Source organism: Anaerococcus groningensis (assembly GCF_046365465.1).
Taxonomy (GTDB): Bacteria; Bacillota; Clostridia; order Tissierellales; family Peptoniphilaceae; genus Anaerococcus; species Anaerococcus groningensis.
On sequence record NZ_JBGMEG010000012.1, the window covers coordinates 1 to 57,671 of the forward strand.

Annotated in this window: 45 protein-coding genes, 2 tRNA genes and 2 other annotated features (1 of these 49 running past the window's edge); of the genes, 43 read left to right on the forward strand and 4 right to left on the reverse strand. The window is 32.0% G+C overall.

The window, feature by feature from the left end; all coding sequences use genetic code 11:
* Positions 1-352: 352 nt before the first annotated feature.
* The 3 genes from AB9Q04_RS06125 (at position 353) to AB9Q04_RS06135 (ending at position 4,368) form a co-directional block, all read left to right on the forward strand.
* Positions 353-1,588 (forward strand): YkvI family membrane protein, encoded by a 1,236-nt coding sequence (locus AB9Q04_RS06125; RefSeq protein ID WP_410024458.1) that lies wholly within the window; start codon positions 353-355, stop codon positions 1,586-1,588.
* Between the two features lie 137 nt (positions 1,589-1,725).
* Positions 1,726-2,946 (forward strand): YkvI family membrane protein, encoded by a 1,221-nt coding sequence (locus AB9Q04_RS06130; RefSeq protein WP_410024459.1) that lies wholly within the window; start codon positions 1,726-1,728, stop codon positions 2,944-2,946.
* Between the two features lie 255 nt (positions 2,947-3,201).
* Positions 3,202-4,368 (forward strand): M20 metallopeptidase family protein, encoded by a 1,167-nt coding sequence (locus AB9Q04_RS06135; protein ID WP_410024460.1) that lies wholly within the window; start codon positions 3,202-3,204, stop codon positions 4,366-4,368.
* A 176-nt stretch (positions 4,369-4,544) separates the two neighbouring features.
* On the opposite strand, the gene AB9Q04_RS06140 is transcribed toward AB9Q04_RS06135, so the two are convergent.
* Complete coding sequence (locus AB9Q04_RS06140) at positions 4,545-7,277, reverse strand: ABC transporter ATP-binding protein/permease (protein ID WP_410024462.1); 2,733 nt, start codon at positions 7,275-7,277, stop codon at positions 4,545-4,547.
* Between the two features lie 86 nt (positions 7,278-7,363).
* Between AB9Q04_RS06140 and AB9Q04_RS06145 the strand changes: the two genes are divergently transcribed.
* The 25 genes from AB9Q04_RS06145 (at position 7,364) to AB9Q04_RS06265 (ending at position 34,173) form a co-directional block, all read left to right on the forward strand.
* Entirely contained in the window at positions 7,364-8,428 is a 1,065-nt protein-coding gene (locus AB9Q04_RS06145) for an alpha-glucosidase C-terminal domain-containing protein (protein WP_410024463.1), read from the forward strand.
* 107 nt (positions 8,429-8,535) lie between these two features.
* Positions 8,536-9,825, forward strand: a complete 1,290-nt coding sequence (locus tag AB9Q04_RS06150; RefSeq protein WP_410024464.1) for a dicarboxylate/amino acid:cation symporter — start codon at positions 8,536-8,538, stop codon at positions 9,823-9,825.
* Between the two features lie 88 nt (positions 9,826-9,913).
* The gene (locus AB9Q04_RS06155; protein WP_410024465.1) at positions 9,914-11,071 is read left to right on the forward strand and encodes a nucleotide sugar dehydrogenase; all 1,158 of its coding nucleotides are present in this window, start codon (positions 9,914-9,916) and stop codon (positions 11,069-11,071) included.
* 48 nt (positions 11,072-11,119) lie between these two features.
* Positions 11,120-11,809 carry a beta/alpha barrel domain-containing protein gene (locus AB9Q04_RS06160; RefSeq protein WP_410024466.1) on the forward strand — a complete coding sequence of 230 codons (690 nt, stop codon included), beginning with the start codon at positions 11,120-11,122 and terminating at the stop codon, positions 11,807-11,809.
* A 42-nt stretch (positions 11,810-11,851) separates the two neighbouring features.
* Positions 11,852-12,799: a P1 family peptidase gene (locus AB9Q04_RS06165; protein WP_410024467.1), complete on the forward strand. Its 948-nt coding sequence runs from the start codon at positions 11,852-11,854 to the stop codon at positions 12,797-12,799.
* A 96-nt stretch (positions 12,800-12,895) separates the two neighbouring features.
* Entirely contained in the window at positions 12,896-13,180 is a 285-nt protein-coding gene (rpsF, locus tag AB9Q04_RS06170) for a 30S ribosomal protein S6 (protein ID WP_410024469.1), read from the forward strand.
* A gap of 3 nt (positions 13,181-13,183) precedes the next feature.
* Positions 13,184-13,735 carry a single-stranded DNA-binding protein gene (locus AB9Q04_RS06175; protein ID WP_410024470.1) on the forward strand — a complete coding sequence of 184 codons (552 nt, stop codon included), beginning with the start codon at positions 13,184-13,186 and terminating at the stop codon, positions 13,733-13,735.
* A gap of 21 nt (positions 13,736-13,756) precedes the next feature.
* Positions 13,757-13,984: a 30S ribosomal protein S18 gene (gene rpsR / locus AB9Q04_RS06180; RefSeq protein ID WP_394011227.1), complete on the forward strand. Its 228-nt coding sequence runs from the start codon at positions 13,757-13,759 to the stop codon at positions 13,982-13,984.
* Positions 13,985-14,164: 180 nt separating this feature from the next.
* Positions 14,165-16,126, forward strand: coding sequence for a sodium-translocating pyrophosphatase (locus AB9Q04_RS06185; RefSeq protein WP_410024471.1), 1,962 nt, complete (start codon positions 14,165-14,167; stop codon positions 16,124-16,126).
* Between the two features lie 402 nt (positions 16,127-16,528).
* A complete protein-coding gene (locus AB9Q04_RS06190) occupies positions 16,529-17,689 on the forward strand; it encodes an ABC transporter substrate-binding protein (protein ID WP_410024472.1) in 1,161 nt (386 codons plus the stop codon).
* Between the two features lie 60 nt (positions 17,690-17,749).
* Positions 17,750-17,980, forward strand: a binding site (T-box leader).
* 76 nt (positions 17,981-18,056) lie between these two features.
* Positions 18,057-19,298, forward strand: a complete 1,242-nt coding sequence (locus tag AB9Q04_RS06195; RefSeq protein WP_410024473.1) for an argininosuccinate synthase — start codon at positions 18,057-18,059, stop codon at positions 19,296-19,298.
* Position 19,299: 1 nt separating this feature from the next.
* Positions 19,300-20,679 carry an argininosuccinate lyase gene (argH, locus tag AB9Q04_RS06200; RefSeq protein WP_410024475.1) on the forward strand — a complete coding sequence of 460 codons (1,380 nt, stop codon included), beginning with the start codon at positions 19,300-19,302 and terminating at the stop codon, positions 20,677-20,679.
* 11 nt (positions 20,680-20,690) lie between these two features.
* Positions 20,691-22,169 carry an ABC transporter substrate-binding protein/permease gene (locus AB9Q04_RS06205; RefSeq protein WP_410024476.1) on the forward strand — a complete coding sequence of 493 codons (1,479 nt, stop codon included), beginning with the start codon at positions 20,691-20,693 and terminating at the stop codon, positions 22,167-22,169.
* A complete protein-coding gene (locus AB9Q04_RS06210) occupies positions 22,162-22,887 on the forward strand; it encodes an amino acid ABC transporter ATP-binding protein (protein WP_410024477.1) in 726 nt (241 codons plus the stop codon). Before AB9Q04_RS06205 ends, AB9Q04_RS06210 begins: the two co-directional genes overlap by 8 nt.
* Before the next feature lie 57 nt (positions 22,888-22,944).
* Positions 22,945-23,034 (forward strand) — tRNA-Leu (locus tag AB9Q04_RS06215).
* A gap of 92 nt (positions 23,035-23,126) precedes the next feature.
* Positions 23,127-23,957, forward strand: coding sequence for a 4-(cytidine 5'-diphospho)-2-C-methyl-D-erythritol kinase (gene ispE, locus AB9Q04_RS06220; RefSeq protein ID WP_410024478.1), 831 nt, complete (start codon positions 23,127-23,129; stop codon positions 23,955-23,957).
* Positions 23,954-24,703 (forward strand): glutamate racemase, encoded by a 750-nt coding sequence (gene murI, locus AB9Q04_RS06225; protein ID WP_410024480.1) that lies wholly within the window; start codon positions 23,954-23,956, stop codon positions 24,701-24,703. The genes ispE and murI overlap by 4 nt, the downstream gene beginning before the upstream one ends.
* A gap of 1 nt (position 24,704) precedes the next feature.
* On the forward strand, positions 24,705-25,613 hold the full coding sequence (locus AB9Q04_RS06230) for a Ppx/GppA phosphatase family protein (RefSeq protein WP_410024481.1): 909 nt from the start codon (positions 24,705-24,707) through the stop codon (positions 25,611-25,613).
* A gap of 5 nt (positions 25,614-25,618) precedes the next feature.
* The gene (locus AB9Q04_RS06235; protein ID WP_410024483.1) at positions 25,619-27,814 is read left to right on the forward strand and encodes an RNA degradosome polyphosphate kinase; all 2,196 of its coding nucleotides are present in this window, start codon (positions 25,619-25,621) and stop codon (positions 27,812-27,814) included.
* 233 nt (positions 27,815-28,047) lie between these two features.
* On the forward strand, positions 28,048-29,052 hold the full coding sequence (locus AB9Q04_RS06240) for a M15 family metallopeptidase (RefSeq protein ID WP_410024484.1): 1,005 nt from the start codon (positions 28,048-28,050) through the stop codon (positions 29,050-29,052).
* Between the two features lie 75 nt (positions 29,053-29,127).
* Positions 29,128-29,499 (forward strand): RidA family protein, encoded by a 372-nt coding sequence (locus tag AB9Q04_RS06245; RefSeq protein ID WP_410024486.1) that lies wholly within the window; start codon positions 29,128-29,130, stop codon positions 29,497-29,499.
* Positions 29,500-29,622: 123 nt separating this feature from the next.
* The gene (locus AB9Q04_RS06250; protein ID WP_410024488.1) at positions 29,623-30,846 is read left to right on the forward strand and encodes a MalY/PatB family protein; all 1,224 of its coding nucleotides are present in this window, start codon (positions 29,623-29,625) and stop codon (positions 30,844-30,846) included.
* Between the two features lie 146 nt (positions 30,847-30,992).
* Entirely contained in the window at positions 30,993-32,189 is a 1,197-nt protein-coding gene (locus AB9Q04_RS06255) for an amidohydrolase (protein WP_410024489.1), read from the forward strand.
* A 46-nt stretch (positions 32,190-32,235) separates the two neighbouring features.
* Positions 32,236-32,688, forward strand: a complete 453-nt coding sequence (locus AB9Q04_RS06260; RefSeq protein ID WP_394011240.1) for a redoxin domain-containing protein — start codon at positions 32,236-32,238, stop codon at positions 32,686-32,688.
* Positions 32,689-32,784: 96 nt separating this feature from the next.
* Positions 32,785-34,173: an aldehyde dehydrogenase family protein gene (locus AB9Q04_RS06265; protein ID WP_410024490.1), complete on the forward strand. Its 1,389-nt coding sequence runs from the start codon at positions 32,785-32,787 to the stop codon at positions 34,171-34,173.
* A gap of 18 nt (positions 34,174-34,191) precedes the next feature.
* Here AB9Q04_RS06265 and AB9Q04_RS06270 read toward each other — a convergent pair whose 3' ends face one another.
* Positions 34,192-35,415, reverse strand: a complete 1,224-nt coding sequence (locus AB9Q04_RS06270; RefSeq protein ID WP_410024491.1) for an FprA family A-type flavoprotein — start codon at positions 35,413-35,415, stop codon at positions 34,192-34,194.
* A 151-nt stretch (positions 35,416-35,566) separates the two neighbouring features.
* Between AB9Q04_RS06270 and nadE the strand changes: the two genes are divergently transcribed.
* From nadE to AB9Q04_RS06295, 5 genes are all read left to right on the forward strand, one after another.
* Positions 35,567-37,378, forward strand: coding sequence for an NAD(+) synthase (nadE, locus tag AB9Q04_RS06275; protein ID WP_410024492.1), 1,812 nt, complete (start codon positions 35,567-35,569; stop codon positions 37,376-37,378).
* Positions 37,368-38,168, forward strand: coding sequence for a metallophosphoesterase (locus AB9Q04_RS06280; RefSeq protein ID WP_410024493.1), 801 nt, complete (start codon positions 37,368-37,370; stop codon positions 38,166-38,168). The genes nadE and AB9Q04_RS06280 overlap by 11 nt, the downstream gene beginning before the upstream one ends.
* Positions 38,154-38,227: transfer RNA gene (locus tag AB9Q04_RS06285), tRNA-Arg, on the forward strand. Before AB9Q04_RS06280 ends, AB9Q04_RS06285 begins: the two co-directional genes overlap by 15 nt.
* Before the next feature lie 488 nt (positions 38,228-38,715).
* Positions 38,716-39,576 carry an SDR family oxidoreductase gene (locus AB9Q04_RS06290; protein ID WP_410024494.1) on the forward strand — a complete coding sequence of 287 codons (861 nt, stop codon included), beginning with the start codon at positions 38,716-38,718 and terminating at the stop codon, positions 39,574-39,576.
* Positions 39,563-40,825: a dicarboxylate/amino acid:cation symporter gene (locus tag AB9Q04_RS06295; RefSeq protein WP_410024495.1), complete on the forward strand. Its 1,263-nt coding sequence runs from the start codon at positions 39,563-39,565 to the stop codon at positions 40,823-40,825. The genes AB9Q04_RS06290 and AB9Q04_RS06295 overlap by 14 nt, the downstream gene beginning before the upstream one ends.
* 34 nt (positions 40,826-40,859) lie before the next feature.
* On the opposite strand, the gene AB9Q04_RS06300 is transcribed toward AB9Q04_RS06295, so the two are convergent.
* A complete protein-coding gene (locus AB9Q04_RS06300) occupies positions 40,860-41,285 on the reverse strand; it encodes a Fur family transcriptional regulator (protein ID WP_410024496.1) in 426 nt (141 codons plus the stop codon).
* A gap of 99 nt (positions 41,286-41,384) precedes the next feature.
* Here AB9Q04_RS06300 and AB9Q04_RS06305 point away from each other — a divergent pair, with 99 nt between their 5' ends.
* Genes AB9Q04_RS06305 through addA form a run of 8 tightly spaced genes read left to right on the forward strand, consistent with a single transcriptional unit; the run spans position 41,385 to position 55,515 of the window.
* A complete protein-coding gene (locus AB9Q04_RS06305) occupies positions 41,385-42,401 on the forward strand; it encodes a metal ABC transporter solute-binding protein, Zn/Mn family (RefSeq protein WP_410024497.1) in 1,017 nt (338 codons plus the stop codon).
* Entirely contained in the window at positions 42,402-43,067 is a 666-nt protein-coding gene (locus AB9Q04_RS06310; protein ID WP_410024498.1) for a metal ABC transporter ATP-binding protein, read from the forward strand.
* Positions 43,060-43,857: a metal ABC transporter permease gene (locus AB9Q04_RS06315; protein WP_410024500.1), complete on the forward strand. Its 798-nt coding sequence runs from the start codon at positions 43,060-43,062 to the stop codon at positions 43,855-43,857. The genes AB9Q04_RS06310 and AB9Q04_RS06315 overlap by 8 nt, the downstream gene beginning before the upstream one ends.
* Positions 43,858-43,913: 56 nt before the next feature.
* Positions 43,914-44,636: a peroxide stress protein YaaA gene (yaaA, locus tag AB9Q04_RS06320; protein ID WP_410024501.1), complete on the forward strand. Its 723-nt coding sequence runs from the start codon at positions 43,914-43,916 to the stop codon at positions 44,634-44,636.
* Positions 44,633-45,733: an exonuclease SbcCD subunit D gene (locus tag AB9Q04_RS06325; RefSeq protein WP_410024502.1), complete on the forward strand. Its 1,101-nt coding sequence runs from the start codon at positions 44,633-44,635 to the stop codon at positions 45,731-45,733. Before yaaA ends, AB9Q04_RS06325 begins: the two co-directional genes overlap by 4 nt.
* Entirely contained in the window at positions 45,730-48,786 is a 3,057-nt protein-coding gene (locus AB9Q04_RS06330; RefSeq protein ID WP_410024503.1) for an AAA family ATPase, read from the forward strand. The genes AB9Q04_RS06325 and AB9Q04_RS06330 overlap by 4 nt, the downstream gene beginning before the upstream one ends.
* Positions 48,783-52,151 carry a PD-(D/E)XK nuclease family protein gene (locus tag AB9Q04_RS06335; protein WP_410024504.1) on the forward strand — a complete coding sequence of 1,123 codons (3,369 nt, stop codon included), beginning with the start codon at positions 48,783-48,785 and terminating at the stop codon, positions 52,149-52,151. The genes AB9Q04_RS06330 and AB9Q04_RS06335 overlap by 4 nt, the downstream gene beginning before the upstream one ends.
* Entirely contained in the window at positions 52,144-55,515 is a 3,372-nt protein-coding gene (gene addA, locus AB9Q04_RS06340; RefSeq protein WP_410024505.1) for a helicase-exonuclease AddAB subunit AddA, read from the forward strand. The genes AB9Q04_RS06335 and addA overlap by 8 nt, the downstream gene beginning before the upstream one ends.
* A 38-nt stretch (positions 55,516-55,553) precedes the next feature.
* Here the strand turns inward: addA and ymfI are convergent, their stop codons facing one another.
* Positions 55,554-56,282, reverse strand: coding sequence for an elongation factor P 5-aminopentanone reductase (gene ymfI / locus AB9Q04_RS06345; RefSeq protein ID WP_410024506.1), 729 nt, complete (start codon positions 56,280-56,282; stop codon positions 55,554-55,556).
* 51 nt (positions 56,283-56,333) lie between these two features.
* On the opposite strand from ymfI, the gene AB9Q04_RS06350 reads away from it, so the two are divergent.
* Entirely contained in the window at positions 56,334-57,170 is an 837-nt protein-coding gene (locus AB9Q04_RS06350; protein ID WP_410024507.1) for an aldo/keto reductase, read from the forward strand.
* Between the two features lie 142 nt (positions 57,171-57,312).
* Positions 57,313-57,540: a binding site (T-box leader), on the forward strand.
* Between the two features lie 64 nt (positions 57,541-57,604).
* A protein-coding gene (brnQ, locus tag AB9Q04_RS06355) for a branched-chain amino acid transport system II carrier protein (protein WP_410024508.1) crosses the window boundary here: on the forward strand, positions 57,605-57,671 show its 5' portion. The gene runs 1,280 nt beyond the window's last position; 67 of the gene's 1,347 nt are visible here — the first part of the coding sequence; the start codon lies at positions 57,605-57,607; its stop codon lies beyond the right edge, outside the window.

Sequence of the window (57,671 nt, forward strand, 5' to 3'; positions counted from 1 at the left end):
TAGCATCAGGAGTTGTTACAAAAATCGTAAAATAGTCCCAGCATTTTGGGTGGAAAATCTGAAAAAATTTTCATTTTCGAGACGAAGGTCCTCACCTAGCCGGACAGGCTACATGCTGAGTCCGAAAAACTAAGCGAGAAGAGTTTCAGACTCTTTAAGAGAATTACAATTCTAATAAACTAAAAGAGTAAGCTTAGGCTTGCTCTTTTTTTATGCAAATTTATTAAAGACTTTATAACAAATAGTAAAAAATTAATACAAATTACTTTAAATTACTTTAATCAAATTTTAAAATATTAATTATAATTTACATATTTCTATAAAAAAGTATACTATACATAATGGAGGAAATATGAATAAGAAATCACTAGTAATAATGTTAGCCTATGTAGGAGTAGTTACAGGAGCAGGGCTTGCTTCAGGACAGGAACTTCTACAGTACTTTGTTTCATTAGGTATACCAGGTCTAATTGGAGCAGGTGTGGTAGGATTATTACATACATTGATAGGGGGAGTACTTTTACAACTAGGCTCTCACTATATGGCAACAGATCATTCAGAAGTATTTGGAGAAATTACCAATAAGTACATGGGTAAATTTATGGATTATTCCCTAATATTTACTTGCTTTGTAATAGGTTTTGTAATGATAGCTGGAGCTGGATCAAATTTAAATGAAGCCTTTGGCATTAAAAAATCGATTGGCCAAGTTATATGTGCAGGTCTTATAATAATAATAGGAATGCTAGACTTTGAAAAAGTATCCAAAATTATAGGGTCTTTTACACCACTAATAATTATTTTTACACTGATAGGTTCCTTATACACATTCTTTAATTATAATCCAAATTGGAATCAATTAAATAATATGGCCATGAAATTGCCATCAAATTTTAACAGTGTAATATTTTCCACATTTAACTATTATGGAATGTGTTTGATGAGTGGAGTTTCCATGGGGCTAGTCTTAGGTGGAGAAGAATTAAATACCCAAGATGCAGGAATAGGTGGACTATTAGGTGGAGCGATAGCAGGTATGCTTGGCATTTTAATATCATTTACACTTTTTATAAGAGTAGATGAAGTAGGCAAGCTTGATATACCAATGCTATATATCATTGAAGATATAAACCCTATTTTAGGAGTCCTAATGGCTCTAGTAATATTTGGAATGATATTTAACACAGGAATTTCCCTATTTTATGCCCTAGCACGTAGGTTTTCCAAAGGTGAAGAAAAAAGATTTAAAATATTCTTAATAGGCTTAACCCTAATCGGTTTTATATTAAGCTTTGGTGGATTTAAAGAATTAGTTTCAATATTTTACCCGATAATTGGATATGTAGGCATCCTTATGATGATAGTATTAGTAGCAGCCTGGTATAAAGAAAGATCTGCCATAAAATACGAATCCTATAAAAGGTTAGGAATTAGCCATTATATGAAAAAAAAAGTAGATGATAATGAAGACTTTAGTAAAGAAGATGAAAAAAGATTAGAAAAACTAATAGAAAGATCAAATATAGATAACGAACAAATAGAGCAAGTTGCAGAAGACTTTGCAAGAAGCGAACTAGAAGAGGATTAAAGAAAATAAGCCATCTTTGGATGGCTTATTTTTTTATAAAATTTTAAATAGAAGATTAATCTAATATGTATAAGTATTAAAATAAGCAAATTTTGATTAAAATACTTTATTCTAGTATGATAGTTTGTGGAGGAATTATGAATAAAAAAACTTTAACTATAATGCTTGCCTATGTAGGTATAGTAACTGGGGCAGGTCTAGCCTCAGGTCAGGAGCTACTTCAATATTTCATCTCTCTTGGAATACCAGGTCTAATTGGTATAGGTATAGTAGGGATTCTTCATACTATTTTTGGCGGTATTCTATTAGAATTAGGATCTCATTACCTAGCAGATAATCACTCAGACGTATTTTCTAATATTACTAATAAATATTTAAGTAAATTTATAGATATAGCCATTATATTGACTTGTTTTATAGTAGGATTTGTAATGATAGCAGGAGCTGGTAGCAACTTAAAACAGGCTTTTGATATACCAACTTGGATTGGTCAAGTATTGTGTGCAGGACTTATTATATTAGTAGGTTTTCAAGATTTTAAGAAAGTTACTAAAATAATTGGGTCTTTTACCCCAGTAATAATTATTTTTGCACTAATAGCTGGTATATATACACTTAAAAATTACAATCCAAATTGGAGCGAGCTAGACACTATTTCTAAAAGTCTTCCATCAAATATAAATAATGTAGTTTTAGCAATATTTAATTACTACGGAGTATGCCTTATGACAGGAGTATCAATGGGCCTTGTCCTTGGTGGAGAAGAGCTTAATCCGATACAAGCTGGAAAGGGTGGACTACTTGGAGGAGCTATAGCAGGCTTACTTGGTATTTTAATTTCACTTACTTTATTTATAAGAGTAGATGAGGTTGGTAATTTAGATATACCAATGCTTTATGTAATTTCAGATATAAGTCCTATTCTGGGATTCTTTATGGCAGTTTTAATATTTGCCATGGTATTTAATACAGCAATATCTCTTTTTTATGCATTGGCTCGAAGATTTTCTAAAGGAGATCAAAAGCGACTTAAAATAATATTAGTTATTATAACATTAGCAGGATTTGTCTTAAGTTTTGCTGGTTTTAAAAAGCTTGTAGCAGATCTTTATCCCATTATAGGATATGTTGGTATGATTGTAATGGTCTTACTCCTAGTAAATTGGTTTAAAGAAAAAGATGATATTGAAAAAGATAAGGGAGAAAGAAAAGATATCAAACATTACATTAGTAAAAAAATAGATGATGATAAAGAGTTTACAGACAAAGATCAAGATAAACTAAAAGAGCTTTTAGATAATGCACCTGTAAATAATGATGAAATAAAAAGAATTATAAAAGATGAATTAGAAAAATAATCTTACAAAAACTGTGTAAATTAATTTACACAGTTTTTATTTTTAAGTCATATTCTAATTTAAAAATCTTTTATATCTTCCAGTAAGTAAAATACTTTAAATATTTATTAATATTTTTGTATTATACTATTACTAAAAGTATAATGCTTAGTAATATGTAGAGGAGGATTTAGACTGTAAAATCTACATTGTAAGTAACAACAATATTGAAAGAAAATGTTATAAGTATTTAATTAGAGGTAAAGGCAGAAAAAAATGACAAATAGATACGTAGATAAGGACTTAGAAAACTATATTATTAAACACAGAAGATACTTTCACGAAAATCCTGAACTAAGCTGGCAAGAGGAAAATACCTCAGACTATATTTTAAATGAACTAGAAAAATTAGGGATTAGTGCCAAAAAAATTGTTAAAACTGGTGTACTTGGTATTATTAATCCAGAAAAGCAGGGCAAAGTTTTAGCTATCAGAGCTGATATAGATGCCCTTCCTATTTGTGAAGCAACTGACCTTGATTTTAAATCAAAAAATAATGGAGTGATGCATGCTTGTGGCCATGATACTCATGCAGCCATTCTTTTAGGAGCTGCCAAAAAACTTCAAGAAATGAAAGATGAGATAGGAAAGGTAGTATTATTATTTCAACCTGCAGAAGAATTTATAAAAGATTCTGGAGCAAAGCATGTCATGGAAGAAAAAATTTTAGAAAAAGAAGGTGTAGATAGGATTATTGCCCTTCATATAAGTAGCGCCTTAGAATCAGGATTTACATCAATAAAAGAAGGACCAATCAAGGCCTCAGCTGATACTTTTAAAATAGAAGTGCTAGGAAGGGGCGGCCATGGATCAGAGCCTGACCATACTGTAGATCCGATAAGTATAGGATCTCTTTTAGTTCAAAATCTAAATAATATTTCATCAAGAGAAATCTCGCCTACAAGCCCTATGGTTTTATCAGTAACTTCTTTTAACTCAGGTAATAGTGAAAATGTAATTCCCGATTCAGCTGAATTACTAGGAACAACAAGGGCATTTGACAATGACCTAAGAGAAAAATTCCCTGAAATCATAGAAAGAATTGTAAAAGGAGTATGTGAGGCTAATAGAGCTAGCTATAATTTCAAGTATTACTTTGGAACGCCAGCTACTATAAATGAAAAAGAATCGGCAGACCTTGGTTATGATGTTCTAAAGGAAATTGTAGGTGAAGATAAAGTAGTAGCTAGCAAGCCACGCATGGGTGGAGAAGACTTTGCAAAATATCTTTTAGAAATTCCTGGAGCAATGATGTTTTTAGGAGCAAAAGTAGAAGGGGAAGACCATCCTCATCATAACTCCAAATTTATTATAGATGAAAAAGTATTAAAAACAGGTTCAGAATATTTTATTAATTACACTAAAAAATATTTTGACCAATAAATTTAATAAAAAGTACAACAAAAAACTTCTTAAGATTACTAAGTCTTAAGAAGTTTTTAAATTTGAATTTTACTTATAAAAATAGGCCCAATCTATAGTTTTAGTAACTATTTCAAACTTAATTTGATGAGTCTTAAAAAATTACCAGTACTTTACCTATTTTTTATAAACTTTTTTTATTCTTCTCTAAGTGCTTCAACTGGGTCTTTTTTGGCTGCCATACTTGATGGAATGATGCCTGCAATTAGGGTTAGTAGAACTGAAATTAGTACTAAAATTGCTCCAGCTTCAGCTGGTAGGGTGGCTGATATATAATCTACTCCTGTTAAGTTTCTAATTATATTTGTAATTGGGATATTTAAAAGCATGGTTACTCCAACACCGATTAATCCTGAAAGTAGGCCTATGATAAAGGTTTCTGACATAAACACTTTTTTAATGTCAGATTTGCTGGCACCAATTGATCTTAAAATTCCTATTTCTTTGGTACGTTCTAATACTGAAATGTAGGTAATGATACCTATCATGATTGATGAAACCACAAGGCTTACTCCTACAAAGGCGATTAAAACATAAGAAATTGCACTTATTATATCGGTTACAGACTTTGTTATTAGCCCTATGATGTCGCTATAAGAAATTTTTTCACTCTCATCTTTTCCTTTATTGTAATCATCTATAAAGCCTTTGATTTTTTCTCTATTTTCAAAGTTTTCTACATAGATATCAATTTCTGCTGGTGCATCCTTGCTTACAACTCCTAGGTCTTCTAGGTTTTTGTTGTAAGAATTGCCAGCTACAAATTCATCATAAATATCTAGGGTAGCCTCTTTATCATTTTTTTCAAGGATGTATTGGGCTAGGGCGTTTTCATCATTTACTTGTGAGTCTTCTACATTTGCTGCTTGAGGCATAGATAAACCGCTAGCCATTGCAGCTTTTTGTTTTTCTTCAGCTGCTTTTTGAGCTTCTTCTGCTATTTCTGGTTTATTTCTCATCAGCCATGTAGTGAAGGCTAGAGAATCTTTTTGAGTTAGGTTTTCTAAGAAATACCTAGCTGACTTTATTTTTTCATCTTCATTGCTAGCCTTAAATTTGATATTGTTTAATACATTAACTTCTTTATTATCTATTTGAGCCTTTACAATTTCTGACTCGTTGGCATGGTCAATCATCATGTCTGTAAGACCCTCGGTAAAACCGATAGGAGCATTTACTACTTGATTGTCATCATCGGTTTTTCTTTTAGCAATACCAACAATCTTTGCAGAAACCCCATTTTTAACTACATCATCAACTTTTACTTCGTCGTCTTTGACATTTACAAAGCTAGAACCTTCTTTTTCATAATAGTCAGATGGGCTTACAAATTTGTATTCTTGGCCGATAATTTTACTTGGTTCTAGAGAATGTTCTTTTATATCTACATCTTCATTATTATCAATTTTATTTAAAAATTCTCTGTACTCTTTTGCTGGCAACAGACCTAATTCATAGAGTCTTGATGTTTGTACTTCGTTGTTATAATCTGAAAATAAGACTAGTTCATCAGCATTTTCTGGCCATTTACCTTCGACTATTTCGTATTCATCGGTAATAATTGTGCTAATTTTGCCATTTTTGTTTGTGATAAGTTGGCTAAAGTTTTTGTTATCTTGGTTAGGATTTAAAAACTGAGATAAGGGCGCTCTGTTGTTAGTTTCAAAGTCATCTCCATTTGTATTTATTATCTCGCCATTTGGATCTTTTACATATATATCAAAGTTCATATCGTATAGATAAGATATGAAATTAGTTCCTATAGAATCATTTAGTTTATCTTTATTATTCTCAATATATTTTTTAAAGGGAGTCAGGTTATTTTCTCTTACATTTGAGGATAACTCACTCCTTCTTTCTAAGATAAAATTATTTCCATAGACCTTGTCATCTTTATGTGATTTTTCTTCAGTCTTTGGTGGTGTAAGTACATTTCCTAGGTCAAATGATTCTTTTTGAACCTGGATAGGATATGCTTTCAAAGCTTTTCTTTGGCTATCGGCTATAAAGTCATTGGCCCCAGTTGAGATTGATAAAATGAGAGCAATGCCAATAATACCAATAGATCCTGCAAAGGCTGTCAAAAGTGTCCTGGCCTTTTTGGTTAAAAGATTGTTAAAGGATAGGTTTACAGCTGTGGGCAGGCCCAGTTTTATTTTTCTAGTTTTAAAATTGTCTTGCTCATTTTCTTCTTGGTAGGGATTGCTATCTCCAATTATTTGCCCATCTTTGATACGGACGATCCTAGTTGAATAAGTCTCTGCAAGTTCTGGGTTGTGAGTTACCATTATTACTAGGCGGTCTTTGGCAATTTCTTTTAGCAAATCCATAATCTGCGTGCTAGTTTCTGTATCAAGGGCCCCTGTTGGTTCATCGGCAAGGACAATATCAGGATTATTTACCAAAGCACGGGCTATGGCAACTCTTTGCATTTGCCCACCGGATAGTTCTGATGGTTTTTTATTTATATGCTCACCAAGCCCTACTTTTTCTAAAGCAGCTTTAGCTTTTTCTTTTCGTTGGTCCTTGGAAACGCCAGATAAAGTTAGGGCAAGCTCTACATTTGATAAAATACTTTGGTGGCTAATAAGATTGTAGGATTGGAAAACAAAACCTACTGAGACATTACGATAATAATCCCAATCATGATCAGTAAAATCTTTTGTAGATCTACCATTTATTAAAAGGTCACCAGATGTGTAATGATCTAGACCACCGATTATATTTAAAAGAGTAGTTTTTCCTCCTCCGGATTGTCCGAGGATAGACACAAATTCATTTTGCCTAAAGGATATGGAAACATCATCTAGGGCCTTTTGCTCAAACTCTCCTGTCTTATAAATTTTAGATATATTTTTTAAAGTTAACATTTATACCTTCTTTCTGTAATCATCTTATTATACCTTTAAATTTGTCAAAACTAAACTAAAATGTAATATATTTTAGAGGGGTAAATATGGGAAATTTAGTAATTTATAAAGAAAATAAATTAGAGATTATTAGCAAAACCAAATATTACAAAAAGCTAGGGATAAATGCTATTTTAATAAATCCTTTTGTAAAAGTAGATGAAGAAATTATTAAAAAAGTTTTAAAGATAAATGATATTTTGCTAAGAGAAGATATTAGACTAATGGTAAATATAGATGTTAAAAATATATCTACTCTACTATTAGACCTTGATAGCAAAATAAATTGGGACAATCCCAAAATTCGTAAGGCCTTTTATCAATTTATCAACTATTTAAAAAAGTATAATCTAACAGGTTTTTATTTTACTAATTTTGAAAAATTATTTGTCAATAATCCTAGTTTTTATATAAGGGAGCTTAGTAAAAATACTCTTGGTGATGAAAATCTTGTCAGCATAGGAGAGGTCGATACAGATGACTTTGCCTACCAAAAATATTTAGCATCAGATGATTATAGTAATTTTTCCTACATTTATAATAAATCCTTAGAAACGCCTATGGAAAATCTTTTGTCTGCTAAAAAATATATTTCTGATATCCATAGAGAAAATGTAAGAGAAGTTTATTCAACTGACAATGTCCTAGCAAGCTTTACAAATAATGAAAATTTTCCATTTTTAACGAGGATCTTGCTTGCTGGAGTTAATTTTTTCTTAAAGGGAAGCTTTCTTTTAAAAAATTTTGAAGAACTCGGTATATTTGATAATTCCACTTATACCAATGATTATAAGGTGTTAGATAAAACTAATAAGACATATGATTTTTACCAAGAACTTATAAAAATTAAAAATAACAATAAGGCAATCAGCCAAGGAACCTATAGAGAAATTTTTAATAGAGATCCAGATATATTTGCCTTTGTAAGGACCTATGAAAATCAAAAAGTAATAGTTTTTGCAAACTTTACTCAAAAGGAAATATTAGCTGATATTAGATTTCATTTTATAGATATAAATGATTTTACCTACCTTATAGGTAATTATGGCAGGCGCAGGATTGTAAAAAATCTTCTTTTAAGGCCCTATGAATTTGTAACATTTGTAAAATAATTTATAAGAATATTATATTTATAAAATATTTTATAAAAACATTTGTGTTTTCTAGATTAAAGTGTTAAAATTATAATTGTCATAATAAAATTTTATAGGAGGATTTTATGCAATTTATTGCCGTACTAGTAACTCTAGTATTGTTTTATATACTCCACCAAATGAAAAAACGTGATATGTCATTTGGTATAAGAGTAATTACTGGTGCTATCGCAGGCCTTATTTTAGGATTTATTTTTAGAGGTAGCACTGAGTATGTATCAATTTTTGGTAGTATCTACGCAAGATTACTTTATGCAATGGTTATTCCATTACTTTTAACAGTTATTGTTAGAACCATGCTTAATACAGGAAGTCTTACAAAACTTAGATCAGTTGGTTTAAAATCAGTTGGCATTTTAAGTTTACACAATGTAATGGGATCTGTAGTTGGACTTATCCTTGCAGCTATTTTCAAAATTGGCCAAGGTGTACACTTTGATGTACCTGTTGATTCTGAAATAAAGGAAGTACCAACAGTAGCTGAAACTATCACAAACTTTTTCCCTTCAAACATAGTTTCAAATGCAGCTGAAGGACAAATCGTACCAATCATTATATTTTCAGTTTTAGTTGGTGTAGCTGCCTTAAGACTTATTGAGTCTGGTAAAGAAGAAACAGTGCGCCCTTTTGCAGATTTTATAAATTCATTTGCAGAAGTTATTTTTAAACTTACAAGTATGATTACAAGCCTCACTCCTTATGCAGTGCTTGCTTTAATGGCAAATGCTGTTGGTAGGGTGGATTCCACAGCTATTGCTCCATTTATTTTAATTTTGGTATTAAACTATGTTGCATCAGCCATCCACATTTTCCTTGGAACAGGTATCCTTGTATCAGCTTTTGCTAAGGTAAACCCACTTACCTACTTTAAAAAAGTATGGCCTGTAACCATGATTGGTTTTACAACTCAATCATCTATGGGAGCAATTCCAGCAAATGTTGAAAATTTAACTGAAAAACAAGGTGTATCTGAAGAAATTGCATCATTTACAGCTCCACTTGGTGCAACCATGGGTATGCCAGGTTGTGCAGGTTTTTGGCCAGTAATAAATGCAATCTTTGTTGCAAATGTTATGGGCCTTGCTTGGGGACCAACAGAATATGCAAAATTAATTCTAGTTGCCCTTTTAGTTTCACTAGGAACAGTAGGAGTACCAGGAACAGCTACAATTACTACAACAGCTTTATTTGCTGCAATGGGCTTGCCACTTGAAATGGTTGTGCTTCTTGCTCCAATTTCAACTCTTGCAGATATGGGTAGAACAGCTACAAATGTTACAGCTGCAAACTCATCAGCCCTAATAGTTGCTGCAAGCGAAAATAAATTAAATAGAGAAGCATTTAATAGAGCATAAAATTTAAAAGCTTGGCAATCGCCAGGCTTTTTTATTGTAAAAAATAACTTTTCTTGTAAAATAATCTTAACTATTTTAAGGAGAGTTTATGAAAATTATAATTTTTGGATTAGGTTATGTGGGTCTTGCTAATGCCATACTACTTAGCCAGTCAAATGAAGTTATAGGGATAGAGACAGATCAAAATAAAATAGATTTGATAAATGATAAAAATTCACCCCTAAGCGATGAGATGATAATTACATATCTAAAAGAGAAAAATTTAAATTTATTAGCTACAAGGGATTATCAAAAGCACTTATCAGATAGTGAGCTTGCTATTATAGCAGTACCTACTAATTATGATGAGGATACAAAATACTTTGATACTAGCTTTGTAGATGATGTTATAGCAAATATTAAAAAAGAAAATAAAGATTTACCAATTTTAATTAAGTCAACTATTCCTGTAGGATATACGGAGAGTCAAAGAGAAAAATATAATTGTAAAAATATTATATTTTCTCCAGAATTTTTAAGGGAAGGTAAGGCCCTTTATGATAGTTTAAACCCATCTAGAATAATTGTAGGTGATAATAGTAAATCAAGTCAAAAAATTGCAGATTTATACAAAAATGAAGCTAAAAATAATCCGGAAGTTTTATTTATGGACTCCACAGAGGCTGAAGCTGTAAAACTTTTTGCAAATACTTATTTGGCTATGAGAGTTTCATATTTTAACGAACTAGACACCTTTGCGGAAATGAAAGGTCTTTCTACAAAAGATATTATTATGGGAGTATCTACAGATCCTAGGATAGGAAATTATTACAACAATCCTTCCTTTGGCTATGGTGGATATTGCCTACCAAAAGATAGCAAGCAGCTTTACGCAAACTTTGAAAATGTACCAAATGCTATGTTTGGTGCAGTTATAGATGCCAATCAAATAAGAAAAGATTATATAAGTGATAGGATTTTAAAAGATAATCCACAAACTGTAGGTATTTATAGACTAGTAATGAAAAAAGATTCTGATAACTTTAGAAAGTCAGCTATTTTTGATGTAATAAGTAATATTAAAGATAAAACCGAAGTTATCATCTATGAACCAAATGTAGATGATGAGTACTTTGAAGGTCTAAAAGTGGTAAATGACTTAGATGAATTTAAAAATTCTGATATCATAGTAGCAAATAGGCTGGATGAAGAATTAAAAGATGTGGCAGAAAAAGTCTATACCAGAGACGTTTTTAACAAAGATTGATAAGAATCTACGTGGGTAAGAATAGAAAGTGATGAATAGGAGGGCTTTATGAGTGAGAAAAAAGAAAAATATATACCCTTGGTGCACTCTAAACTTAGAAAATCTTTTATAAAAGTTCCCCAAGAGATTTATAAGGCATCAGGGATTATGATTTTTGAAAAAAGAATCAAATCATTACTTTTTACAACAGACCTTGCAATAATTAGAAACTCAAATGCCGATAGTATCATGGCTGTCTATCCATATACGCCGCAAAGTTCTATATCTGATGCTATATTAAGCGTTTCAAATGTACCGTGTTTTATAGGAGTTGGTGGAGGAACTACCCAAGGTCTTCGTTCCAAATACGTAGCCATAGATGCAGAACTATCTGGGGCCTATGGTGTAGTTGTTAATTCTCCAATGCCAAATAAAGACATTAGAGAAATAGCGGGATTTGTTGATGTGCCAGTTATAGCAAGTGTAACGACAATAAATGATGACTACATAGGCAAAATCCAAGCTGGTGCAGAGATTTTAAACGTATCAGGTGGCAAATATACTGCAGACTTAGTAAGAGAAATAAGAAAAGACATAGGTAAAAACTTCCCAATTATTGCCACAGGTGGCAAAACTGGGGAAAGTATCCTAGAAACAATAGAAGCTGGGGCCAATGCTATTTCTTATACACCACCATCAAGCTCAGAAGTGTTTGGACAAATGATGGATAAGTACAGAAACGAAGATGTTGCCCAATAATTTTTAGGACTCCCAAGCGGGGGTCTTTTTTAAAGGAGACTTATGTATAAAGGATATATTACAGACATAGATGGAATTAAAATAGGTCATGCACAAAATTTTAAGGCGGGTACTGGCCTTACAGTTTTAATTCCACCAGCAAATAATACTTGTGCAGTAGAAGTTAGGGGATCAGCCCCGGGAGGTCGTGAAACAGATTTATTAGATCCTATAAATACAGTAAATAGTGTAAATGCGCTTATTTTAAGTGGAGGTTCTGCCTATGGACTTGATGCGGCAAGTGGAGTTATGCAAGCTTTAGAAGAAGATGGTTATGGCTTAGATGTTGGAGTAGGCCTAGTACCCATTGTGCCCCAAGCAGTATTATTTGACCTAGCCTATAAAAATCCTAAAATAAGACCAGATAAAAAAATGGGAAGAAAAGCCTATAAAAATGCTTCATTGAATGAAAATCGCCAGGGAATAATAGGAGCTGGAACTGGAGCAACAGTTGGCAAAATTTTGGGCATGGAAAATATTATGAAAGCAGGTCTTGGATCAGCTACCCTTAATAAGGGAGATCTAAAAGTATCGGCCCTAGTAGCTGTAAATGCTTTTGGAGATATATATGATTATGAAAAGGGTGAGCAAATAGCAGGACCTAATAAAGATAATAAAATGTTAAAAACTACCGACCTTATGGGGCAAATAATAAAAGATTTCTCAGGACTTGCCAACAAAAATACAACTATTGGCATAGTAGCGACCAATGCAAGTTTTGATAAAACAAAACTTAAAAAAATTGTTCAAATGGCCCATGATGGCTTTGCAAGATCAATAAATCCAGTCCACACTGGCTTTGATGGGGATACAGTTTTTGCTCTTTCTACTAACGAAATAAAATCAGATATAAATCTTGTAGGTGTTATGGCAGCAAATGCTATGAGCCGTGCCATAGCCAATGCTATTTATAGCTTAAATGAAGGTTTTACTCAAGAAAGTCACATATAAGTATTGACTAATACTATAGGTAGTAGTAAAATATATCGGTAAACACTCTACTCCGTAAGTAATTAACGGGGTCATAGACCATAGGGAGGTGAAAAGATGAATAATTACGAAGCAGTTTTAATTTTCAAAGCTGATATGCAAGATACAGATAGAACTGAACTATTAGAAAGATTTAAAGCAATTATTTCTGAAAATGGTGAAGTTTCTGATGTAGATGATTGGGGTAAAAGAAGATTGGCTTACGAAATTAATGATCTTAAAGAAGGTTATTACTATATCGTAAACTTTAAATCAGAACCTGATCATATCAGAGAATTTGAAAGAAGACTTAGACTTTCAGATTTCATAATCAGATACATGGTTATCAGAAAAGAGGACTAATCAATGAATCGAGTAACACTTATAGGAAGACTAGTACGCGATCCAGAACTAAGATATACTCAATCAAACCAATCAGTTGCAAACTTTACTCTAGCTGTTGATAAGCGTATGAGTAGAGAAAGAAGGCAAGAAGCAGAATCTCAAAATCGTCCAACAGCTGATTTCATTCGTATAAATGTATGGGGTCCTCAAGCTGTTAATTGTGAAAGATATTTAAGAAAAGGAAGTCAATGTGCTGTTGAAGGTAGAATCCAAACAGGATCTTACCAAGACAGAGAAACAGGAAAAACAGTATATACAACAGATATTGTTGCAGATAACGTAGAATTTTTAGGTTCTCGTCAAGATAACCAAGGTGGTTCTTCAAATTATAGCCCTAATTATGGTGATAACCAGGATTATGGCAATGATAACTACTCACAAACTGGCTATCAAGGAAACAATTCTTACAACAATAACTCTTACAATCAAAACCAAGCTGGCTTTGATAGTGATGATGACTTCTTTGATGATGATTTCACTGAAATAGAAGATGATGGAAGGATTCCATTCTAGAAATATTAAGAAAGGAACATCATGGCTCAAAGAAGATATAAACCAAGAAGAAAAGTTGATCCATTTGTAAAAGATCCTTCAAAAGTGATCGATTACAAAGATACAGAAACTTTAAAAAGATTTATCTCTGATAGAGGAAAAATCCTACCTAGAAGAGTAACAGGTCTTAATGCAAAACACCAAAGAGAAGTAACACGTGCTATCAAACGTGCTCGCCAAGTTGCATTATTACCATACGAAGAAAATTAATAATTAGATTATAAATATAAAACAAATTCAATAAGCGATAAATAGGACGCTAAAAGTTAATGCAGACTTGCATCTCTTTGGCGTCCTTTTATTATAAAAAATATTTAATGTGGTTTATAATTGTAATATTTTAACATTAATATTACAATATAAATATAGAAAATTTTATAAGGAGGACATATGTCTGTAGAGATTTTATCTTTGATAGTAGCAATACTAGCAATTCTTTTCATGATTGTGACAATCACAAGAAGAATTAATCCATTATCAGCTGGTAATGAACGTATGCTACAAATCTCAAGCTATATCAGAGATGGTGCAATGACATTTCTAAAAAGAGAGTATAAATACATTGCAATTTTTGTAGTTATAGTAGCAATCTTACTAGCAGTATTTTTAGATGTAAAAATTATGATCTGCTACCTACTAGGTTCTATTCTTTCTATGCTAGCAGGATTTATAGGAATGAGAGTTTCTACTGCAAGTAACGTAAGATGTGCAAACCAAGCTTACGAAGATGGCCAAGATGGTGCATTAAAAGTAGCATTTTCTGGTGGAGCAGTAATGGGTATGGCTGTAACCGGTCTAGGATTTATAGGAATTATTTTAACTTTCCTTTACTTTAAAGACCCAACAATCCTAATGGGTTATTCACTAGGAGCATCATCAGTAGCGCTATTTGCTCGTGTTGGTGGTGGTATCTACACAAAAGCAGCTGACCTTGGGGCTGACCTTGTTGGTAAAGTAGAAGCTGGAATTCCAGAAGATGACCCAAGAAACCCTGCGGTTATCGCTGATAACGTAGGAGATAACGTTGGGGATGTTGCTGGTATGGGAGCTGACTTATTTGAATCATATGCTGGTGCTATTATATCATCCATGACTCTTGGATTAGTTTATTTTGAAGAAGCTGGTTTACAATTTACTCTTTTCCTAGCATCTATAGGTATTGCTGCATCAATTGTTGCATCAATCATCTTCCTTGCTGGAAAACACGCTAATCCACAAAAATCATTAATGCGTACATTATATATTTCAGGAGCTATCGTATTAATTGGTGCACTAGTATTATCAAATAAATACTTTGGTAACTACAGTGCAGCACTTGCAGTTATTACAGGGCTAGTTGCAGGTATTTTAATCGGTCTATTAACAGAAATCTATACATCAGATAAATATAGACACGTAAAATATATCTCTAAAGAATCATCAACAGGTGTTGCAACAAACATTATTGCTGGTCTTTCAACAGGAATGCTTTCAACAGTTTTCCCAATCCTAGTAATAGCTATTGCAATCATGGTTGCCTTTAACCTTATGGGAGTATTTGGTATTGCTCTTGCAGCAGTAGGTATGCTTTCTATTACAGGAACAACAGTAACAGTTGATGCTTACGGTCCTATAACAGATAATGCTGGTGGTATCGCAGAAATGAGTTACCTACCAGAAAGTGTACGTGATATAACAGATGGACTTGACTCAATTGGTAACACAACAGCAGCTATTGGTAAGGGATTTGCAATTGGATCTGCAGCTTTAACTGCACTTTCATTATTTATCACATACTCAGAATCAATCAACCTTGAAGCAATCTCTATCCTAGATAGTAGAGTAGTTGCAGGTATGTTTATTGGTGGTATGCTACCATTCCTATTCTCAGCTTTAACAATGAACTCAGTAGGAAAAGCAGCTAGCCAAATGATTGAAGAAGTTAGAAGACAATTTAGAGATGATGATAAAATATTAGCTGGGGAAAAAGAACCAGACTATGCGAACTGTATAGATATTTCTACATCAGCATCTCTAAAAGAAATGATTATCCCAGGAGTACTTGCAATATTAGTACCAATCTTAGTCGGATTTATCCTTGGGCCTTATGCTCTAGGTGGATTACTAGCAGGAGCTTTAGTAACTGGTGTTATGATGGCAATCTTTATGTCAAATGCTGGGGGAGCTTGGGATAACGCTAAAAAATACATCGAATCTGGTGTAGAAGGCGGAAAAGGATCTGATGCTCACAAGGCAGCAGTAGTAGGGGATACAGTAGGTGATCCATTTAAAGATACTTCAGGCCCATCACTAAATATCCTAATAAAACTTATGACAATAGTTTCAGTAGTATTTGCTGGATTATTTATCTAATAAGTAGAAGATAAAAACGGAGGAATTTCCTCCGTTTTTTTATGTTTATTTATTACTAATAATAAACTTTATTGACAACAATATTTATATATGTTTTAATATCATACGTGATATATTTGATTTATAGCAAAATTATGATAATAAATAATTAAGTACACTTGCTAAAAATCAGTTTGATATATTATTTTACTATATAGATTGTCTAAAGATAGGATTATCCTTAGTACACACTTTGGACTGATAGAGAAAGTTTGCTTTCTAATGGGGAAGGTGCGCTCTTTTTTAAGTAATCTATAAGTAAAATACTTTAAGGATTAATTTTATAAAAGAGACAGCCCTGTAAAAATTTTTTACAGGTTTTTTTATGCAAAAAACTAAAAATTATACATAATAGGAGAAAAAATGAACAATTTTAAAAAAGTAGCACTAACATTAGCTATGGCCCTATCATTTACAGCATGTGTAAATAATAACCAAGAGACAAAACCAGAAGAAACTCAAGCAGAAATGCCAGCAGGTGATCCAAAGACTGATACATCAGCTGAAAATGTTAATGACAAAGATCCTCAAACAGTTGAAGAAGAAACAGGCAAAGAAGCAAAAGATAACGAAAATGCAGATAATGAAGTTAAAACAACTGGCAAAATTGAAGATGAGCCACACTATGGTAAGCCAATAAAAGTTGCCTACAATGGCGGTCTATGTACCGGTGCTCCAGGAATTGCAGATGTACGTGGAGAATTTGAAAAAAGAGGCCTTGAAGTTGAATTTATAAATGTAAAAAGTGATGTTGATTCAATAGGTACCCACACAGCAGATGCAACAATCGGTCACATTGCAAAGTTTGTTCCTCCTACAATCAATGGAGTAAATGCAGTATTTGCCTCTGGAGCTCATACAGGATGTAAGTCTTTATATGTACTAGACAATGACGAAATAAACGATACTAAAGGTCTTAAAAACAAGATAATAGGATTTCCAGGGGCAATTGGTAGTGCAGACCATAATATAGCTATTAGATTCCTTAATAATGATGGTATCGATGTTGACGATGTTAAATATAGACAAGTAGATAATGCTGCTATAATTCAGGCGCTAGAAAGTGGAGAGCTAGCAGGAGCTATCTTATCTGATGAATACGCAAGTCAGTTTATAGAAAATGGCACAATAAAAAGGATTAGATCTTTATCATTTGATGAAGACTTTAAAAATGAAGCTTGCTGTATAAATGCCCTAAATGGTGACTTTGTAAAAGAAAATCCACAAATGGCAAAACTTTATAATGAAGCAGTTCTAGAAACTCAAAAGTGGATGGAAAATAATGTAGAAGAGGCTGCACAAATATTATTTGACAACAACTGGGCAGATGGAGACTTTGAGACAGCTGTAGAAATGATGGAGTCATATAACTGGGCAGTATCTCTAGAAGATACAGAAAAGACTCTAGAAACAGTAATTGAAGATTATAGAAACCTTGGCATAATCAACTCTGAAGTTAGCAAAGATGACTTTATTTCAAAATACTGGAATAGCCTAGGTTTAAAAGATAGCGACATTAAATAAAAAAGATTTGACAAAGCAAATAAAATAAGTTAAAATGTCCTTAATTAGAATATTAGTCTTAAAAATGTGTTGAAGAGAAGAGTATTTATCTAAAAAGCTTCAAGCGAATCCTAGATGGTGAGAGGGGATAAGTGGTTAGGTAAAGAAAAGAACCTCTGAGCTAATAAGTCGATACAAGGAGATTTATTCGGGAACTCCCGTTATAGAGTTAGAGTATTATTTGTACTTGATGAGGTTTATTTTGTGAGAAATAAGTAAATATGGGTGGTATCACGAGCTTTCGTCCCTTTTGGGATGGAAGCTTTTTTTATTGCTAAAAAAATACACAAATGACTATATTTTAAAAAAAATTAAAAAGGAGAATATTATGATTAAAAATGAATACGAAATATTAAAACAAGCAGAAAAAGTAGTATTAGCATATTCTGGAGGCCTAGATACATCTGTTATCGTAAAATGGCTAAGAGAAAACAGTGTAAAAGAAGTCATTTGTGTATCAGTAGACCTAGGTCAAGTAGAAAGTCCAAATGCTCTAGAAGAAAAAGCTTTATCATCTGGAGCGAGCAAATTCTATAATATAAATGTAGAGGACGAATTTATAGAAGACTATGCCTTTAAATCTTTAAAAGCAGGTGCTAAATACGAAAATGTCTACCTACTAGGAACAGCCATTGCTCGCCCACTAATTTCAAAAGTATTAGTAGATATTGCAAAAAAGGAAGGGGCAGAAGTTATAGTTCACGGTTGTACAGGTAAGGGAAATGATCAAATACGTTTTGAACTTTCAATGATGGCCCTAGCTCCAGAAATAAAAGTTATAGCACCATGGAGATTTTGGGATATCAAAGGTCGTAGTGAGGAAGAAGCCTATGCAAAAGAACATGGAATCCCTCTAAAAGTAGAAAAAGATGAAGATTACTCCATGGACGAAAATATTTGGCACCTATCCCATGAAGGTTTAGATTTAGAAGACCCAGCAAGTCCTGCAAATTTAGAAAAAATCCTTAAATGGGTAACTCCAGCAGAAAAAGCTATTGATAAAGCAGAAACTATTGAAATAGAATTTGATAAAGGAAAACCTATAGCTTTAAATGGGGAAATTCTAAAGGGTTCAGACCTAGTTAAAAAATTAAATGAGTTAGCTGGTAAGCACGGCATTGGTGTGGATGATATAGTTGAAAGTAGGATGGTAGGGATGAAGTCTAGGGGGGTTTACGAAAATCCAGCAGCAAGTGTTTTATACTTCGCCCACGAAAAACTAGAATCAGTCACAGTTCATCCAGATGCCCTCCAATATAAGCAAAAAATGGCCCTAGACTATGCAAATTTAGTTTATGCTGGAAAATGGATGACACCTTTAAAAGAAGCTATGGATAGTTTTATAGAAAAAACTCAAGAAAATGTAAGTGGAACAGTAAAAGTAAAACTTTATAAGGGATCTATGCAACCAGCAGGTATATATGCTACAAATTCTTTATATTCAGAAGAATATGCGACCTTTGAAGAAGATGATGTATATGATCAATCAGATGCAACAGGCTTTATAAACTTATTTGGCCTTAGCACAAAGATGTATGCAAAAGCAGTAAAAGAAAGTGAAGAAAATTAAGATGAAACTTTGGAGTGGCATGCTAACAGGTGACCTAGACAAATTTGCAGAAGAATTTAATTCATCAATAAAAATAGACCAGAGGTTAATTTTTGATGATATAAATGGTTCTATAGCTCATGTTAAGATGCTAAAAAAAACTGAAATTTTAAAAGCAGATGAGGCAGACCAAATAGTAAATGGCCTTAAGAGTATTTACCAAAAAATAATGGATGGTACACTAAAAGTAGATTTGACAAGTGAAGATATCCACACTTTTGTAGAGGGAGCCCTAATTGAAGAAATTGGTGAAGTTGGCAAAAAAATGCACACAGCTAGATCTAGAAATGACCAAGTCACAACCGATTTAAAACTTAATTTAAGAGATGAAAGTATAGAAATATCTGGGCTTTTAAAAAAATATATAAATAGTCTTTGTGAAAAAGCCAAAGAAAATACAGCAACAATCATGCCAGGCTACACTCACTTACAGGCAGCTCAACCAGTAACCTTTGCCCACCACTTGATGGCCTATGCTATGATGGGTCTGCGCGATCTAGAAAGGTTAGAAGATGCTAAAAGGAGAATAAATGAATCCCCACTGGGTGCTTGTGCCCTAGCAGGAACAACTTATCCAATTGATAGAGAATTTACCGCAAGTGAATTAGGTTTTGAATCTGTCATGCAAAACTCCATGGATGCCGTAAGTGATAGGGACTATATTTTAGAACTCCAGTCAGTTTTATCAATTATAGCCATTCACTTATCAAGACTTTCAGAAGAATTAATAATTTGGTCATCCCAACCTTATCATTTTGTAAAAATAGATGATAAGTTTTCTACCGGCTCATCTATAATGCCACAAAAGAAAAATCCTGATATGGCAGAGCTAATTAGAAGTAAGTCTGCAAGACTTATCGGAAATATGAACCAATCCTTTGTAATGATGAAGGGCTTGCCGCTTGCTTATTCAAAAGATATGCAAGAGGATAAGGAGGCCATATTTTCTAGCATTGATACTATAAAAATGACCCTAGAAGTCATGACTGGGCAAATATCAAGTCTTACAGCAAATAAGGAAAAAATGTTAAAAGCTTGTAAGGATGGATATTTAAATGCAACTGATGTGGCAGATTACTTGGTAAATAAGGGGGTAAACTTTAGAGATGCCCACCATATTTCTGCAAGACTAGTAAAATATGGTATAGACAATGATAAATCCTTAGATGAAATTGATTTATCAGTCTATAAAAGTGAATCAGACTTATTTGAAGCAGATATTTATCAAGAAATTGATATAATAAAATGTGTCAATGAAAGAACATCCCTTGGAGGCCCAGCTAAGGATGAAGTGATAAGACAAATAAATTTTGTTTTAGAGAAGATAGAAGAAAAAAGTTAGAGGAAGTAGAAATGAAAAACAAAACGAATAAACTTTTTGCATTTATTTTTACGCTGGTATTTTTTTTAATACCGGCTAAAGTACTTGCATCAAGTAATACAGCAGATGATGGAGTCATCGACTTTGGAACAAGTGCTGACTTTCCACCATATGAATATTATGAGGGTGATGAAATAGTAGGAATTGATCCAGATATTTTACGTGCAATTGGTGATTATATGGGAGTTGAAGTAAGACTTCATGACATGGACTTTAATAACATTATTGCAAGTATAGGATCTGGGAAAATAGATGGGGGAGCAGCAGGTTTTACTGTTACAGAAGAACGTAAAAAATCAGTAAATTTTACCGACTCATTTACAAAAACCAGTCAAGTTGTCATTACCCGCAAGGATTCTAATATTAAAGAAGTAGATGATTTAAATAATGGTGCAAGAATTGGAACCCAACTTGGAACCATTGGTGATACCATCGCCAAGGATGATTTTGGTGAAGAAAATGTAAATTCATTTAATAAAGTTCCAGATGGCATCCTTTCCTTACAAAATAAAAAAGTAGATGCTTTTATCCTAGATAAGCACTCTGCAGAAAATTTTGTAAACGCAAATAAGGATTTAACAATTATCGAAACCCCTTACCTAGAAGAAGAATATGCTATAGCCATCAGCAAGGACCAACCAGAGCTTTTAGAAGATATGAATGAAGCGATAGCAGCCTTAAAAGAATCTGGTGAGATTGATAAAATAATGGAAAAATACCAAAAAAGTGAAGATACTGAGGCGAGTACAGGTTTAATTGGTAGATTTAAGTCAAATATAATTGACAATGGGGCTTACAAATATCTTCTAGATGGTCTAAAAACTACAGTTATAGTAACTATTTGTGCTTTAATTATTTCTTTTGCTTTAGGTTTAATAATTGCCCTAGTTAGAGCTGCAAATATAGATCAAGCGTATGAGAATAATGGCTTTGGTAGTATTTTAATTAATATTCTTGACAAAATATTTACTCTTTTTGTATCCATTATCCGTGGTACACCTTCAACTATTCAGTTATTAATTATGTTTAATGTCATTTTAGTAAACCTAGATAACCTTATGCTTGTTGCAATAATTTCCTTTGCTCTTAACTCATCTGCATATATGGCAGAACTTTTTAGAGGCGGGATCAATTCTGTTGCCAAAGGAGAAAAAGAAGCTGCAAGAAGTCTCGGTCTTAGCAATTTTCAAACTATGAAAAAAGTTGTTATGCCACAGGCTATGAAAAATTCACTACCAGCCTTAGGTAATGAAGTTATTACCTTATTTAAAGAAACTTCTATTGCTGGATTTATAGGACTTGCTGACCTAACTCGTGGTGCTTCAATAGTAATTAGTCAAACTTTTGATGCAGCAACTGCTTATTTTTCAGCGGCTATCATTTATCTAGTAATAGTTTTACTAATAGAACAAGTATTTAAAAAAATAGAAAGGATGTACCTACATGCTTAAAGTAAATAATTTGGAAAAATCATTTGGTCCTTTAAAAGTCTTAGACAAGGTAAACCTTGAAGTTGAAGAAAATGATGTAATCTCAATTATAGGTCCATCTGGCTCAGGGAAATCTACTTTTTTAAGATGTTTAAACTTATTAGAAAAACCAAATGGTGGAGAAATATTTTTTGAAGGTCAAAAAATAAACGACCCATCTGTAGATATTAATGTTTTAAGAGAAGAAATAGGTATGGTTTTTCAAAACTTTAACCTTTTTTCAAATATGAATATAATAGAAAATCTAACTCTTGCCCCAATTATGAGAAATAAGATGAGTAAAAGTGAAGCTATCCAAAAGGCAAAAGAATTACTAGATAGGATAGGACTTTTAGAAAAAGAAAGGGTCTATCCAGCGAACCTATCTGGTGGTCAAAAACAAAGGGTGGCTATTGCTCGTGCTTTAATGATGAATCCAAAACTCATGCTTTTTGATGAACCAACCAGTGCCCTCGACCCAGAAATGGTTGGCGGAGTTTTAGAAATGATGCAAGAACTAGCAGATGAGGGGATGACCATGGTTGTTGTAACTCACGAAATGGGTTTTGCTCGTGAAGTAGCAAATAGGGTTGTTTTTATGGATGGTGGTCACATTGTAGAAGAAAGTCGCAATCCCCAAGACTTTTTTACCAACCCAAAAAATGAACGCAGTAAGCAATTTTTATCCCAAGTCATTTAAGAGGCAACTCTTATTTGACTTTTTTCATTTTTGGGTGTATCATAATTTAGTATTTACGCAGGATTGGCGGAATTGGCAGACGCGCAAGACTAAGGATCTTGTGACCGATTTTAGGTCGTGGAAGTTCAAGTCTTCTATCCTGCACCATTATATATTTTTTTGACTAATATGCTGGTAGAAGCATATTATTTTTTTGCTCAAAATTGCTAAATTTTGTTATAATTAGAGCTGAGGTTAAAATGAATAGAAAATGTTTTGCAAAAATTAATTTAACTTTGGATAGCCTATATAAAAGAGAAGATGGATATCATGAAATAGATACTATTATGGCTCGTATAGGCTTATTTGATGAGCTTGAAATAAAGCCAAATGATAAGCGTGAATTTAATTATTCTTCAAATCTAACTGAGATTTGTCCCTTAGAAGATAATTTAATTTATAAAGCCTGGGAGCTTTTAAAAGACAAAACGCCAAATCCTGGAGTGGATGTTTATTTAAGGAAAAATATTCCACTGGCAGCTGGTCTTGCTGGAGGCTCTACAGATGCAGCCGAAATGATAAAAGGCCTAAACGAGCTTTGGAATTTAAATTTATCTAAAAAAGAAATGAAAGAAATAGGAGTAAAACTTGGAGCAGATATTCCTTTTTTCTTTGAAAATTCACCTGCTAGAGCAAAGGGTATTGGAGAAATTTTAGAACCCTTTAATAATACTCTTGATATGAAAATACTCTTAGTAAATGATGGCACAGAGATTTCATCAGCTGAAGTCTATAAAAAGCTAGCTGATTATGGGCAGGTTGAAAATGATTTAATTGTCGAAAAGCTAAAAAACGGAGATAATTCAGCAATTTTTTATTTTGAAAATGTTATGGAAGATGTAGTAACTGATATTCACCCACATTTATTGGATATAAAAAACGAATTTCTAAATAATGGCGCTGAAGTAACTTTAGTAAGCGGTAGCGGAGCATCAATCTTTGGTATTTTTATGGATGATGATTCAATAGATAATGCCTATAAAAAAATGAGAGAAGATTATGAATTTGTAGAAAAGGTGGAATTAATATGACAAATATTGGTGTATTTGATTCTGGTCTAGGGGGCCTTACAGTCTTAAAAGAACTTGTAGCTAATAAAAAGGCTAATTATTTTTATTTTGGAGATAGTCTTAGAGCTCCTTATGGTAGTCGCCCAAAAGATTTAATAATAGAATTTTCTGACCAGATTGTTAAGTTTTTAGAAAACTATAACATAGACCAATATGTCATAGCTTGTAATACCATTTCTACCCTTGCAACTGACTATTTAGAGGAGAAGTATAATAAAGCTTTTTATCCTATAACAAAATCAGGACTTGAAAATGCCCTGGCCTTTGAGGGAGACTTCTTAGTTTTGGGTACACAAACAACTGTGGAAAGTCATTTTTATAAAAATAATATTGAAGCAAATTCCACAAGCTTTGTTTATGAAACAGCTGCTCCTAAATTAGTAAACTTAATTGAAGATGGAGTAATATCTGGAGAAAAACTTGATAAGAGTTTAGAAGAATACTTAAAAATAGCAAATGAAAAGCATATACCAAATATTATCCTAGGTTGTACCCATTATCCTATAATAAGGGAGGCTATAGAAAAAAACCTTACATATAAGGCAAATATCATAAACCCTGCGGATAATATTGCCAGTAAACTTAACTTTATAGAAGATAATAAATCTTATGTAAATATTTTTATGTCAGAGATAAATGAAAAAAATAAACAAACAATTGATAAAATCTTAGCTTGTGATTACAAACTAAAACTAAAGGAGATTTAAGATGATTTATGCGGTAATAGATATAGGGTCAAACACTGTTAGACTTTCAGTTTATAAAGTCCACGGGGAAAAAGTTACAAACTTATTTAATGAAAAAGAACAAGCTTCCCTTAAAACTTATGTAAAAGACGGCATCCTTTCAGAAAAGGGGATAGATAGATTAGTAAGTACCCTTAAAAAATTTAAGGCGGTTGTGGATAATTTTGAAGATATTGATGAGCTTCACCCATTTGCTACAGCAACTATCCGTGATGCAGCTAATAGAACTGAAATTCTAGATAGGGTTAAGGAAGAAGTTGGCTTGGATATTGAAATTATTAGTGGTGAAGAAGAAGCAAAACTTGCTTTTATAGGGGCAAGCTCCTCTGTAGAAGTATCTCGTGGTATTTTAACAGATATAGGGGGAGGTTCTTCTGAAGTTGTAATTATTGATCAAAATAAGGTTATAAAATCAACCTCTCTTCCTATAGGATCTCTTTCTGCTTTTAATGACTATGTAGATGGTTTATTTTTAAATAAGGATGAGAAAAAAGATATAGATACTGCTGTAAAAGATTTGCTTGAGTCAAATAAAATGTATAGGGAAGAGCAGGAGCTCTTATGTGCAGTAGGTGGTACTGCACGTGCTACTTTAAAATTTTATAATGAATATTATAATGAATCTTCCTATAACACTGTAATGGATGCTAGTAATTTAAATGATATGATAAAAGAATTTATCGAAAAAGAACCAAGAGACATCTTAGATGCCATTCTAGCAGTAAAACCTGATAGGGTCCACACCTTACTTCCTGGTATGGTAATATTAAACCGTTTGACTAAATACTTCTATTGTGAAAAAATAAGTATAAGTCAGACGGGGGTCAGAGAAGGGTATGTATATAATAAATTACTAGGAAGGAATAATTAAACAATATGAAAGATATATCTTTTACGCAAAACAGAGAACTTTCGTGGTTAAAATTTGACCAAAGGGTGCTTGAAGAAGCCAATGACAGAGATGTACCAGTATTAGAGCGCATTAAATTTTTCTCAATTTTTGATACTAACCTAGAAGAATTTTTTATGGTTAGGGTTGGTAGCTTAACAGACTTTAAAAATCTAAAGAAAAAACCAGTTGATAGCAAGTCAGGCATGACCAGTGATGAGCAGCTTGATGCAATATTATCAGATTGTATTGACTTATATAGACAAAAAGATCAAGTTTATGGACAAATAGTAGATGAACTTAAAGTAAATGGTATAAATTTTCTTAAAGTTTCTGAGTTAAGCGAAAAAGATAGAAAATCAGTAGAGTTTTATTTTAATACAAAAATCGAACCAATATTAAATTTTCAGGTAGTAGATAGGGTTCACCCTTTTCCAAGGTTACCAAACCTAGCCTTATCAGTACTTTTCTCCCTGGTAGGCCAAAAGGATGAGGAAAGTAATAATATCGGCCTAATCCAAGTACCAGATAAGGTAAAAAGATACCTAAAAATAAATGATACAAGTTTTGTATTTATAGAAGATATCATAAAAGAATTTGGCTACCAAGTTTTTGAAGGTTATGAAGTAGTAAATAAGTACACCATTTCTCTAACAAGAAATACCGATATATCATATGATGATGACGATTATGATATAGACCAAGATTTTAGAGACTATATGAAAGGTAAGCTTAAAAAAAGAAAAAGACTGCATCCGGTTAGGCTAGAGGTAGATAAGGACTTATCTGATTCTTCCATAGAATTTTTAACCAGTCAATTTGACTTAGATAAGAAAAATATCTTTGTAACTAAGTCCTTGATGCAGGCAGGATTTTTATTTGGCCTTGTAGAAGATTTACCAGAAAACCTCATTACAAATCACACTTACAAGCCATTTACCCCACAACCTTCTACTATGGTTAATCCGAATAGAAAAATAATGGATCAAATAGATAATAAAGATATATTTTTATCCTTTCCTTACGAATCCATGGATCCAGTTATAAGGCTTTTGGAAGAGGCAGCTGAGGATGACACTGTAGTTTCTATAAAAATTACCCTATATAGAATAGCCCATGATAGTAAAATAGCCAAAGCCTTAATTAAGGCTAGTGAAAATGGTAAAGATGTGATAGTTTTAATGGAGCTTCGTGCAAGATTTGATGAAGATAATAATATCTTATGGTCTTCTCAACTAGAAGATGCAGGATGTAAAATCCTATATGGTTTTGATAATTACAAGACCCACTCCAAAATTTGTCTAATAACAAGGGTAGACCACCAAGGAAATATAAATTATATAACCCAAGTGGCAACAGGAAATTATAACGAAAAAACTGCTAAGCTTTACACAGACTTTTCGCTAATGACTGCAAATGGGGCTATAGGTTTAGATGCTAAAGACTTATTTGATAATGTTATGTTAGGTAACCTTGATGGTGAATATAAAAACCTTATGGTAAGTCCAAAATCTATGCAAGAAGGCCTAGAGAAGCTAATAGATGAGCAAATTAAAATCCAAGAAAATGGGGGCAATGGTTATATAAGACTAAAGCTAAACTCCATTTCAGATAGAATTTTGATAGATAAATTGTCAGAAGCTTCCAATGCAGGTGTCAAAATAGAAATGTTAGTTAGAGGTATTACTTGTATCTTGCCAGGTGTTAAAGACCGCACTGAAAATATTGAAATATATTCTGTTGTAGGTAGATTTTTAGAACACCATAGGGTTTACCAATTTGGACAAGGTGAGGACTCCAAAGTATACATCTCATCAGCAGATTTTATGACAAGAAATATCAGACATAGGATGGAAGTAGCTATTCCAATTTTTGATCAAGATATAAAAAATCGCATAATCGACTTTTTGGATCTAATGTTTTCAGATGATGTCAAGATCAGAAAATTATTAGCCAATGGTGAATATACTAAGGTTCAAAATATAAACAATATCGATGCCCAAGCAACTCTAGCAAGCCAAGCTCAAAAAAGAAGTCTTGAAGCAGAAGAGACTAGGGCAGTAGAAGAAGTGGCAAAAAGAAATAGGAGATACAAGCAGGAACAAATTAGTGAAGAAAGAAAACAGCTTAAAAATGAAAGAAATTACTTCCAAAGAATAGCTGATATCTTCAGAAAAAAATAAATATTAAATAAATTTTAAAAAATCGGCTATTATTGTCGATTTTTTTTGTTATTTATGCAAATAAACAGATTTTACCCCTATTAAAATTACAAAACTCGTGCTATAATGTTAATAAATAGTTAAATAATCGCTTCACATAAAATTGAGATACATTTTATAAAAGTGATTTCCCACAGACCATACTCAAACAAGCACACTACTATAATATTGAAATAAATGAATAGGAACTTTATATGTCTAACAAAGGTATCAGAGAAAAAAAGAGAAAACAAGCACGCAAAAGAAAAGCAAGAAACAAAAAGATATTTACAACAGCAGGACTTGGCTTAGTACTAGTAGGATCACTTTACCAATTTGGCTTTACTGGCAATGACAACGAATTTGAAATTGCAAGACCAAATGAAATTAGGCAGGCAGCAGGAAACTTTGAAGAATTAGAAGAAGAGACCGTAGAAGAAGTAAACAAGAAAGTTCATGTTGCAACTGATTTTGGTTTTAAAGAGGCAGATATTGATAAAAGCAAAGCTTTAGAAGATGATAAATATACTGATGATTTAAAAGAATATGTAATCTGCGCCCAAACTCAGTATGCCTACCAGTTTCCAAATGATTATTCTAAAACAGAAAAGTTTATAGAAAAAGGGTCCTATGTGCCTTATTTTGGTACAGAAAATGGTTTTGCCAAGGTAAAAATTGATGACGCATATTACTACGTAAATAAATATGGACTAGCAAAGCTAGAAGAAGATAAGCAAATAAAAGTTGTAAATGGTTTAGCTTATGTAAGCGAAAATTATCCACTACCAGAAGACTTCGATCCTGGGGTAGATAAAACTGCTAGACGTGCCTTTGAGACCATGCGCCAAGACATGCAAAGAGAAAAACTAGATGTAAAAATAGCTTCTGATTATAGAGGATATGATTTAGAGAAAAAAATGCATGAGGTAGATGAACCAGATAGCTCAGCTCCTGGAACAAATGAACACCAATTAGGATCTGCCTTTGACTTTTTTACAGAAGGTAGCAAATATAATGACAAATTTGAAAAAACTGCAAGCTATGATTGGTTAGCAGAAAATGCTTACAAATATGGTTTTATCGAAAGATATCCAAAGGATAAAGAAAATAAAACAGGTCATAAGGCCGAACCATGGCACTTTAGATTTGTAGGTGTAGAAAATGCTAAAAATATCTATGAAAATGATTTAACCCTCGAGGAATATTTAAAAATTAATTAAATTTCCCCCTTGAATTATTCCATGATTTGTTATATAAATGTAATGTAAAACATTTAAAAATTAAGGAGAATATTTATGAAATCATTTCACACAGACAAAGCACCTGCAGCAGTAGGACCATACGTACAAGCAATCGGTACAGAAGAGTTTGTATTTACATCTGGTCAAATTCCATTAAATCCTGAAACAGGAGAGCTAGTTACAGAAATATCAGCTGCGGCTAGACAATCTTTAAATAACATCAAAGCTATCCTAGAAGAAGCTGGTTCATCAATTGATAAGGTTATCAAATGTACTGTTTTCTTAGCAGATATCAATGACTTTGCTGCGGTAAATGAAGTTTACAAAGAATTTTTTAACGACCATAAGCCAGCAAGATCTGCTATCCAAGTAGCAGCCCTTCCACTAGGAGCAAGTGTAGAAATCGAAGCAATTGCTTCATTATAACTTTAATATAACAAACGGCAATATAAGTATTGCCGTTTTTTGCTACCCATATAATGATTTTTATAAATTAATTAAGATATATAACTAACTAGAGCAATGTAAGATAATTACTAAGGAGCAGATATGAAATATAATTTTGATCAGATAGTTGATAGGTCTGGAACAAACGCCTTGAAGTTAGAAGGATACAAGGGGTATATTTTTAATTCCTATGATTCTTTGGACTTACCCTTTAACGATGATGAATTTATCCATATGTGGGTGGCAGATATGGAATTTGCCTGTGCACCTGAAATTCTAGATGCTATTAAAAAACGTGTTGATAGACAAATTTTAGGATATACTATAAATTCTGATTCTAGATTATATGATAGTTTAAGTAAGTGGTGTAAAGATAGGTATGACTTTACATTTGAAAAAAATCAGTTAGTTACTTCTAATGGTATAGTACTTGCTATAAGTAATATAATATCTTATATTGTAAATGAAGATGAAAAAGTATTATTTAACACGCCAGCCTATGGCCAATTTGCAGTTGCTTGTGATAAAAATAATAGGAAGTATATAACAAGCGAGCTTACAAAAGATGAAAAGGGATATTATAGTATAGATTTTGATGATTTAGAAAAGAAAATGTCCCAAAGTGATGTAAAATTATTTATATTTTGTAACCCACACAATCCAACAGGCAGGGCTTGGACTAAAGAAGAATTAGAAAAAATTGGTCAACTAATTAAAAAATATGATCTTTGGGTAATATCTGATGAAATACATTGTGATATAAGAAGAAAAGATGCACCTAGGCATATCCCTTTAGGAAAAGTTCTTACTGACTATGACAAGCTAATTACTTGCATGGCAGTAAGTAAGTCCTTTAATATAGCAGGCCTAGCAGAATCATCTATAATAATTAGAAATGAAAACCTTAGAAAAAAATGGAAGTTTTATAATAAATCTGCTGTCAATCCTCTAAACCACGAAGCTACAATCGCAGCTTATACAAAAGGGAGTGATTGGCTTAAAGAATGCAATGAGTATTTGGATGATAATTTTAAATATTTAGATGAATTTTTTGCTAAAAACTTATCCAAAGCTATCATTAGCCCAGCTCAAACAACCTATCTTGCTTGGGTAGATTTTAAAGAATATTTTGAAGAAGATGAAGACTTAGAGCTATTTTTTGCTAAGCTAGCTGGAGTACTTATTGAGTCTGATAAGACTTTTGTAGACCATGCTAATAGAATGGTTAGGTTAAACCTAGCATGCCCAAGATCATACTTAGAAGAAGGTCTTAATAGGATTGCAGATGCTATTAATAATAAGCATAAGGAAAAATTTATAGGATAAGACTAGTCCTATAAAAATTATAACTTATTTATGGAGGTCGATTTTTATAAAAAAACATAGTATGGTATTTGTAGAGATCGATATTTTATAATTATTAGAGATATTAGTAAAGGCGGGTCTAGCCCGTCTTTTTTGTTAGGAGAATTATGACCATTAGCAATGAAGTTATTTTAAATAGTATAGCAGATATAAAAAGTTATTTGATAAATACCCGTAGATACTTACACGAAAATCCAGAATTATCTGGAGAAGAATATCAAACTAGTAAATTTTTAAAAGAAGAGGTAAAAAAATTAAATTTACCAATAAAAGAAGTAGATGGCACAGGATTTTATGCTATCCTCGATACAAAAAAACCTGGCAAAACTCTAGGATTGCGTACGGATATAGATGCCCTGCCAATAGTAGAAAAAGAATCAAATCAAAAAGTAAAAAGAGTTTGCACTTCAAAAGTAGCAGGTAAGTTTCATGCATGTGGTCACGATGGTCATATGGCAACCCTTCTAGGAGCTATGAAAGTTTTAGTAGCCCATAAGGATAATCTTAGGGGAAAAATTATTTTTATATTTGAAGAAGGGGAAGAAACAGGTGTAGGCATTGATAAAATGCTAGCAGCCTTAAAAAAAGAAAAAATAGATGCAATCTATGGAGAACACCTGGCTGCATTTTTACCAACTGGAAAAATTGGTCTAGATGCTGGGCCAGTTATGGCTGGTAATGGTATTGTTGATTTTACTGTACGCGGAAAGGGTGGTCACGGATCTAGACCAGATTTATCTATAAGTCCTATTTTTGCTGCCACAAATATCATAAATGGGCTAGCCAGCGCATGGGTAAACCGCGTTGATGTTACAAAAACAGTTACTCTAGGACTGGGTCTTATAAATGGTGGTACAATTGCAAATGTAATTCCAGATGAAGTAAGGGTTGCTGGAACCTTAAGATATTTTGATACTAATGAAGGTAAAAAGGCGCTTGACCTTGTAAAAAAAATTGGAAGCTTAACAGCCGAGGCTCATGAGTGCGAGTTTATAGCCAATGATATAAGACATGATAATGAACCAGTTATTAATGATGAAAAATTAGCAAAACTTGCCCAAGATTCTATAGAAGAAATTATACCAGGAAGTATTGATAGAGGAATAACCTGGTTTGCTTCAGAAACTTTTGCAGGTTATGCTAATCTTTGCCCGACAGTTTTTGCCTTTGTCGGTACAAAAAATCCAGAAGTAGGATCTGGGGCTGAGCACCATAATGAATACTTTGATATAGATGAGGAATCTATTTCTCTAGGGGCAACTGCTATGGTTAAATTTGCCAATGAATTTTTAAATGCTAATTAATTGGGTATATATAATATATCGAACTAGAAATTAAAAGGAGTAAATAATGACTATTAAAGTTAATGAGAAAGCACCAGAATTTTCACTAAAAGATCAATATAAAAATGACATAAATTTATCTGACCTTAAGGGTAAAAAAGTTATTCTTTCTTGGCACCCACTTGCATTTACATCTGTTTGTACAGATCAAATGAGAAGTTTAGAAAGAAACTATGACAGAATTCAAGAAAAAGGTGATACAGTAGTAATCGGACTTTCTATTGACCCATTCCCAGCTAAGCAAAAATGGGCTGATATTCTTTGTATAGAAGATGTAAAAATAGCATCAGACTTTTTCCCATATGGCGAAGTAACAAAAGCTTATGGCCTATTTAATGAAGAAAATGGAGCAAGCCAAAGAGCAAATGTAATAATCGATGAAGAAGGTAATGTAAAATGGGTAAAAGTTTATGAACCATCTGAACTACCTGATATCGAAGAAGTAATCGAAAACTTATAATAAAATCATATGCCTTCTAGTTAACCTAGGAGGTTTTATTTTTTATCCAATTGAGGGTAAAAATATAAAAAGAAAAAGCAGATTAAGGAGCAGATAATGGATTTAGGACGTATTGTAGATCTCCAAAGAGAATATTATTATTCAGGAGAAACTAAAACCCTAGAATTTAGACTGGCAAATTTACAGAAATTAAGAGATTTGCTAGTGAAATTTGAAGATAATATATTAATGGCTCTTGCCAAAGACTTAGGTAAATCAAACTTTGAGGCCTATGCAACAGAACTTACTATGGCCTATGAAGAAATAAAACTTGCCATGGATAACTTAGAAGAGTGGATGAGACCGGTAGCAGAAAAAACTCCTATTACGGCCATGCCAGGCAAATCTTATACACTTTTTGAACCTATGGGAGTTACTTTAATAATTTCCCCATGGAACTATCCATTTTTACTAGCGATTGACCCACTAATAGGGGCTATGGCCGCTGGAAATACTATGATTTTAAAACCAAGTAGAAAATCAAAACATACTTCAAGCCTATTAAGGGAGCTTTTAAATGCAAACTTTTATGCAAAATATATCCACGTTGTAGATAATGATAAAGTAAGCCATGATGAACTTTTATCCTATAACTACGATCATATATTTTATACAGGTGGATCAAAGGTAGGAAAAACTATCATGGAAGCTGCTAGTAAAAATTTATCAAAAGTTACTCTAGAGCTAGGTGGTAAGTCTCCAGCAGTTGTAGAAAAGGATGCAAATCTTTCCCTTGCTGCAAGATCTATTGCCTGGGGCAATACGGTAAATGCCGGTCAAACTTGTGTATCACCAGACTATATTTTAGTCCATGCAGCAGTAAAGGATAGCTTTGTTATAGAATTAGAAAAAGCCTTACTAGATTTTTATGGGCCAGACCCAATAAATTGCCATGATTATCCAAGTATAATAAACAAAGACCACCTAGATGGTTTACTAGATTTACTTAAAAATCAAAATATAATCCACGGTGGGGAATATGATGGAGAAAACTTAAAACTTGCACCTACTATTGTAGATGGAGTTAATTTTTCTAATAAGCTTATGGATGAAGAAATATTTGGGCCAATTTTCCCAATTATTACCTATACAAATCTAAACGAAGTTTTATATAAGATAAAAACTTTACCAAAACCACTGGCTTTTTACTTATTTACTGAAGATGAAAGAATAAAAGAAAAAGTAATGTATAATATGGAATTTGGGAATGGTATGGTAAATGACACTCTAATGATGGTCTCAAACCCTTATCTTCAATTTGGTGGAGTAGGTTATAGTGGTCAAGGTGGCTACCATGGTTACTATGGTTTTAAAAATTTCTCTAACCAAAAATCAATTATGGAAGCAAATTCTGGATTTGAAATGAAATTGAAATATCCTCCATATGATAATGGAGCATTAAATTTACTAAAAAAATTAAAAAAACTTATAAAAAAGGAGCCTTAATGGCTCCTTAAATTTTTTTTAATATTCTTCTTGGCTATCTAAGTCTTCTTTAATAGCTTTTGCTAGTTCTTTTAATTGTGCTACTTGTTCATCTTTAACTGATGAGTTGATTAATACATCTTCTCCAACATAGGTGTGTTTACCAGCTTCTAAGATTTCTTTAGAAATTTTAAGACTGTTACCACCCCATGACCAGTTATTTAAGAATGAGATGTGTCTATCTTGGTAGCCTGTACCAGCAAGTTCTTGTAAAAATGCTTCCATTCTGTAGTATAGGCCTGCATTGTAGTTAATTGGTGCAAATACTGCATTGCTATATTTATGACAATCTGCAATTACATATGATGGATCCCAACCAGATACATCGAAAATTCTAATATCTTCTGTGACACCTAGTTCTGCAAGTTCTTTTGCAAGGATATCTGCAGCTTGTTCTGTATCACCATACATGGTTGAATAAACAATTACGATACCTTTTTCTTCTGGTGTGTATGTTGACCATTTGTTGTATTTGTTCATGATAAAACCAATTGATTCTTGATCATCATATACTGGTCCGTGTAGCGGAAGGATAGCTTTAATTTCAAGGTCAGCTACTTTGCTAAATACCGCTTGTACTTGTTTACCATATTTACCTACTATATTTATATAGTATCTACGAGCTTGGTCTAACCAGTCACCTTTGTGGATTACATTTTCTGCTCTTAAGTGTCCTTCAATAGCATTAAATGATCCAAAGGCATCTGCTGAGAATAAAATTTGATTGTTTGTATCATATGACATCATTACTTCTGGCCAGTGAACCATTGGTGCAAATACAAATTTAAGGTTGTGATTACCTAGATTTAGTTCATCGCCTTCTTTTATCTCATAGTATCTATCTTTAAATTCGTCATTATAAAATTGTTCGTAAAATTGGAAAGTTTTTGCATTACCAACTAGTTTTGCATTTGGCCATTTTCTCATACAAAAATCAATGTTTCTGCAGTGGTCTGGCTCCATGTGATGAACAATTATATAATCAAGGTCTTCACCATCTAGAGCAGCTTCAATATTTTCTAGGTATTGTCTAGTAAATGCAGACTCTACACTATCTACTAAAGCATTTTTTTCATCTTTTATTAAATATGAAGAATATGATACACCATTTTCAACTGGGAACATATTTTCAAATCTATCAATTCTTCTATCATTTACTCCTACATAGTAAATACCATCAAGGATTTGTCTAATATTTTGCATTTTTCCTCCTAAATACATATCTCAATTATTATTATACAACTCTTAGGATTATAAATAAAATAATTTGTGAAAAAATAATTAAAATTTCCTAGGAAAAAGAATTGTAAATAGAAAAGTTGATTTGTGGTAAAATACATTTAAGAGGTGGATTATGAGAAAAAATTTAAAAATCAGATCAACAAACTTTGATCTAGCCCTTGGAGATATTAATAAAAATAAAGAAATTATAAAAAATTTGGTGAAAAGTGCATATGATGACGGTGTAAGTATATTATCCTTACCTGAGTTATCCCTTACAGGAGCTAGTCTTTATGATGGATATAAAGATATAGCTTTATTATGTGAGGACGCTATCCTTGAATTAAAGGAGTTTTCAAAAGGATATAATATTTTATTTTCTGTTGGTTTTCCTTTACAATACAATAGAAAAATTTATAATGCCATAGCTTTAATAATGGATGGATATTTAGTAGATTTATGTACCAAAAAAAACCTATCTATAATAGAAAAAAATGTATTTGCTAGTGATATGCCAGACGGAGAGGTTATACAGTTTTTAGATGACTGGTGTGAGGTAAATCCATCATCAACAAGTATCAGCCAATTAAATATAGCAGTAAGCATTGGCGAAGATGAGATGATGGGTATACCAAGAAGCTTAACTTATAAGTCTGATATAGCTAATTGCCCGCAAATTATTTTAAATCCAACGGCAGAGGTAAAAATGGCTTTAAATGAAGAAGAAATTTTAAATAGAGTAAGATTTTTATCAAAAGATGTAACCTACGTCTATACTTCTCAAGGCAGAGGAGAAAGCTCAACAGACTTTGTATATAACGGCTTAAATATAATAGCTGAGGATGGTCGAATAGAAAAAGTTATTTGCAATGATCAGATAGATTATGTAAACAGATATAGGCTATATACTGATCAAGAGCTACTACACTTTGATAAGTTTGGTGAAAATATAACTAGGGAAAAATTCCCATATTTACCTATATATGAACAGAGGGATGATTATGTAAGAGATGTCCTTGATATAGGAGCAATTGCAGTTTTAACTCGTATGCAAAAAATCGGTGTTAAAGATGTATTTTTAGGAGTATCAGGTGGCCTTGATTCGACTATGGCACTTTTATTTTTAGTCCATGCTTATAAAAAAGCAGGCTATGATTTTTCTGGCATAAATTGCTACACTATGCCTGCCTTTGGTACAAGTGATAGAACAAAATCAAATGCGTATCTGCTTTGTAAATCCCTAGGACTTGAGCTAAAAGAGATTAATATTACTGATGCGGTAAAAATCCACTTAAGAGATATAGGGCATGATGGAATTACTCCAGATACTGCCTATGAAAATTCCCAAGCACGTGAGCGTACGCAAATATTATTTGATTTAGCAAATATGCACAATGGAATTGTAATAGGAACGGGAGATTTATCTGAAGCCATGCAAGGATTTGCTACCTTTAATGGAGATCAAATGAGCAATTATTCATTAAATGCTTCTCTTACAAAAACAGAAATTCGTTATGTAGTGGGTGCTATTGCAGAATCAACGGAAAATAAAGAATTAAAAATAGCTCTTGAGGATATCCTAGATACACCAATTTCCCCAGAACTAATTAGTCAAGATAAAAAAGAAATCAGCCAAAAGACAGAAGATATCATAGGACCATATGAGCTAATTGACTTTTTTATCTATGAACATTTAACCTACCACCTGCCAGCTCAAGAAATACTAGAAGATGCAATGTCCGCTTTTGCTGATAAATATGATGAAGAAACTATAGAAAAATGGATTATATCATACTTTAAAAGGTTTACAGCAAACCAATTTAAGCGTTCAACTTCGGTTGATGGACCAAATATAACTGGCAGATCTTTTAGTCCAAGAGCAGGATTTAAAATTCCAAGTGATATGGGAAGTGAAGGATATTTAGAAAACTTAAATGAAAAATAAAACAAAAATTGCCCTAGGGCTAACGGCATCAGCTCTAGCCCTGGGCCTATATATAAATAATCAATGTTTTGTAGCCAAGGAAGAAAAAATAACATTAAAAAACGAAAAACTTAATAAACCTGTAAAAATCACCCAAATAAGTGACTTTCATTCTAATTCCATAAAAAATTTGGATGAGCTCCTTATAAATATTAAAAATTTCAATCCAGATTTTATTATTTTAACTGGAGATATAATTGATTATGGGACAGTAAGTAAAATAGAAAGGTCAGTTTATTTTCTAAAAAAATTATCTACTTTAAATAAATCGACCTATTATATTACAGGAAATCATGAAGAAGCTGGCCCAAATCTAGATGTTTTTTTAAAAGAAATAGACAAATTAGGAATAAAATATCTTAAAAATGAGGGTGAGCTTTTAAATGTAAATGGCAATAAAATTTACCTATATGGAACAAGTATGTTTAGCTTTTCATATGAAAATTATAAGCCAAGTAAAGAAAGTGTAAATATTATTTTAAGCCATTTTTCTAAAAATGTCAGAGATAATTATAGAGGAGATGAAGACTTTATTTTCTCAGGCCACACCCACGGAGGCCAAGTAAGAATGCCAATAGTAGGAGGTCTATTAGCCCCGGGAGAAGGAGTTTTACCAGACTTTGATAAGGGAGCCTTTCTATATAAAAACTCAACCATCTATGTAGATAGTGGACTAGGAAATACATTCTTACCCCTAAGATTTTTAGATCAAATCCAGTATAGTAATATCACTCTTGTGCCAGTAGTTTAGTGGTAAAACAAAGGTGTCCGAAGCCTAAGATGGGAGTTCGATTCTCTCCTGGCATGCCATAATGACCTATCCCAATTTAGCGTAGCTGAATTGATGGAAGGTCAGATGTCGCGGCGTTTCAAAGTTGATTTATCAACTTTGTCAGCAAGCCGACTACAAGCTCGTACGAAAACTCGCTTTTACAAAGCTCTTCCGTGCTACCGCACTAAGTTTTCGGGGTAAATATGCCAAATCAAGGCATATTTACCTGGCTAATATAGGACTCGTGCCACAGCACGAAAAACCGCAGGCGATGTAATCGCCGAGGACCCATCCCAATTCAGCGTAGCTGAATTGATGGAAGGTCAGATGTCGCAGCGTTTCAAAGTTGATTTATCAACTTTGTCAGCAAACCGACACAAGCTTTATAAGTTTAAGAATTAAATCTAAATGGCAAAATTCACCCACAAAACAACACCCAAAGATGATAAAACCCATATTTTTTGATATAATTCATATATAATTAACTAACAAGATTATATATGAAATTTTTTATTAAGGAGAAATTATGAGAATTGCACGTGAGAAAATTTGGATATCAGGCTCTTCAGGTAGGCTTGGTTCATCCATGCTAAGACTTCTAGATCCATTAGATGCGGAAATCATAGCTACTGATGAGCATGAGGTAGATATTACAAATCAAGCAGAGGTAAGTCAATTTGTAGGACGTATTAGACCTCATACTATTATAAATTGTTCTGGATTATCAAATAGGGATAAGTGTGAGGCAAATCCTGATGATGCATATTTACTAAATGCTATTGGAGCTAGAAATATAGCCATAGCATCTAATAAGTATATGGCAAAACTTGTTCAATTATCTACTGCTGATGTTTTTGATGGAAATACTGATAAGCCTTACACAGAATTTGATAAGGCAAATCCTCAAACTATTTATGGAAAAAGTAATCTAGAAGGTGAAAATTATGTCAGAACGTTTTCTAACTATCACTTTATAGTTAGAGTAAGTAGACTTTATTCTAGAGAAAATCAATTTGTAGAAAATATTATAAAACAAGCTAAGACAGGTGAGGTAAAGGTTGCTAAAGACTTATATATGTCACCTACATCAGCCTATGACTTAGCCCAATTTATTATCAAACTTATCGAAACAAATTCCTTTGGTACTTACCATGCTTCTGCTGATGGTTTTACATCTATGTATGATTTTGCAAGTGAAATACTAGCATGTACTGGGATTGATGCAAATATTGATCAGCTACCGGATGACTTAGGAATGGGTATTAGGCCTGGGTTCTTTGCTATAGATGATTATATTGTAAAATTAACTAGTGGAGAAATGATTCCAAATTGGAAAGATAGCTTACACGCATATCTAGAAAGAGAGGGATTGAATGGAAAAAAATAAAAGAAAGATGTCCCAATCCAAAAAAATATTTATTGGCCTTATACTAGGTCTTATTTTTGGAATAATCTTGCATTCTTTTGTGCCCGATTCGCACTTTAAAAATGACATTTTAATTGATGGTATATTTTACACCATAGGCCAGCTTTTTATAAGACTAATGCAAATGTTGGTTGTACCTCTAGTATTTTTCTCAATTGCCGATGGTTGTAGAAACCTCGGAGATACAGAAACTCTAGGAAAAATTGGTATAAGAATTGTAATATTTTATATGTTTACAACAGCTCTTGCCATATTTATTGCCCTAAGCCTTGCAAGTGTAATAGGCCCAGGTAAGGGAATGAATATGAGTCTTGGAGATCAAAGTTTTGAATCTGTCGATACTGATATATCATTATCAGATACTATTCTAGACTTTATCCCAACTAACCCTATAGAAGCCTTGGCTACTGGAAATATGATTCAAATAATTATATTTGCAGTTTTAGTAGGTCTTTTAATAGCTACTATGGAAGATAGGTTAATAACTTTAGGAAATATAGTTACAGAAATGAATGACCTTATGATGGGTATGACTATGTGGGTTATGAAACTTGCACCAATTGGTGTATTTTTCTTAATCACTAGAACTTTTTCAAGTCTTGGTTATGATGCGATTATTTCGATGCTTTCATATATGGGAGCTGTACTAGGTAGTCTTGCAGTCCAACTATTAATTGTTTATATGCTTTTGATAGTAATATTTGTAAGAGTAAATCCATTTAAGTTTCTTAAAAAATTTGCTCCAGTTATGACCTTTGGATTTTCAACTGCTTCATCATCAGCAACAGTTCCAATCCATATTCAAACTCTAGATGATATGGGTGTAGATAAAAAAATATCATCATTTACTATTCCTTTAGGGGCTACTATAAATATGGATGGTACTGCAATCATGCAAGGGGTAGCAGTAATCTTTATTGCAAATGCTTATGGTATAGACTTAACTGCATCTGATTTTATGACTGTAATCCTTACTGCAACAATTGCATCAGTAGGTACAGCTGGCATCCCATCAGTTGGGCTTATCACCTTATCAATGGTTTTAGAATCAGTAGGGCTTCCAGTAGAGGGAATAGCAATTATTATGGGTATAGATAGAATCCTAGATATGGCAAGAACAACAGTAAACCTAACAGGAGATGCTGCTGGAACAATGATAGTAGCAAACTCAGTAGGGGCCTTTGATAAAGAAAAATTTAATAGATTATAAAAAATAAAAGCTGTTATGAATGTATAACAGCTTTTTATTTATTGTTTAATTCTTTATTTTGGCAGTCAGGACAAAGGCCTATAAATTCAAAATTATGGCCATTTATTATAAAACCAGTTTCTCTTTCTATTTTTTCTTCTAGTTCATGGACAGGGCAGTTATCTATTACAAACTTTTTATGGCAATTAGAGCAGGTTATAAAGTGCTTGTGCTTGCTATTATTTATCTGATAGTAGTTTAGCCCATCAAGGTTGGTAGTTTTTAATAAGACAGACTTTTCTTCTAAGATATTAAGATTTCTATAAATAGTAGATAAATCCATCTCATTTTCTTTTTTTAATTTTTCAAAAAGTTCTTCTGCTGATATGGGGTTTTCCTGTTTTTGTAAGGCTTCTAATATTATTTTTCTATTTTTAGTTACTTTTAGATTTTTTTCTTTTAATAGGTTGCTAATGGTCATTGTTAACCTCCAATATTATTATACAAGTATTTGACATATAAAAAAATTATTATATAATCTTAAATGCAAATGATTTGCATTAAATAAATGGAGGCAATTATGAAATATAAAAAAATGGCATTAGTACTGGCTCTAGGTGTGGGCTTAAGTGCTTGTAATAATCAACAACCAGTAGAAAATAATACAAAAACAGAAGTTAGTGAAGAAGCTAATAATGAGAAGGTTGATAAAAAAGTAGAAAACAGCAATCAAAATATGGAAAGTGTAAGTGTTTATGCGTCTTTCTTCCCAATTTATAATTTAACTAAGCAAATAGCAGGGGATAAATTTGATGTAAGGTCTTTTACTAATCTTAAAACAGAAAGCCACGGCTGGGAACCCTCAGCCAAAGATATTGCTGAGCTATCAAATAGCCAAGTTATGTTTATAAATGGTGCTGGTATGGAAGAGTGGGAGGAATCTCTAGAATCTTCTTCTGAGATAGAATTAGTAAATACTACAGTTAATATAGATTTATTAGAGGGAAGCCATGAAAATGAAGAAAACGAAGACCATGGGCATGAAGATTACGACAATGGCCACAACCACGGTGAATTTGACCCACACACTTGGCTTAGCCCAAAAAATGGTATAGCCCAAGCAAAAGTAATTGCAGAAAAATTATCTGAAATAGATCCAGCAAACAAAGATTATTATATGGATAATTGCAAAAAAATTGAAGAAGAACTTAATGCAATGATTGATGAATATACGGAAAAATTTGAAAATTTAGATAACAAAAACTTCTTGGTAAGTCACCAAGCCTTTGGTTATTTAGCTCACGATTTTGGCCTAAATCAGATAGCTCTTACAAGTCTGGGGGCAACAGAAGATGCTGATGCAAAAACATTAAGAGATGCTATACTTAAAGCTAAAAACCTAGGTATAAATACAGTATTTTATGAAATGGGTGGATCAGATAAATCAGCCAATACTATCGCAGATGAGATAGGAGCTAAGACAGTCCCTCTAAATACCTTAGAATTTGCAACTGATGAAGAATTAAATAATGGAACTAGCTATCAAGATTTGATAAAATATAACCTAGAAGAACTATACAAGTCTATGGAAAAATAAATGAATGTTATTGAAATAAAAAATTTAAATTTTGGATATAATGAAAAGTTAATATTAAAAGATATAAACTTAGAAGTAGAAAAAGGTGACTTTTTAGCCATATCTGGACAAAATGGTAGTGGAAAGACTACCTTAATAAAAATACTTACCAGAGAGCTTAAAAAACAAGATGGAGAAATAAATATTTTAGGTAAAGCTATAGAAAACATTGATGACTTTAGTGATATAGGCTATGTGCCACAACTTAGCGAGTCAAGGGATATTACTTTTCCCCTTACATGTTTTGAGTATGTAATTTTAAATCTTTATAGGGAGTTTAATGCATTTAAAAGACCTAGCAAAGAAACCATTAGAAAAACTAATGATATATTTAAAAGACTAGATATTGAAAGTTTAAAAGATAGGCCTTTTAATAAATTATCAGGTGGCCAGCAGCAGCGAGTAATGATTGCAAGATCAATGGTTGCAAGTCCTAAAATCCTTATCTTAGATGAACCGACAGTAGGTATTGATCAAAAGAGCAAAGAAGAGTTTTTGGACTTACTGGGCCATTTAAACAAAAGGCAAGATATTACAATCCTTATCATAAGCCATGAGATGGATCTTATAGATAAATTTGTAAATAAAACTAGGGTCTTAAAGGAGGGAAGGCTTATAAATGCTTGAATTTAATTTTATGCGCAGAGCCTTTGCTATAGGAATCATGCTTGCAATTATTATTCCTATGATTGGTATTATAATGATAAATAGAAAAACATCTATGATAGGAGATGCCCTAAGTCATAGCTCCCTTGCAGGAATTGGTCTTGGATTAATCTATGGGATAAATCCTATGTGGACATCCATCCTCATTTGTATTTTAGCAAGTTTTGCTATAGAAACTTTAAGGAAAAAATTTCCCAAATACGGAGATATGGCGACAGCTATTGTTATGAGTACAGGTATTGCCATTGCATCAATCTTATCTGACTTTACTCCTGGCGGGACAAACTTTGAGTCCTTTATGTTTGGATCAATTACTACAGTAAGCCAGGATGATTTATATATAGTTGCTCTTATTTTTGTAATTGTACTTATATCTTCTATTTATTTTTATTATGGACTTTTATATACATCAATAAACCCAGTTTTAGCAAGACTTGCAGGGGTAAATACAAGACTAATTAATAATTTATTTACCTTTATAACTGCCATTACAGTTGCTATTTCTGCAAAAACTGTTGGAGCTCTTATGATTACATCGCTTATGACTATTCCAGTTGCTTCCGCCATGGTTTTTACAAAATCTTACAAGTCTACCTTTAAAATCTCTATAGTTTTTTCAACTATCTTTATGGTTTTAGGAATTATAGCTAGCTACTATATGGGAATAAAACCTGGTGGAGCCATCGTCCTTATAGCAGTAGGATTTTTCATAATTATATCTTTAATATCATTTATCAGAACACGCAAATAGCAGGTTAGGGCCTGCTATTTTTCTATGCTATAATTTATATAGATGGAGGAATTAGAATGAAAATAATTATTTCACCTGCAAAAAGTTTTAAGAAAAATGAGGGGATAGAGACTGAGGGTCTACTATTTCCAGAAAAAACCAAGATTTTGGTAGATAAATTTAAAAAATATTCTATGAATGAGATGGGTAATCTCAATAGAACTAATGATAAATTAACAGAGAAAGCTTATTATGATTATCAAGAGTTTGACTTTGAAAATCTTGATAATCCAGCGATATTTGCCTATAATGGCCTTGTTTTTAAACAATTTGATAAAAATGACTTTGATGATTTGGATTATTTAAATGACCATGTTTATATAATATCTGCCCTATATGGACTTTTAAAACCTTTGACTGGTATGGCTGATTATAGGTTATACTTTGATAATTCAGATATTAACTTATATGAGTTTTGGGCAGATGATTTATATAAGGAATTATATAAAAATGATGATTTGATAATAAATTTAGCCAGCAAGGAATATACCAAGACTATCAGACCATTTTTAAAAAAGGATGATAAATTTCTTAGCCTAAGTTTTAAGGATGATAAGGATGGCAAACTTCGTTCCTATACAGCTTGGATGAAACAAGCCCGTGGCAGGATGCTAAAGGAAATTATTAGTAAAAAAATAGAAGACCCAGAAGATATTAAAAAGCTAGTAGTAAACGGCTACAAATACGACCCATATAACTCTACAGAAAATGAGTATGTCTATATAAGGAGTCACTCATGAGACTAATCCACCTATCAGACTTACATTTAGGAAAATATATAGGAAATTATTCGCTAATAGAAGATCAAAAGTACGCCCTAGACCAAATTCTAAATATTATTGATGAAAACAATGTCGATGTAATTATGATAGCAGGGGACATCTTTGATACAACAATAGCAAGTGTAGATGCCCTAAAACTTTATTCTGACTTTATAGATGAAATTATTTTTAAAAGAGAAAAGCCAGTCCTTGCTATAAGTGGTAACCACGATTCTGCCAAAAGATTAGATATAAATAGCAAGTTTTTTACAGAAAAAAATTACCATTTATTTGGAGAATATAAGGATGAAATAATCACTTTAGAAGATGAATACGGCAAGGTACACTTTCACCTAATACCATACATTTCTATAAACCAAGCTAGGCTTTTATTTGATGAAGAGATAGAAAATTTTACTGATCTTTATAAAAATTTATTAAAGAATAAGACATACGAAGATAGAAATGTGCTAATCACCCATTGCTATGCCAATAATATCGGTATAGAGGATGAGGATGCCTATAATGAAGGGCAAAAACCCCTTATAATTGGTGGATCAGATGCCATGGATGGGCATTTATTTTTAAACTTTGACTATGTAGCGTTAGGTCACTTGCACGGTAAACACTATGTAATAGATCCAAAAATAAGATATTCTGGGACCTTTATGAAATATTCTTTTGATGAAACAAAGGCTAGTAAGTCTGTGACCATAGTTGATATAACAGATAAGGTTGAGACTTTTGATGTGGAAATTAAACCCCTAAGAGATTTTAGAATAATCGAAGGACATTTTTCTGATATTATAAAAATGGATGCTAGCGATGATTATCTAAAATTTATCTTAGAAGATGATCACACAATCGATAATGCTATGGGGAAATTAAAGGAAAAATTCCCCCATGCAGTACAAATCACCTATAAAAATAGCGGGATATTCAATGCGACCAGTGATTTAAACCTTGATTTGACAAATAAGGATAGCCTTGAGCTTTTTAAGGAATTTTATAAGTACAAGATGGATGAAGAAATAAGTACTGATGAGCTAGAGCTAATAGGAAGGATTATAGAATGAAGCCTATAAAACTAGAACTAAGAGGATTTATCACCTACAAAGATAAAATAGACATAGATTTTACCAGGCTTTATGATAAAAAAATATTTATTATTTCTGGAGATACTGGTTCAGGGAAAACTAGTATCTTTGATGCTATAAGTTTTGCCCTATATGGCAAAACATCCCGTGATATCCCCATGGATAAGCTAAGGTCAGATTTTCTTACAGTGGAGGATTTATACACCTATGTGAAATTTAGCTTTGAAGTTGATAATAAAATTTATCAAATAGAGCGAATTCCAAGCCAAAGGGCAAAAAGAACAAAAATCGACCAAGACATCAAACATGCAGCAAACCTTTATGATATAACTGATGAAAAGATTTTGCTAGCTGAAAAAATAGGGGATGTTGAAAAAGAAATAATAAATATAATCGGCCTAGATAAAGACCAGTTTACCAAAGTAATGCTACTAGCCCAAGGAGAGTTTCAGCAATTCTTACATGCAAGTTCCAAAGACCGTACAGAGCTTTTAGGTAAAATCTTTAAAACAGACCAATACAAAAAAATCCAAGAAACCATAAAAGATAAATCCAAGGCCAGTAAAAAAGATTTGGAATATATAGATAGAAATCTTGAAAATGAAATAGAAAAAGATAGAGAGATAAATGACGCAATCGATAGTGGGGAAAGAATCACCCACGATTTTAAAGTAATTGTAGAAAAGATTGATAATATTAGAGCTAGTTATGAAAAAGACTTGGCTAGCAGAAAAGAAGCATATGATAAGGAAAATCAAACTTACAGCTCACTTTTAGAAAAAAGAGAAAAAGACAAAAATTTAAATGAAAATATCCTAAAATTTAGGGAAGTAAGCGCTAATCTAGAAGAAAAACAAAAGCAAGAGAGTTACTACATTGACCTTCGTGAAAAGAGAGAAAAAGCTACTTATGCTAAAAATATAGCCCTTATAGAAGATAATCTAGAAAAAAGTAAACAAAATCTAGTAGCAAATGAAAATCAATTAGAAAAAGCAAATAAAATCCTAGAAGAAATAGGTCAAGAAATAGAAAAAAGCAATGAGGATTATTTGCTAATTGATGAGAAAAATAAAAATCTAGATAAGCTTAAAATAAGCAAAACTAAGCTAAAAGACTCCATTAGTGAGCTAAAAGAATTTAAAGAAAAAGAAAAGGCCTACCTACAAATAGAAAAAGACTTGCTAAGTATAAGTGAAATAAATAAGGCAAATGAAGAATTGAAAGAAAAGCTAGAAAAAAATCGCAAGGACTTATATGACTTAAATAATAGTTTGGATGATAAAAGAAATGAGAGTCTATCTCTAGAGAAAAATCTTACTGATCTAAAACAAAGAAAAAAACAAGCTGATGATGAATTAGAAAGCTATAAGAAAAATCAAGATTTATTAGAAAAAATAAATGAAAATGAAAAAAACTTACTAGCTAAGAAAAAAGAACAAAGTCATTTACTTGGACAAGTAGAAAGTTTTGAGCAAAACAGAAAAATAATAGAAATAAATAAGCTCATAGATGACCTAAATGAGACAGGAACCTGCCCAGTATGTGGGGATAAGCATACAGATCATTTTGAACAGTTACCAGTAGAAGAAATAGATATAGAACTTATAAATAAAAACTTAAATCAGATAAATGCTGAAATAACAAAACTTAAAACAGAAAATAATTTTTATAAAGAGTCTATAATTAAAGTAAAAGAAATCGATCAAATCTTAAAAGAAAATTCTAGTCTTGAAGTTAAAATAGCTAATATAGAAAAAGAAAAAGAAGATTTAGAAAAATCTATAAATGAACTACTAGTAGCAAGTAAGGATAAAAAGGGAAATCTAAGTCAAAATACAGCTCATATAGAGAACAATAATAATCTATTAAATCAGTTAAAAGGAAAAACAAAGAATTCAGAAGAGTTAAAAATCTACTACCAGTCTAATAAGGAAAAGATGGAAGCTCTTGATTTAGAAAATTTATCTAGTGAACTAGAAGATCTAGATAAGAAGATAAACTCTTTAGAAGAAGAGATAAAAGAAATAGCTACAAAACATAATAATCTCCTAAACATTCAAACAAAAACTCAAACTGAGGTAAAAAATTATAAAGAAAATATTAAAAAGACTAAGGAAGACATTGAAAATACTAAGTCTGACTTAGATAAAAAAATATCAGAGCAATTTACAGATTTTAGTGAATACAAATCATACCTTGCCTTATTTGATGAAATAAAAGCTAAATCAGACCAAATAGATAGATATTTTAAAATTTTAGAGGAACTAAAAATCAACTTTAAAAACTTAAAAGAATTTGAGGGTAGAGACCTAGTTGATTTAGAAAAAATAGAAAATCAGATTAAAGAAGCTAGCCAAAGATTAGGTCAAATTAATGAAGAAATTTCAAATATCAAGGTCAAAATATTATCTATCAAAGATATATTAGCAAATATAAAAGTTTTAGAAGAAAAATACGAAAAATTATCTGATGAAAGTGTAATCCTAGATAAACTAGCAGAAATTGCCAATGGAGCAACAGGAAAGGTAGCCGGTAGGCAAAAGGTAGATTTTGAGACCTTTGTTTTAACTTATTATTTTGATAGGGTCCTAAATTATGCCAACCAAAGACTTTTACAAATGTCAAATGGACAATTTACAATGGCAAGAACTTCAGAAGGGCAAAATCTAAGGTCTCAATCAGGGCTAGATATAGAAATCTTAGATGCAAATACAGGAAAAACTCGTCCAGCATCTACTCTTTCCGGTGGAGAATCATTTTTAACTTCCCTTTCTCTAGCACTAGGTTTATCAGATGAGATAAGTGCAGAAAATGGTGGAATCACCATTGATACTTTATTTATAGATGAAGGATTTGGAACCTTATCTGATGATTATTTAGCAAAAGTTATAGAACAGATCGAAAAACTTTCCTATGACAATAAATTTGTAGGTCTAATTAGCCACGTAAATGAATTAAAAGATGCCATTGATGGTAAGATCCTTGTAACTTATCGAGAAGATAAGGGAAGTAGCTTAGAGGTAATAGCATGATAAATACAATTATTTCAAAGTCACCTAATGCTAATAGCATTTATATTTACAAAAAAATAGAAGAAAATTTAGATAATAAAGAAAGGGCATTTTTAATAGTCCCTGAGCAATATACCTTACAGTCTGATATTAACCTTATAGATAATATTTCCTATAAAACAGTAATGGATGCCAAGGTGTTGTCATTTTCATCCTTGTCTAGATTTATAATAGATAGGACCGGGGGCCTTGCTGATAATATCCTAAGTAAGTCTGGGAAAATTATTTTACTTAGCAACATATTAAGGGATATCAATGATGACTTAACCCTCTTTAAGGGCAAGTATAACAATATTGACTTTATAAATGATATAGAATCTATCATTACAAATATAAAGGACAATAACTTTGACCAAGCCTTTTATGAAAACATCAAAGAAAATTCTGATGATGAGATATTAAAATTAAAATTTAAAGAAATAAAGTTAATCTATGAGGCCTACCAAAAGGAAATAAAGGATAAGTTCCTCGACTCAGAAGATAGGTTAAACCAAGTCATTACAAGACTGCCTAGTTGCGACTTTTTAAAAGATGCAAATTTTTATTTTGATAAGTTTGACTATGTTTCTGATATAAAAATGGATTTTATAGCAGAGCTTGTAAGACTTGGAGCAAGGGTAAATGTAGCCCTTACCCTAGATAAGACTTTTATAAATAATCCCATGGCCAAAGACCTAGAAATCTATGATATGGCCAATAAATTTTATTATAGACTTAAGGATATTGCTAAGATAAATGAAATAAATCTAGAGACACAAATAAATCCCCACGATGATATTAACCACTTATGCGTAAATTTTGAAAGATATAATCCAGTAATCTATAAGGATAATCCTTCAGATATCCACTTGCTAGAATCTATTTCAACAAAAACAGAAGTAGAAAACATAGCCTTAACTATAAATAAATTAGTTTATGAAAACAACCTACGTTATAAGGATATAGCAATATATATTACAGATGCAGACCAATACGAAAATGAGATTAAAAAAGTATTTAATAGGTATGATTTGCCAGTCTTCCTTGATAAAACTAACAAATTATCCGATAACCATATTGTAAAAAGCTGGCTAGCAGCCCTTAGGCTTGTAATCTATGATTTTAACGCCCATGACTTATCTTACTTTTTAAGATCAAACATTTTTGACTTTGGAGAGGGTGCATCCGATAAGATAATAATTTTTCAAAATTATATCAACACTCGTAAAATAAAGGGCTCTATGTTTTTAGAAGACAAGTACTTTGACCTGGATATAGACTTTTATAAAAAGCTTTACAAGGATGATCCTTTTGGAGATGAAAAGTTACTTGCTAAAATAAATGAAGAAAAAATAGTAAAAGAAATTAGAAAAAAAGTAATAAAACTTTTAAGCAATTTATTAGAAATTAAAGAGAAAAATGAATCGACAACCTCAGAGATTATCGAGGCGATTTATGATATGATAAGCAATCCTTCTTTTATAAGGGGAATCAACAATTATCAAAATATTCTTCTAGAAGAAGGAGACCTAGATGACTATGATGAGAATGACCAGGTTTGGGATAAGTTTATTTCTATACTAGAAGAACTTATGAACCTAATGGCAGATAGAAAATCAACTTTAAAAGCAACTTACGATATCATCCTAGCTACTGCAGCAGACATTGATATAGGTATCATCCCACCAACTAAAGATCATATAACGGTCACAAATTTTAAAAGACCAAGAGTTTCCCAAAGACCAGTTAATTTTGCCCTAGGACTTAATGATACATTTTTCCCATCAAAAGCTAGTGGAGATTTCTTAGTAGGAAAAGAAGACAAGGATAAACTAGCTGACCTTAATCTAGATTTAAAAATCTATGAAGAAGATATGGAAGAACGCGAAAAGCTAAATCTTTATAAGATGATAAGTGTATCAGATAAAATTTATTTATCCTTTGCTTTAAGCGATAAGGATGGGGGAGCCATTAATAAGTCTATAGTTTTAAATGATATTTTAAAAATATTCCCAGCAATGAAAACAATAGATTTAACTAGTCTACCTTTAAATGAAATAATTTTTTCTGAAGAATTGTCACAAAAATATGCCATGGAAACTTTATGGAAGGTACAAAAAGGGGAAGAGATAGATAAAAATGATTTATTATTTACTAAATCTTACTTATCATATCTAAAAAATCACGGTAATTTTGAAACTATGGTAGATGGTTTATATTACTCAAATATTAAAAATAATTTAGATGAAGCTAATGCCAAAAATCTCTACCCTAAAAATCATTTTAATGTTACAGAAATAGAAACCTATTCTAAATGCCCATATAGGTACTTTGTAAACTTTGGTATCAAGCCTTACTATGAAGAAAATTATGATGTAGATGCAAGAGAGCTAGGATCGATAGTTCACAATTCTCTAGAAGATGTATCAAGGTTAATTAAAGATAAGGATGTAGAAAGTATCACAAATGAAGAGCTTGATCAATTAATTGTAGAAAATTTTTCTAAAAGTATAGATAACTATCTAGATAAGGCCCGTAAGGACAATCCACGTAATGAATTTATCCTAAATAACTTAATTAAAAATACAAAGAATAACTCTAAAGAAGTTATCAACCAACTTAAAAAAGGTGAATTTAAAGTAGCAGATGTAGAGGTAGACTTTGGTTATAACAAAGAAAATGGCCTGCCAGGAGTATATGTAGATGAGGAAAATTACCTCAGAGGTAGGATTGATAGGATAGATAAGGCATCAAAATATCTAAGGATTATAGACTATAAGACTGGTAAAAAAGTTTTTAAAATAGTAAATATTCTAAATGGTCTAGATCTCCAACTTTTAGTTTATATGATGAGTGCAAAAGCCGGGGGAAACGAAATTACTCCAATAGGATCATTTTATATGCCATTATCAGATGAACTTGAAAAAATGGATGGCGCATACGAAAAGTCTAATATCGAAAAAATTTATGAAGATAAGTTTAAAATGAATGGGCTCATTGTAAAAGTAAATGAGGAAGTCTTTAAGCTTATAGATAAGGAAAACTACGATAGTAAAAATATTGGGGTTATCGATACAAAAAACACTGATATTTTATCTACTGAAGAAGAGCAAATAGTAAATGATTTTGCCAAAGACCTTATCAGTAAATATATCAAAGAAATAAAAATGGGTAATATAAAACTTCATCCTATAAGATATTCTGATACACAAAATGAGTGCCAATACTGTGATTTTAAAGGCATATGTAAGTTTGATGAAAGTATCGATAGTGATAAGTATAGGGAATTTGATAAAAAGAAAACTATAACTGACCTTTATAAGGATAGGGAGGATCTAGATGAGTGATATAGTTTATACACCTGGCCAAGCAAAGGCCATAAAAGAGCGAAATAAAAATATAATAATTTCTGCTGCAGCTGGATCTGGTAAAACTAGGGTCTTAGTGGATAGGGTAATAAGCCTTATGCTAGATGAAAAAGTCCCTATAGATAAGATGATTATAGTTACCTTTACCAACAAGGCTTCTATTGAGATGAAAGATAGGATTAGAGAGGCCTTAGAAGATCAAATAGAAAATGATACTTCTAATAAATTTTTAAAAGACCAGCTAAAACTATTAAAACACGCCCACATCCAAACCCTCCACTCCTTTGCATCAGATATGCTTAGAGAATACTTTTACTATTTTGATGATCTTAGTCCAAACTTTAGCATTATTAGTGAAAATGCAAATGTAATTTTAAAAGAAGAGGCCATAGATGAAGTTTTTGATGAGGAATACGAAAAAAAAAGTGCTGACTTTCATAACTTTATCCACAATTTTGCCACCAGCCGCAATGACAGGGCAGCAAAATCAATCATTTTAAAAACTTACGATAAACTAACATCACAAATAGACCCTATAGCTTGGCTAGATAGCAAAACAGAAAGTCCTTTTGATTTTAATATTTTTAAAGAAATAGTAAGGGAAAAAGTAGATTTAATCTTAGCAGACATCAGCAAAAATAAAACCATAGCTAGGGAAAATAATTTGCGTGTCGAATATGAGGATATGCTTAGTGATGACTATAACCTTGTAAATAGTCTAAACCAGCTAATATTTACAGACTGGGACTTATTTATAGAAAAAGTCAATAAGGCAAAATTTACTACCATGGTAAGGGCTCGTAAAGATGAAAAAGACATCCAAGCTATTATAAAAAATAACAGGGACCTTTATAAAAAAGAATTAAAAAATATTAGCTCCCTAGTTTTAAATACAAATTCCCATATCATAAGTGAATTTGGCAAAAAAGAAGTAGAAGTTCTAAAAGAAATTAATTATCTAACCAAAAGATTTCTAAAAAAATACCAGGGCAAGAAGAAAGACAAGTCCTACCTTGACTTTAACGATATCGAATCGGAATTTATAAAACTAATAGACAATGAAGAGGCTAATCAAGTTTTAAGGGAAAGATTTGCCTATATATTCTTTGATGAGTACCAAGATAGTAACGAAATCCAAAACTATATCATAGAAAAATTAAAAAGAGAAGACAATTTATTCTTTGTAGGAGATGTCAAACAGTCTATATATGGCTTTAGACGTGCAGAGCCACAACTTTTCTTAGATAAGTTAGAATCATACGATAGTGATGAAGATAAAGACTCTATTAGGATAAACCTAAATGAAAACTTTAGGACAGATGAAGATATTATAGATTTTGTAAACTATATTTTTGATAGACTAATGACTAAGGAAGCTTCTGGTATAGATTATAAAAATGGCGGGCACAGGCTAAATCCTACCAAAGAATTTGATAAAGCTAATCCGAAATCAGAAATCCACGTCCTAGAAGAAAAGTTATCCGAAGAAAATCACTTGGTAAAAGTAATAGAAAATTTATTAGAAGAAGGCTATGAGTATAAGGATATAGCGATACTCCTTAGAAGTGGGGCCAAATCTTACCTATACGAAAATGCCTTTAAAAAAGCAGGCATTCCATTTTTTAATGATATAAGTAAGGTGTCTTTTGGCGCAGTAGAAGTTACATTTTTTATAAATATGCTAAAGCTAATTGCAAATCCAAAAGATGACATCACTCTTTTATCAGTGATCCGTAGTGATATATATAAGTTTAGTGAAGATGATATAGCAGCTATTAGGCTAAATTCAAAATATGCTAAATTCTACGAAGCTTTTGAAAATTACGATAAAGAAGATGAAATTTTAATAAAAATTAATGACTTTAAAACTGCCTTTAATGATTTTTCCTACCAATTATCCCTCATGGACTTATATGAATTTGGAAATTATATTTTTGAAAATTCTAAGTTTTATGAATTTTTAATAGCCCGTGATAGGGCAAGTGATAGGATAGCCAATGTTGAAGCCTTTATAGATCTTATGAGCGATTTTGAAGTCAATAATGAAAATGGCTTGTACGGATTTTTGGACTATGTAGAAAATTTATCCTTATATCAAACGGATAATATAAACCCAGCCCGTGAATTATCAGAAAATGAAAATCTTGTTAGAATTATGACCATTCATAAGTCCAAGGGATTAGAGTTTCCAGTAGTTATTTTAGCAGATGCCAATAAGAGATTTAATAACAAGCACCTAAGAGAGAGTGTAGTTTTTGATGATGACCTTGGTATAGGTATAAATGTGGCTGATTATGAAAATAAAATAAGGCTAACTTCCCTTAAAAAAGACCTTATCACAGAAAAAATGACCATGGAAAATAAAAGAGAAGAGATGAGAGTCCTCTACGTTGCACTAACCCGTGCTATAAATAAACTTATAGTAGTAGGTAATAGAAATCTAAACACGGTAAATAAATTAAATGGTAGGGATGATTATCTAAATATGTCAACCTATCTAGATTGGATTATAGCAAGTCTTGCTGATGATAAGATAAGTCTAGATCTACTAGAAAATGAATACACTACAGATGAACTTTCTAATATTGCAGAAATTTTAACCTTTACAGAAGAAAATGACTATGAAGTAAATAAGGGAGAAGATATTTCTAATATTTTAGCCACTAGTGTTCATGATAAGCTTTATGATAAATTTGTAAATTTATTTACAAAAGAATATGAGTTTGAGGCTGACACTAAAGACTCTATTAAAAAATCTGTAACAGAGATTAGCAAGAATTTTAATCCAGAAGAAGATGGCTACGAGCTACCATCCTACAGTAAATTTGAAAGCACAGGAGAATTTAGAAAACCAAACTTTATTTCAAAAGTAAAGGAATATAAGCCAACCGATAGGGGAACTATCATCCATAAAGTTTTTCAGGGGCTAAACTATCAAAAATATGACAATAGGAGCCTAGCGCGCGGCCTAGATAGGTTAGTTTTGGAAAATAAAATAAAACAAGAAGAGCTAAAAGTAATAGAAGAAGAAAAAATAATAGCATATTTTAAAAATCCTCTAATAAAAAATCTCTACCAAAATGCAGAAAATATCAGAAAAGAAGAAACTTTCTTGATGAAATATGAGGACTATTATGTAAATGGACAAATAGATATCATGTTTGAATTTGAAGATGAGACAGTCTTACTAGACTTTAAAACTGATAAGATAAAAAGAGAAGGTCTATATGATGACCAGCTAAAAATATATAAATTAGCTATTGAAGAAAGTCTAAAAAAACCAGTAACAAAATCTTATATTTATTGGTATAATTTTTCTGAGCTAGAAGAAGTAAATAAATAAGAAAAATCCCTTAGAGATGAAATTATCTAAGGGATTTTTTAATAAAAACCTCCATTTATATGGATTATATCACCAGTTATATAGCTTGCCTCATCTGATATAAGATACCTTACAAGGCCTGCAATTTCTTCCGGTTTTGCAAACCTATTTGTAGCTACTTCATTTTTTAATGCTTCTAATTCTTCCTTGCTAAAATCATTTTTCATCATATCAGTTTCAACAATCCCTGGGGCAATAGCATTTACACGGATTCCGGATGGGGCAAGTTCCTTGGCCATCGCTTTTGTAAATGTATTTATAGCACCTTTTGATGTAGAATATAGGGATTCCATGCTAGCACCGAAATCTCCCCAAATGGAGCTCATATTTATAATTACTCCGTATTGGTTAGAAATCATATTTGGAATGGCACGTTTACTATTTAGAAAAACTGAATTGAGGTTGGTATTTATAACATTTTGCCAAGTATCAAAGTCTATATCTTGGATAAGGGAAAAGTGAGAAATTCCTGCATTATTTATTAAAATATCAACATGGCCAAAGTTTTGCTCAGCTATGGCAAACATATTTTCTACTTCACCTTCCTTAGAGGCATCAGCTTTTATAGCAATAACATTTGGATTAGTTTCTCTAAGTTCATTCATTAATTTAATAGCTTGATTTTTACTCTTGTTATAATTAATTATTATCTTATACTCATCATTTAGTCTTCTAGCAATGGCAGCACCTATGCCACGAGAAGATCCTGTTATTAAAACTGTTTTCATATTAAAATTATAACACAATAGGGTATATAAAATAGCAAAGGAGTGAATATTATGGATTATTTTACATTAAATGACGGCACAAAAGTACCTGCAATAGGGTTTGGTACTTATAAAATAACTGAAGAAAAAGATATGGACCTTGCAGTAGAAACTGCACTTAAGGCTGGTTATACTTATTTTGATACAGCTAAGTTTTACGAAAATGAAGACCTTTTAGGAAAATATTTAAAAACATATGCTAAAAATCGCGAAGATTATCAAATAGCTACAAAAATATGGCCAAATGCTTACTCTGCTGATAAGGCAAAAGAATCTATTGATGGATCTTTAAAAGATTTAGGTGTTGACTACCTAGATGTAGCATTATTACACTGGTATGGAGAAAACTATAAAGAAGCTTGGAAAGTTTTAAATGATTACAAGGACCAAGGTATCATAAAAAGCATTGGTGTATGTAACTTTTCTATAAAGCAAATGTCAGAGTTATTAAAAGAGGGGCCAGTACCAGTTGTTGACCAATTAGAAAGCCACCTACACTTACAAGATAAGGATACTCACCAGTTTTTAAAAGAAAATAAAATTCTTCACCAAGCATGGGGACCACTTGCCCAAGGTAAGTCGAATTTACTAGATGAAGATGTCCTAGAAGATATTGGTAAGAAATATAACAAAACTCCAGCTCAAATTGCCCTAAAATGGAATATTGAAAGAGGAGTTATGGTTTTAGTAAAATCATCTCATGAAGAAAGAATATATGAAAATATAGATTTATTTGACTTTAACCTAACAGATGAAGATATGAATGCCCTAGCAAGTCTTGATAAAAAAGAAAGATATTCTGCAGATCCTGAAGATAAGGAATGGTTAGAAAAAGCTGCTAATATGTAATTTTATTATTATATATTAATATAAGATTGCTAAATAGAGGCCTTATTAAATAAATTTGCAATATTGTTTATGATTATAAAATTAATATTTGACAAGTAAATTTAATTGGCCTATAATAGCTTTAACAATACTTATTTAAATTTAAAAAATTATGAAAAAAAGAGTAGGCTTATCTATAAGCACAGAGAGTTGGAGTTTGGTGAGATCCATCCTTAAAAGTAAGTTCGAAAATCATTTTTCTTTTGCACATCTGAACTAAGTAAGATGTGTCGCCATGGTTGGCGTTATCAAAACCCGGCATTGTTAGATGCTTGAGTTGCTTATTTTATATAAGAATAAAGGTGGTAACGCGGAAATTTTCGTCCTTTGTCTATTGTAGACAAGGGACTTTTTTATTGGATAAATATTGAGGAATAAATTTTTTGGAGGAAATAATGAAAAAATTAACAAGAAGTCAATTTTTACAAGTTAGCATAATGCTATTTGGTTTATTTTTTGGAG

What these genes read in the sequence shown, in the direction of transcription:
- AB9Q04_RS06335 (WP_410024504.1), top strand. Translation starts at nt 48,783, where the DNA reads ATGATAAATACAATTATTTCAAAGTCACCTAATGCTAATAGCATTTAT.
- AB9Q04_RS06255 (WP_410024489.1), top strand. Translation starts at nt 30,993, where the DNA reads ATGACCATTAGCAATGAAGTTATTTTAAATAGTATAGCAGATATAAAA.
- AB9Q04_RS06160 (WP_410024466.1), top strand. Translation starts at nt 11,120, where the DNA reads ATGAGTGAGAAAAAAGAAAAATATATACCCTTGGTGCACTCTAAACTT.
- AB9Q04_RS06155 (WP_410024465.1), top strand. Translation starts at nt 9,914, where the DNA reads ATGAAAATTATAATTTTTGGATTAGGTTATGTGGGTCTTGCTAATGCC.
- AB9Q04_RS06280 (WP_410024493.1), top strand. Translation starts at nt 37,368, where the DNA reads ATGAAAAATAAAACAAAAATTGCCCTAGGGCTAACGGCATCAGCTCTA.
- AB9Q04_RS06210 (WP_410024477.1), top strand. Translation starts at nt 22,162, where the DNA reads ATGCTTAAAGTAAATAATTTGGAAAAATCATTTGGTCCTTTAAAAGTC.
- AB9Q04_RS06240 (WP_410024484.1), top strand. Translation starts at nt 28,048, where the DNA reads ATGTCTAACAAAGGTATCAGAGAAAAAAAGAGAAAACAAGCACGCAAA.
- AB9Q04_RS06250 (WP_410024488.1), top strand. Translation starts at nt 29,623, where the DNA reads ATGAAATATAATTTTGATCAGATAGTTGATAGGTCTGGAACAAACGCC.
- nadE (WP_410024492.1), top strand. Translation starts at nt 35,567, where the DNA reads ATGAGAAAAAATTTAAAAATCAGATCAACAAACTTTGATCTAGCCCTT.
- AB9Q04_RS06165 (WP_410024467.1), top strand. Translation starts at nt 11,852, where the DNA reads ATGTATAAAGGATATATTACAGACATAGATGGAATTAAAATAGGTCAT.
- murI (WP_410024480.1), top strand. Translation starts at nt 23,954, where the DNA reads ATGACAAATATTGGTGTATTTGATTCTGGTCTAGGGGGCCTTACAGTC.
- AB9Q04_RS06190 (WP_410024472.1), top strand. Translation starts at nt 16,529, where the DNA reads ATGAACAATTTTAAAAAAGTAGCACTAACATTAGCTATGGCCCTATCA.
- AB9Q04_RS06260 (WP_394011240.1), top strand. Translation starts at nt 32,236, where the DNA reads ATGACTATTAAAGTTAATGAGAAAGCACCAGAATTTTCACTAAAAGAT.
- AB9Q04_RS06265 (WP_410024490.1), top strand. Translation starts at nt 32,785, where the DNA reads ATGGATTTAGGACGTATTGTAGATCTCCAAAGAGAATATTATTATTCA.
- AB9Q04_RS06330 (WP_410024503.1), top strand. Translation starts at nt 45,730, where the DNA reads ATGAAGCCTATAAAACTAGAACTAAGAGGATTTATCACCTACAAAGAT.
- AB9Q04_RS06290 (WP_410024494.1), top strand. Translation starts at nt 38,716, where the DNA reads ATGAGAATTGCACGTGAGAAAATTTGGATATCAGGCTCTTCAGGTAGG.
- AB9Q04_RS06245 (WP_410024486.1), top strand. Translation starts at nt 29,128, where the DNA reads ATGAAATCATTTCACACAGACAAAGCACCTGCAGCAGTAGGACCATAC.
- AB9Q04_RS06230 (WP_410024481.1), top strand. Translation starts at nt 24,705, where the DNA reads ATGATTTATGCGGTAATAGATATAGGGTCAAACACTGTTAGACTTTCA.
- AB9Q04_RS06130 (WP_410024459.1), top strand. Translation starts at nt 1,726, where the DNA reads ATGAATAAAAAAACTTTAACTATAATGCTTGCCTATGTAGGTATAGTA.
- addA (WP_410024505.1), top strand. Translation starts at nt 52,144, where the DNA reads ATGAGTGATATAGTTTATACACCTGGCCAAGCAAAGGCCATAAAAGAG.
- AB9Q04_RS06295 (WP_410024495.1), top strand. Translation starts at nt 39,563, where the DNA reads ATGGAAAAAAATAAAAGAAAGATGTCCCAATCCAAAAAAATATTTATT.
- AB9Q04_RS06235 (WP_410024483.1), top strand. Translation starts at nt 25,619, where the DNA reads ATGAAAGATATATCTTTTACGCAAAACAGAGAACTTTCGTGGTTAAAA.
- AB9Q04_RS06205 (WP_410024476.1), top strand. Translation starts at nt 20,691, where the DNA reads ATGAAAAACAAAACGAATAAACTTTTTGCATTTATTTTTACGCTGGTA.
- AB9Q04_RS06325 (WP_410024502.1), top strand. Translation starts at nt 44,633, where the DNA reads ATGAGACTAATCCACCTATCAGACTTACATTTAGGAAAATATATAGGA.
- ymfI (WP_410024506.1), bottom strand. Translation starts at nt 56,282, where the DNA reads ATGAAAACAGTTTTAATAACAGGATCTTCTCGTGGCATAGGTGCTGCC.
- AB9Q04_RS06315 (WP_410024500.1), top strand. Translation starts at nt 43,060, where the DNA reads ATGCTTGAATTTAATTTTATGCGCAGAGCCTTTGCTATAGGAATCATG.
- AB9Q04_RS06195 (WP_410024473.1), top strand. Translation starts at nt 18,057, where the DNA reads ATGATTAAAAATGAATACGAAATATTAAAACAAGCAGAAAAAGTAGTA.
- AB9Q04_RS06270 (WP_410024491.1), bottom strand. Translation starts at nt 35,415, where the DNA reads ATGCAAAATATTAGACAAATCCTTGATGGTATTTACTATGTAGGAGTA.
- AB9Q04_RS06185 (WP_410024471.1), top strand. Translation starts at nt 14,165, where the DNA reads ATGTCTGTAGAGATTTTATCTTTGATAGTAGCAATACTAGCAATTCTT.
- AB9Q04_RS06125 (WP_410024458.1), top strand. Translation starts at nt 353, where the DNA reads ATGAATAAGAAATCACTAGTAATAATGTTAGCCTATGTAGGAGTAGTT.
- AB9Q04_RS06140 (WP_410024462.1), bottom strand. Translation starts at nt 7,277, where the DNA reads ATGTTAACTTTAAAAAATATATCTAAAATTTATAAGACAGGAGAGTTT.
- AB9Q04_RS06150 (WP_410024464.1), top strand. Translation starts at nt 8,536, where the DNA reads ATGCAATTTATTGCCGTACTAGTAACTCTAGTATTGTTTTATATACTC.
- argH (WP_410024475.1), top strand. Translation starts at nt 19,300, where the DNA reads ATGAAACTTTGGAGTGGCATGCTAACAGGTGACCTAGACAAATTTGCA.
- AB9Q04_RS06135 (WP_410024460.1), top strand. Translation starts at nt 3,202, where the DNA reads ATGACAAATAGATACGTAGATAAGGACTTAGAAAACTATATTATTAAA.
- rpsF (WP_410024469.1), top strand. Translation starts at nt 12,896, where the DNA reads ATGAATAATTACGAAGCAGTTTTAATTTTCAAAGCTGATATGCAAGAT.
- AB9Q04_RS06145 (WP_410024463.1), top strand. Translation starts at nt 7,364, where the DNA reads ATGGGAAATTTAGTAATTTATAAAGAAAATAAATTAGAGATTATTAGC.
- AB9Q04_RS06175 (WP_410024470.1), top strand. Translation starts at nt 13,184, where the DNA reads ATGAATCGAGTAACACTTATAGGAAGACTAGTACGCGATCCAGAACTA.
- AB9Q04_RS06300 (WP_410024496.1), bottom strand. Translation starts at nt 41,285, where the DNA reads ATGACCATTAGCAACCTATTAAAAGAAAAAAATCTAAAAGTAACTAAA.
- AB9Q04_RS06305 (WP_410024497.1), top strand. Translation starts at nt 41,385, where the DNA reads ATGAAATATAAAAAAATGGCATTAGTACTGGCTCTAGGTGTGGGCTTA.
- ispE (WP_410024478.1), top strand. Translation starts at nt 23,127, where the DNA reads ATGAATAGAAAATGTTTTGCAAAAATTAATTTAACTTTGGATAGCCTA.
- rpsR (WP_394011227.1), top strand. Translation starts at nt 13,757, where the DNA reads ATGGCTCAAAGAAGATATAAACCAAGAAGAAAAGTTGATCCATTTGTA.
- yaaA (WP_410024501.1), top strand. Translation starts at nt 43,914, where the DNA reads ATGAAAATAATTATTTCACCTGCAAAAAGTTTTAAGAAAAATGAGGGG.
- AB9Q04_RS06350 (WP_410024507.1), top strand. Translation starts at nt 56,334, where the DNA reads ATGGATTATTTTACATTAAATGACGGCACAAAAGTACCTGCAATAGGG.
- AB9Q04_RS06310 (WP_410024498.1), top strand. Translation starts at nt 42,402, where the DNA reads ATGAATGTTATTGAAATAAAAAATTTAAATTTTGGATATAATGAAAAG.